The sequence below is a fragment of the Bradyrhizobium sp. LHD-71 genome (assembly GCF_031157255.1).
Classification (GTDB): domain Bacteria; phylum Pseudomonadota; class Alphaproteobacteria; order Rhizobiales; family Xanthobacteraceae; genus P52-10.
In genome coordinates this window covers 113362-164525 of record NZ_JAVIFX010000018.1, presented here as the reverse complement: position 1 = coordinate 164525, position 51164 = coordinate 113362, and the positions used below count along the sequence as shown (strand labels likewise).

Annotated in this window: 37 protein-coding genes, 1 tRNA gene and 1 pseudogene (1 of these 39 running past the window's edge); 25 read left to right on the top strand and 14 right to left on the bottom strand. The window is 63.8% G+C overall.

Translation table 11 applies throughout. The annotated features are described in order from the left end of the window. The 9 genes and pseudogenes from RCO31_RS20635 to RCO31_RS20595 all read left to right on the top strand — a co-directional run. On the top strand, positions 1-373 hold a 373-nt coding region (locus tag RCO31_RS20635; RefSeq protein ID WP_308970343.1), incomplete at its 5' end, for a transposase. A 145-nt stretch (positions 374-518) separates the two neighbouring features. Beyond that, entirely contained in the window at positions 519-2126 is a 1608-nt protein-coding gene (locus tag RCO31_RS20630; RefSeq protein ID WP_308970342.1) for a carboxyl transferase domain-containing protein, read from the top strand. Positions 2127-2144: 18 nt separating this feature from the next. After that, positions 2145-4136: an acetyl-CoA carboxylase biotin carboxylase subunit gene (locus RCO31_RS20625; RefSeq protein ID WP_308970341.1), complete on the top strand. Its 1992-nt coding sequence runs from the start codon at positions 2145-2147 to the stop codon at positions 4134-4136. A gap of 182 nt (positions 4137-4318) precedes the next feature. Beyond that, entirely contained in the window at positions 4319-4804 is a 486-nt protein-coding gene (locus tag RCO31_RS20620; protein ID WP_308970340.1) for a DUF2867 domain-containing protein, read from the top strand. Between the two features lie 527 nt (positions 4805-5331). Continuing rightward, positions 5332-5408: transfer RNA gene (locus tag RCO31_RS20615), tRNA-Arg, on the top strand. A 216-nt stretch (positions 5409-5624) separates the two neighbouring features. Further along, a pseudogene (locus tag RCO31_RS20610) lies at positions 5625-5720 on the top strand (helix-turn-helix domain-containing protein); the annotation flags it as partial. Between the two features lie 498 nt (positions 5721-6218). Further along, positions 6219-6446, top strand: coding sequence for an SH3 domain-containing protein (locus RCO31_RS20605; RefSeq protein ID WP_308970348.1), 228 nt, complete (start codon positions 6219-6221; stop codon positions 6444-6446). Positions 6447-6574: 128 nt separating this feature from the next. Beyond that, positions 6575-8413 carry a transglycosylase domain-containing protein gene (locus tag RCO31_RS20600; RefSeq protein WP_308970339.1) on the top strand — a complete coding sequence of 613 codons (1839 nt, stop codon included), beginning with the start codon at positions 6575-6577 and terminating at the stop codon, positions 8411-8413. A gap of 123 nt (positions 8414-8536) precedes the next feature. Beyond that, positions 8537-8821 (top strand): hypothetical protein, encoded by a 285-nt coding sequence (locus tag RCO31_RS20595; protein ID WP_308970338.1) that lies wholly within the window; start codon positions 8537-8539, stop codon positions 8819-8821. A 370-nt stretch (positions 8822-9191) separates the two neighbouring features. Here the strand turns inward: RCO31_RS20595 and RCO31_RS20590 are convergent, their stop codons facing one another. Continuing rightward, a complete protein-coding gene (locus tag RCO31_RS20590; RefSeq protein ID WP_308970337.1) occupies positions 9192-10178 on the bottom strand; it encodes a tripartite tricarboxylate transporter substrate binding protein in 987 nt (328 codons plus the stop codon). A gap of 209 nt (positions 10179-10387) precedes the next feature. Here RCO31_RS20590 and RCO31_RS20585 point away from each other — a divergent pair, with 209 nt between their 5' ends. The 3 genes from RCO31_RS20585 (at position 10388) to RCO31_RS34780 (ending at position 11322) form a co-directional block, all read left to right on the top strand. Further along, positions 10388-10651: a DUF3551 domain-containing protein gene (locus RCO31_RS20585; RefSeq protein ID WP_308970336.1), complete on the top strand. Its 264-nt coding sequence runs from the start codon at positions 10388-10390 to the stop codon at positions 10649-10651. A 114-nt stretch (positions 10652-10765) separates the two neighbouring features. After that, complete coding sequence (locus RCO31_RS20580; RefSeq protein ID WP_308970335.1) at positions 10766-11014, top strand: DUF3551 domain-containing protein; 249 nt, start codon at positions 10766-10768, stop codon at positions 11012-11014. Between the two features lie 26 nt (positions 11015-11040). Beyond that, positions 11041-11322 carry a DUF3551 domain-containing protein gene (locus RCO31_RS34780; RefSeq protein WP_374991513.1) on the top strand — a complete coding sequence of 94 codons (282 nt, stop codon included), beginning with the start codon at positions 11041-11043 and terminating at the stop codon, positions 11320-11322. A 98-nt stretch (positions 11323-11420) separates the two neighbouring features. Here RCO31_RS34780 and RCO31_RS20575 read toward each other — a convergent pair whose 3' ends face one another. Further along, positions 11421-11798, bottom strand: a complete 378-nt coding sequence (locus RCO31_RS20575) for a VOC family protein (protein WP_308970334.1) — start codon at positions 11796-11798, stop codon at positions 11421-11423. Positions 11799-12053: 255 nt separating this feature from the next. Between RCO31_RS20575 and RCO31_RS20570 the strand changes: the two genes are divergently transcribed. From RCO31_RS20570 to RCO31_RS20555, 4 genes are all read left to right on the top strand, one after another. Then, positions 12054-17276, top strand: a complete 5223-nt coding sequence (locus tag RCO31_RS20570) for an alpha-2-macroglobulin (protein WP_308970333.1) — start codon at positions 12054-12056, stop codon at positions 17274-17276. Continuing rightward, positions 17273-19384 carry a penicillin-binding protein 1C gene (gene pbpC / locus RCO31_RS20565; RefSeq protein ID WP_308970332.1) on the top strand — a complete coding sequence of 704 codons (2112 nt, stop codon included), beginning with the start codon at positions 17273-17275 and terminating at the stop codon, positions 19382-19384. Before RCO31_RS20570 ends, pbpC begins: the two co-directional genes overlap by 4 nt. A gap of 112 nt (positions 19385-19496) precedes the next feature. Beyond that, positions 19497-21245, top strand: coding sequence for a glycosyltransferase family 39 protein (locus tag RCO31_RS20560; RefSeq protein ID WP_308970331.1), 1749 nt, complete (start codon positions 19497-19499; stop codon positions 21243-21245). A 191-nt stretch (positions 21246-21436) separates the two neighbouring features. Next, complete coding sequence (locus RCO31_RS20555; RefSeq protein ID WP_308970330.1) at positions 21437-22204, top strand: glycosyltransferase family 2 protein; 768 nt, start codon at positions 21437-21439, stop codon at positions 22202-22204. A 9-nt stretch (positions 22205-22213) separates the two neighbouring features. Here RCO31_RS20555 and metC read toward each other — a convergent pair whose 3' ends face one another. After that, the gene (metC, locus tag RCO31_RS20550; protein WP_308970329.1) at positions 22214-23410 is read right to left on the bottom strand and encodes a cystathionine beta-lyase; all 1197 of its coding nucleotides are present in this window, start codon (positions 23408-23410) and stop codon (positions 22214-22216) included. Positions 23411-23647: 237 nt separating this feature from the next. Between metC and RCO31_RS20545 the strand changes: the two genes are divergently transcribed. The 4 genes from RCO31_RS20545 (at position 23648) to RCO31_RS20530 (ending at position 28385) form a co-directional block, all read left to right on the top strand. Beyond that, positions 23648-24664 (top strand): amino acid ABC transporter substrate-binding protein, encoded by a 1017-nt coding sequence (locus RCO31_RS20545; protein WP_308970328.1) that lies wholly within the window; start codon positions 23648-23650, stop codon positions 24662-24664. Positions 24665-24866: 202 nt separating this feature from the next. Then, the gene (locus RCO31_RS20540; RefSeq protein ID WP_308970327.1) at positions 24867-26072 is read left to right on the top strand and encodes an amino acid ABC transporter permease; all 1206 of its coding nucleotides are present in this window, start codon (positions 24867-24869) and stop codon (positions 26070-26072) included. After that, positions 26069-27601: an amino acid ABC transporter permease gene (locus RCO31_RS20535; RefSeq protein ID WP_308970326.1), complete on the top strand. Its 1533-nt coding sequence runs from the start codon at positions 26069-26071 to the stop codon at positions 27599-27601. The genes RCO31_RS20540 and RCO31_RS20535 overlap by 4 nt, the downstream gene beginning before the upstream one ends. A 46-nt stretch (positions 27602-27647) precedes the next feature. Beyond that, the gene (locus RCO31_RS20530; RefSeq protein ID WP_308970325.1) at positions 27648-28385 is read left to right on the top strand and encodes an amino acid ABC transporter ATP-binding protein; all 738 of its coding nucleotides are present in this window, start codon (positions 27648-27650) and stop codon (positions 28383-28385) included. Positions 28386-28512: 127 nt separating this feature from the next. On the opposite strand, the gene RCO31_RS20525 is transcribed toward RCO31_RS20530, so the two are convergent. The 3 genes from RCO31_RS20525 to RCO31_RS20515 all read right to left on the bottom strand — a co-directional run bounded on the left by RCO31_RS20525 (position 28513) and on the right by RCO31_RS20515 (position 31876). Further along, positions 28513-29496, bottom strand: a complete 984-nt coding sequence (locus tag RCO31_RS20525; RefSeq protein WP_308970347.1) for a phosphoribosylaminoimidazolesuccinocarboxamide synthase — start codon at positions 29494-29496, stop codon at positions 28513-28515. A 29-nt stretch (positions 29497-29525) separates the two neighbouring features. Continuing rightward, on the bottom strand, positions 29526-30566 hold the full coding sequence (locus tag RCO31_RS20520; RefSeq protein ID WP_308970324.1) for a cysteine synthase A: 1041 nt from the start codon (positions 30564-30566) through the stop codon (positions 29526-29528). 80 nt (positions 30567-30646) lie between these two features. Further along, a complete protein-coding gene (locus tag RCO31_RS20515) occupies positions 30647-31876 on the bottom strand; it encodes a cyclopropane-fatty-acyl-phospholipid synthase family protein (protein WP_308970323.1) in 1230 nt (409 codons plus the stop codon). 473 nt (positions 31877-32349) lie between these two features. Between RCO31_RS20515 and RCO31_RS20510 the strand changes: the two genes are divergently transcribed. The 5 genes from RCO31_RS20510 to RCO31_RS20490 are packed head-to-tail and all read left to right on the top strand — an operon-like array spanning position 32350 to position 43472. Beyond that, positions 32350-33858 carry an efflux transporter outer membrane subunit gene (locus RCO31_RS20510; protein WP_308970322.1) on the top strand — a complete coding sequence of 503 codons (1509 nt, stop codon included), beginning with the start codon at positions 32350-32352 and terminating at the stop codon, positions 33856-33858. Further along, positions 33848-35212: an efflux RND transporter periplasmic adaptor subunit gene (locus RCO31_RS20505; protein ID WP_308970321.1), complete on the top strand. Its 1365-nt coding sequence runs from the start codon at positions 33848-33850 to the stop codon at positions 35210-35212. The genes RCO31_RS20510 and RCO31_RS20505 overlap by 11 nt, the downstream gene beginning before the upstream one ends. A gap of 23 nt (positions 35213-35235) precedes the next feature. Further along, positions 35236-38373, top strand: a complete 3138-nt coding sequence (locus RCO31_RS20500) for an efflux RND transporter permease subunit (protein ID WP_308970320.1) — start codon at positions 35236-35238, stop codon at positions 38371-38373. Continuing rightward, positions 38370-41480 (top strand): efflux RND transporter permease subunit, encoded by a 3111-nt coding sequence (locus RCO31_RS20495; RefSeq protein ID WP_308970319.1) that lies wholly within the window; start codon positions 38370-38372, stop codon positions 41478-41480. Before RCO31_RS20500 ends, RCO31_RS20495 begins: the two co-directional genes overlap by 4 nt. Positions 41481-41531: 51 nt before the next feature. After that, positions 41532-43472, top strand: a complete 1941-nt coding sequence (locus RCO31_RS20490) for an ABC transporter ATP-binding protein/permease (RefSeq protein WP_308970318.1) — start codon at positions 41532-41534, stop codon at positions 43470-43472. Between the two features lie 3 nt (positions 43473-43475). Here RCO31_RS20490 and RCO31_RS20485 read toward each other — a convergent pair whose 3' ends face one another. The 8 genes from RCO31_RS20485 to RCO31_RS20450 form a co-directional block, all read right to left on the bottom strand. Next, entirely contained in the window at positions 43476-44507 is a 1032-nt protein-coding gene (locus RCO31_RS20485) for a TIGR01620 family protein (RefSeq protein ID WP_308970317.1), read from the bottom strand. Continuing rightward, positions 44504-45973: a YcjX family protein gene (locus RCO31_RS20480; RefSeq protein ID WP_308970316.1), complete on the bottom strand. Its 1470-nt coding sequence runs from the start codon at positions 45971-45973 to the stop codon at positions 44504-44506. The genes RCO31_RS20485 and RCO31_RS20480 overlap by 4 nt, the downstream gene beginning before the upstream one ends. Before the next feature lie 19 nt (positions 45974-45992). Continuing rightward, positions 45993-46322 (bottom strand): hypothetical protein, encoded by a 330-nt coding sequence (locus tag RCO31_RS20475; RefSeq protein WP_308970315.1) that lies wholly within the window; start codon positions 46320-46322, stop codon positions 45993-45995. A 207-nt stretch (positions 46323-46529) separates the two neighbouring features. After that, entirely contained in the window at positions 46530-47402 is an 873-nt protein-coding gene (locus RCO31_RS20470) for an alpha/beta hydrolase (RefSeq protein ID WP_308970314.1), read from the bottom strand. Beyond that, the gene (locus RCO31_RS20465) at positions 47399-48406 is read right to left on the bottom strand and encodes an oligopeptide/dipeptide ABC transporter ATP-binding protein (protein WP_308970313.1); all 1008 of its coding nucleotides are present in this window, start codon (positions 48404-48406) and stop codon (positions 47399-47401) included. The genes RCO31_RS20470 and RCO31_RS20465 overlap by 4 nt, the downstream gene beginning before the upstream one ends. After that, positions 48403-49383: an ABC transporter ATP-binding protein gene (locus RCO31_RS20460; RefSeq protein ID WP_308970312.1), complete on the bottom strand. Its 981-nt coding sequence runs from the start codon at positions 49381-49383 to the stop codon at positions 48403-48405. Before RCO31_RS20460 ends, RCO31_RS20465 begins: the two co-directional genes overlap by 4 nt. Next, positions 49380-50294, bottom strand: a complete 915-nt coding sequence (locus tag RCO31_RS20455) for an ABC transporter permease (protein ID WP_308970311.1) — start codon at positions 50292-50294, stop codon at positions 49380-49382. Before RCO31_RS20455 ends, RCO31_RS20460 begins: the two co-directional genes overlap by 4 nt. Further along, on the bottom strand, positions 50291-51164 hold the 3' portion of the coding sequence (locus RCO31_RS20450; RefSeq protein WP_308970310.1) for an ABC transporter permease. Its footprint extends 104 nt past the window's final position; only the last 874 of its 978 coding nucleotides appear in the window; its start codon lies off the right edge, out of view — the gene reads right to left on this strand; the stop codon is at positions 50291-50293. The genes RCO31_RS20455 and RCO31_RS20450 overlap by 4 nt, the downstream gene beginning before the upstream one ends.

Genomic DNA, 51164 nt, shown 5'->3' with positions numbered 1-51164 from the left:
GCTCAGCATCGACGGCATTGGACCGCGTACCGCCATCGCGCTGCTGATCCGCATGCCAGAGCTTGGCCACTTGTCACGCGGCGAGGCCGCGGCTCTTGCCGGGTTAGCCCCATTCAACAACGACAGCGGCAAGCGCGTTCGTCAGCGCTCCATTGCCGGCGGACGAACGCGCTTGCGCACCAGCCTCTACGCTGCTGCGCTGCCAGCGGCATTCCAGTGGAATGCCGCACTCAAGCGCCTCTATGCGCGCCTTAAAGCTGCTGGCAAGCCGCACAAACTCGCTCTCGTCGCCTGCGCCAGAAAGCTTCTCGTCTTCGCCAATACCATCCTCGCCCGAAGCACTCCTTGGATCAAATCCCCGGCCGCCGTTTAATGGTTGCTCGCAATGACGAGTGGCCAGCCCCCGGGTGTCGCGTCGCTCTCCCGGGCTACGGGTCTTCGCCTACTTGACATTTCCGTCGCGAATGTGCCGCTTGGGCGGGGCGAAAACTTAACCCAGGCGGGCTTGTACTGAGACAATGACGATCCTGAGATCCGAGGTCGATCCGCAATCGCCGGCATCTGCCGAGAACGCCGCAGCAATGCGGACGCTGGTAGCCGATCTTCGGCAAAAGCTTCAGGTCGTTTCCGGCGGTGGCGGTGAGAACGCGCGCAGCCGCCACACCGCACGCGGCAAGATGCTGGCGCGCGAGCGTGTCGATCTGCTGGTGGATCCCGGGACGGCGTTCCTGGAGCTTTCGCCCCTCGCGGCCTATGGCCTCTATGGCGGCGACGTGCATTCAGCCAGCATCATCACCGGTATCGGCCGCGTAGCAGGACGCGAATGCGTGATCGTCGCCAACGATGCGACCATCAAGGGCGGCACGTATTATCCGCTGACCGTGAAGAAGCATCTGCGAGCGCAGGATATCGCACGGCAGAACCGCCTGCCGTGCATCTACATGGTCGATTCCGGCGGTGCATTCCTGCCGCAGCAGGATGAGATCTTCCCCGACGAGCGGCATTTCGGCCGCATCTTCTACAATCAGGCGCAGATGTCGTCGCTAAGCATCCCGCAGATCGCCATCGTCATGGGCTCCTGCACGGCGGGCGGCGCCTACGTGCCGGCGATGTCCGACGAGAGCATCATCGTGCGCAATCAAGGCACCATCTTCCTCGGCGGGCCGCCGCTGGTGAAGGCCGCGACCGGCGAGGTGGTCAGCGCTGAGGATCTCGGCGGCGCCGACGTGCACAGCCGCCAGTCCGGCGTCACCGATCACATGGCGCAGAATGACGCGCATGCCATCGGCATCGCCCGCCGCATCGTCGGCAATCTCAACGCCCCCGTCCGCAATCTCGCTGGTTGGCGCGAGCCACGCGCGCCGCTGTTTGCGCCGGATGACATCTACAGCGTCGTTCCGGCCGATACGCGCAAGCCCTATGATATCCGCGAGATCATCGCGCGGCTGGTGGACGGCTCCGAGTTCGATGAATTCAAGAAGCTCTACGGACCGACGCTGGTCTGCGGCTTTGCGCATCTGTGGGGCTATCCAGTCGGCATCATCGCCAACAACGGCATCCTGTTCTCGGAGAGCTCGCTTAAAGGCGCGCACTTCATCGAGCTGTGCTGCCAGCGGCAGATTCCGTTGCTGTTCCTGCAGAACATCACCGGTTTCATGGTCGGCCGGAAGTACGAAGCCGGTGGCATCGCCCGCGACGGCGCCAAGCTCGTGACGGCGGTCGCGACCGCCGGCGTGCCGAAGTTCACGGTCGTCGTCGGTGGTTCCTACGGCGCCGGCAATTACGGCATGTGTGGGCGCGCCTACAACCCGCGGTTTCTCTGGATGTGGCCGAACGCACGCATCTCGGTGATGGGTGGCGAGCAGGCGGCAATGGTGTTGAGCCAACTGCGCCGCGACAACATCGAGGCCGGCGGCGGCAAATGGTCGGTCGAGGACGAGGACAAGTTCCGCGCGCCGATCCGCGCGCAGTATGAGGAGCAGGGACATCCCTATTACGCCACGGCGCGCTTGTGGGACGACGGTATCATCGATCCGGCAGACACACGCGACGTCCTCGGCCTTGCTCTGTCGACTGTCGCTAACGCACCCGCCGAACCGACGCGGTTCGGCATTTTCAGGATGTGACTTTTTCAGGATGTGACGATGGCTTCGCCTCTCTACCGGCGCTTCCGTACGCTGCTGATCGCCAACCGCGGCGAGATAGCCTGCCGTATCATCCGCACCGCACGCGCGATGGGCCTGCGCACCGTTGCCGTCTACTCCGAGGCCGACCGCGACGCACTGCATGTAGCGATGGCGGATAGCGCCATTCTGCTCGGGCCGGCGCGCGCGCGCGACAGCTATCTCAACATCGATCACCTTTTGGCCGCCGCGCACGAGAGTGGTGCGGAGGCGATCCATCCCGGCTACGGTTTTCTTTCCGAGAGCGACGAATTCGCGCGACGCTGCGCAGACGCGAAGCTCGTGTTTGTTGGTCCCACGGCCGAGATGATCGGGGCGATGGGTTCGAAGTCCGGCGCCAAGGCGTTGATGGAGAAGGCCGGCGTTCCGCTGGTCCCCGGCTATCACGGTGAGGCGCAGGACGAGGCGATACTGGCCAAAGCAGCCGAAACAATCGGTTTTCCGGTACTGGTGAAGGCTTCCGCGGGTGGTGGCGGACGCGGCATGCGGGTCGTGCGTGCGGCGGCCGAACTGAACGCCGCGATCGTCAGCGCCAAACGCGAGGCGAAGGCGGCGTTCGGCGACGACCGCATGCTGATCGAGAAGTACGTCGACAACCCGCGTCACATCGAAGTGCAGGTGGTCGGCGACAGCCATGGCAATCTCGTTTCGCTGTTCGAGCGGGAATGCACGCTGCAGCGGCGGCACCAGAAGGTGATCGAGGAGGCGCCGTCGCCGACGCTGAACGACAAGCAGCGCGCCGCCATCGGTCTGGCTGCGCGCAAGGCCGCAGCCGTCGTCAATTATGTCGGCGCCGGCACCATCGAATTCGTGTCCGACGGGCGCGACTTCTTCTTCATCGAAATGAACACGCGTCTGCAGGTCGAGCACCCGGTGACTGAGTTGATCACCGGCGTCGATCTGGTGGAATGGCAGTTGCGGGTCGCGTTCGGCGAGGCTCTGCCGCTGAAGCAGGACGAGATCAGGCTGAAGGGCCATGCCGTCGAGGCGCGCATATATGCGGAAAACCCGGCGAAGAATTTCATGCCTTCGGTTGGCCGAATTCGCGCCTGGCGGCTGCCGGAGGAGTCCGGCGGGTTGCGGATCGACGCCGGTTACAGTGACGGCAGTGTCGTATCTCCGCACTACGATGCCATGCTGGCGAAGATGATCGCCTATGGCGAAAGCCGCGACGCGGCGCTCGACCGTATCGTTGCTGCCCTCGATCGCAGCGACATCCGTGGCGTGGTCACCAATGTGTCGTTTCTGTCGGCCCTGCTGTCACATGCCGACGTGCGCTCAAATCACGTCGATACCGCCTTCATTGAACGCCATCTGAAGGAGCTCAGCGGTCCGTCGCTCAAGATCGGCAGTTCGGAGATCGGTGCGGCGGTCGCGGCCGTACTGGCGCGGGAAACGGCGCTGCACGACAAGGGCTCGCCCTGGAACAAGCCCGGCTGGATGCCCGGGGGTGAGCGCCACCGTAAGTTGACGTTCCGCGATGGCGAGGGGCGCGACCATGGCGCAACGCTTGGCTATGGCGGCAACGGTATGAGGCTCGAGGTCGCTGATGCGACCTTCGCATTCGAAGTCCATTCCAGAGGCGATGGCATCGTCGACAGTTTTCTCAATGGCACCAAGACGCGCGCGATCGCGCTATGGGATGACCGCAGTCTTTACCTGCGAACGCCGAACGGACGTTTCGAGCTGTCGCTTGTCGATCCCTTTGGCGTCGATGAAGACGAGCACGCCGGTGAGGACCGGATCGTGGCGCCGTTGCCGGGAACGGTCGTTGCGCTGCTCGCGGAGGAGGGGGCGCTGCTGGAGAAGGGCGCCCCGGTGCTGACTCTCGAAGTGATGAAGATGGAGCAGACGCTGCGCGCGCCGTTCGCCGGCACGCTGAAGACGCTGAAATGCAAGGTCGGCGACATCGTGCAGGAAGGCGTCGAGCTTGCGGAGATCGAGGCAGCGTGAATAGCGAATACCGAAATCGTGAGTAGTGGTAGAACAGTACTCCGTCATTGCGAGCGCAGCGAAGCAATCCAGTCTGAGCCTGCGACGACCGCCGCGCTGGATTGCTTCGGCGCAAGCGCGCCTCGCAACGACTGCCTATTCACTATTCACCACTCGCCCCCTTTCGCCCCATGCAAGTCGACGTGAACCCCGAGCTTCGCAGTCTGCTTCCCGACGCCGATTTCGCCGATGCGTTCTCGCTCGTCGTGGATGATCCTGCGCTCGATGCGGTCACCGCCGCGCATCGTGCCATGGAGCGGCCACCCGGGTGGATCGTTGCGCTGATGGCACTCAGGGACGTCCTCGTCAGGCCGCTCGGCCTGCGCACGCGCTACGATCCGCAGCTCGTGCGAACGCGGCGCATCGGCGCTTTCCCGGTGCTCAGCCAGAATCCCGCGCGCGTCGTCATGGGTCTCGACGACAGCCATCTGGACTTCCGCCTCGTCATCGACGTCACGGCGCTCGATGATCGCCGCCGCGAGATCGTCGCGACGACGCTCGTGCGTACCCACAACCGCCTCGGTCGGACCTACCTGATGGTGATCCTCCCGTTCCACCGCCGCATCGTGCCTGGAATCATGGCGCAGGTGGCGCACGAGATAAGTCCCAAAGGCTTGCGCGAACCTTAATTCGCGCCTTCCCCTGCTATTCGCGCTGTTGCAGCAGCGTGACACCTCGATATGCAAACGGACGGAACCCTAAGTGGTGCTTGATGGAATCGCACGCGAGTTCGTCACGTTCAGAGTGAGATCGCTGGCCTGGACGTTCGCTCGTCATCGCGAGCGCAGCGAAGCGATCCAGTCTGAGTCCGCGACAACCGCCGCGCTGGATCGCTTCGTCGCTGACGCTCCTCGCGATGACGGTGTTCGCTCTGCGTGGCCACTCGCGTTGGATGTTGATATCGCGTCGTTATAGGCCTCGATGACCGACACTTGGGCTTCCGCCTTGCCATCGACGTCATACCGCTCGACGATCGCGCCGCGAAATCGTCGGAACCACATTGGTCTGCGCCTACAACCGCCTCGGCCGGACCTACCTGGCGGTGATCTGCCGTTCCACCGCCGCCCATCGTGCCCGGGATCTTGGCGCAGGTGGCGCAGCGGGCTTAAGTTCCGACTACCGCTCCTTCACTTTGTTCTGGTATTGCGGTCGCTACGGTCCCGTAGCTCAGTTGGATAGAGCAACAGCCTTCTAAGCTGTGGGTCGCAGGTTCGAATCCTGCCGGGATCGCCAGCGAAAACAATATCTTAGGGGATTGGGCGCGGCGCGCCCTCTGATGCCCCGCCGAATTTCGGCGACGATCGCACTGCGTGCCTAAATTACTTGATGTTGTTTAACCTTACCTCTTCGCCAAAATTAATTCCTGCTGCCTAGGTGTCTCCATTCCGGCGGGGGCTGCTCGAAGGATGGAGACCAATCGTGGGCGTGAATGCCACGACAACTTCGGATATGCGCGCCTATATCCAGGCAAGCGACAAGTCAGTCAGCGAGCTTTCCAGGGAACTCGGCATCAGCCGAACGACCATCCGCCGCTGGCGCGCGCGCGGCGTTGAGGCTGCTGATGGTTGCGCGACGTCCGAGGCACAAAACCCCAGTAACGTTGACAAGCCGGCCCCGCCACCGCCGCCGGTGCAGCAGCTTGGCGCTACCGTCGCCGAGCATGAGGGCAGCAGGCGACAATCCGGCCTAGGTCGCTACGCGCTTGCGCTGTGGCTGGCCGGAGCGGTCGTCTACATCGGAGGCACGCAGACCTTTCTGAGTGCTCTCGATGCATTCGATCCGAAAGGCCAAACAGTTGGCGCCTCGACGAAGCCAGCCGTCGCACCGGGGACGAAGGACGAGACCGGCAAAGCATCGCCCGCCGTCGGAAGTGCAAATCTCGGCAACACGCCACAGGCAACCTCGGCAAGCCTGGCCGAAAAGGCGTTGCGCGCGCCGAATGAAAGTGCATCCGCGTCGGCGAAATCTACTCCCGCGGCTCCGGCTGCTTCGGCTACAGCCGACGGTGGCGAATGGGTCGAGACGTCGGCGTCCGGCATCAACATGCGTTCCGGTGCGTCGTCGTCGGCCAGCGTGGTGACCGTTCAACCACGCGGGATGAGGCTGCGCGTCCTGTCACGCGACGGCGGATGGACCGAGGTGGTCGACCCCAAGACGGATCAGAAGGGTTGGATTTTCCGTCGCTACATAAAGGCGAGCGGGCCGCCCTCAGATGTTCAGCAAACAGAGCCATCGACGACCGGACTCACGCAGCAGCGGGCGCTGTTCTGAGCCACCGGCAGTCGAAGAGCAGGCTCCGAGATCGACGGATGATGTTCACTCCGCTCCTTGTCGCTTTCCGGAAGATCGCGAACCTCTGTGTTGGCGTGGTCTCAGAGGCGGCAAACGGGTTCTTCGCGATGGGTACCCTCGTAGGTCTACCATTCGTGTGGCTCTCGCTGCCACCGGAGCGCTACTACTCTCTTGATCAGATCCAGCCGCAGGTTGAACGCAGGCTTGTGTTGCTGAGCGCTGACGGTGAGCCGTTTGCCCGTCGTGGCGGTTGCGTGGATGAGCCGGTCAGGGTTTCGGATGTTCCGCAGCACTTCATCGACGCCTTGCTGTCGATGGAGGACCGGCGTTTCCATTCCCACTTCGGCGTTGATCCGCTCGGGATCGCGCGGGCGGCGTATCGGAACTGGAAGGCCGGACATGTGATCGAGGGCGGCAGCACGATCACTCAGCAGCTCGTCAAATTCTCATTTCTCTCGAAGCACAGAACCATGGAGCGCAAGCGGGACGAGGCTTTGCTTGCCGTCTGGCTCGAACTCGCACTGACAAAGGATCAGATTCTGGAGCTTTACCTAAGCAACGCCTATTTCGGAGGCGGATGCTTCGGTCTTCGCGCTGCGGCCAAACGCTACTTTGGCAAACAGCCCAGCGCGCTCACGCTGGCGGAGTCGGCCCTGCTCGTTGGCAGGCTGAAGTCGCCCACCAGTCTGACGTCTGATTTCAACGCCGCGCAGGAGCGCGCCAAGCTTGTCTTGCAGGCCATGGTGGACAACGGCCGCCTCCCGGCGACGCGACTCGCCAATATCGCCTGGACTATGCCACTCAACGAGCAGAAAACGCTGTCCGGAGGCTACTACGCCGATTGGCTTGCCGGCACGGTGCAGTTACCCGACAGCGGCAGTCTTGCTCCGGTGCCTGTTCATACCTCCTTTCAGCCGCGCCTGCAGCGCTCGGCGGAAGAGGCTATCGAATCGGTGCTGGCGAAGCAGGAACGGTCGCGACACGCCACGCAGGCCGCGCTGGTTGCAATGCGGCCGGACGGCCGCGTCGTGGCGATGGTCGGCGGCAGAGATCACAACAAGAGTCAATTCAATCGAGCCGTGCAGGCGCGGCGTCAGCCGGGGTCCTCTTTCAAGCTGTTCGTCTATCTTGCGGCGCTGAGGGCAGGCGCGACACCCGACACGATGGTTATCGACGAACCCATCTCCATCGGGGACTATGAGCCGAAGAACTTCGACAACAACTATCAGGGAGACGTGTCGCTTCGTCAGGCTTTTGCTTCTTCGATCAATACGGTTGCGGTCCGATTGTCGGAGACGGTCGGCCGCAACAATGTCATTGACGTCGCGCGCGATCTTGGGATCACAACGCCGCTGGAACCTACGGCAAGTCTCGCGCTCGGCACCTGGGAGGTCCAGCTTCTCGAACTGACCAGCGCCTACGCGGCCGTCGCGGCCGGCGCCTATCCCGTCAAGCCGTGGGGCATCACGTCTCTGGGCTACAGCGCAAAAACCGCCGCACCACCGCGGGATTCCGGCCGCTGGCTCCTTACAGTGAACGATCCGCTGAGAGAGCTCTTGGAAGAGACGGTTCGCTCCGGGTCAGGGCAGGGAGCGCAATTGCCGATCACGACTTTTGGCAAGACCGGCACAAGTCAGGCGTTTCGCGACGCCTGGTTCATGGGCTTTGCCGGGAACCTCGTCGTCGGCGTGTGGGTCGGCAATGACGACTACTCGCCCATGAAAAACGTCACAGGCGGCAGTCTTCCGGCCCAGATTTGGCGTTCCTTCATGACGAAGGCCATGCGCTCCGATCCGAACTTCCAGCGTAAGCCGCAACAGACTGCCGTCTTCCCAGCCGCAATCCGCGAGAACGGCCGCGCCTCACGCCGTGCCACACTCGAATTTCTGGACGCCACGAACAGCTTCAACATGAAATATCGCGGCAGGACCAGCCGAAGCCCTTAGAACCAAAATAAGGCCGTCTGCCAAGACTTCGGCGTCTGATGCACAAACTTCTGCCTCGCTTTTCGAGCAAGATTCGCCTTGCGCATTGAGGGGCAACCAACTCAGACCCGGTGGGTGACATCAATGACCGCAGTTGCTGCTGGCCGCTACGTGCCGGCGCTCGCATTTGCTCTGTTCGTGCTGCCGGCAGGGTCTGCATTCGCCTTCGATATGGAGGCGCAGATGAAGTGCAGCGACGACGCCTTCCGACTCTGCAGTTCCGAGATTCCGGACGTCGAGAGAATCACCGCGTGCATGAAACAGCGGCGTGACCAGGTCAGCGCGGATTGTCGTAGCGTAATGGACCGCAACAAGGCAGCGGCGTCCCGCGCGCAGGACACCTCGCCTGGTGCACGGCAAAGGCGGTGAGGTGAGGTGGCAGCGTTAGCGCAATCCGGAGAGCCGGCTTCGTCCTTCCGGACTACGCTGGAGCAAGACCGTATCCGCAATTGTCCACTGCTGTCCCTGATCTCGCCCTAGCCGACACAAAGCATCGGCGTTTTTAAGAATTCTTAAAGAACCGCGGCCCGCCGCGGCCTAGTGTCGTTTATGGATCAGAAATTCGCACCATCGTTGCCGCGAGTCCGTCGTGCGAATTTCTGATCCATAAACGACACTAGAATCATAAACTTGCTAGTGTCCTGATCGAATCCGAAGTTCGCTCTGAGCTCGCCGCAAAGTATAGCCAACTTCGGATTCGGGGCACTAGTGCCATCCAGGCTACGAGCCAACTACTCACTCACTTGGACACGAAGCCGGCGAGCTTTGCCGCCGCGCGCATGTCTTCGTAGTCCGCGCGGATGAATTCGGCGAAGCCTTTCGATGTCATCTGCTCCGGTGTGGCGATTTCGGCGCCGATGCCGGCAAGACGTTCTGCTGCCGGCCCGGTCGGAGCCAGCCCTTTTTCGATTGCCTGCTGCAGAGCGGCGATGATGTCCTGCGGCGTTTTCGCCGGCGCCAGGATGCCGATATAGCTCTGGGCCTTGAAATCCTTCACGCCGCCTTCGTCGAATGTCGGTATGTCCGGCGCGATCTTCGAACGCTGCAAAGCAGCGACGGCAATGATGCGCGCCTCGCCGCCCGTATGCAGCGACAACGCCGTCGAGAACTCGGTCATTGCACCCTTGACGTTGCCACTGATCACATCAGGAAGCAGGCTGCCTCCCCCGCGGTAGGGCACATGCATCAGGTCGGCGCCGGTGATCGCTTTCAGACGCTCGAGCGACATATGCGTCGCGCTGCCGACGCCCGCGGTCGCAATGGTCACCGGCGCCTTCTTCGATAACGCAATCAACTCGGCGATGTTCTTGGCTTCCACCGCCTTGCTCACGACGATGCCGTGCGGCACGTAGCTCGTCAATGCGATCGGTGCGAAATCCTTGATCGGATCGTATTTCAGGTTGGCATTCACGAAGGGATTGACGGTGAGGGGACCGTTCGACCCGACCAGCAGCGTGTATCCATCCGGCGCGGCCTGGGCGACGGCTTCGGCGCCGACGCCTCCGCCGGCACCGCCGCGATTTTCAACAACAACGGCCTGGCCCAGCGCCTTGGTGATCTGTTCGCCGACCAGACGGCCGACAATGTCCGCATTGCCGCCGGCCGCGAACGGCACAATCAGACGGATCGGTCGATCCGGATAGGCGGCAAGAGCGCCGCGCGGAAGGAGCGCGATGGCCGTTGCAGCACCAGCGCCAACAACGAACGTCCGACGCGAACCTGTCATTTCAATCCTCCCGAGCGATGTTCTCTGGTTTTTTCGAGTGCTGAGTTGATCATATCGGAGAACTGCCGTCAGCGCCGACCGTCCTGAAACGGCAGTCTCAAACGAATTTCCTTGCGCATGCGGTGTTATCGGCTAGAGAGCGGCGCAGCCTGGTCCCTATGGCAACGCGTCATCGAGCCGAACAAGAAAAGCTCACTACGGAGACACTCATGCGCACCTTTATGCTGGCAGCATCGGTATTGCTCGGCGGCTCGATCGTCATCGTGGGACCTGCCCGGGCGGAAACCGAATATCCCTTCTGTTCGGGCGATGGGTTCGGGATGGCGCGGGACTGCTCCTACGCGACGCTCGCGCAATGCCAGGAGGCCGTGCGTGGCGTCGGCACGGCGTGCGAGCCAAATCCACGCTTCGTGGCGCCACCCGCTGAGCCTGTGCCGGCACCGGCACCACCGAGTCCGACGCCGCGTCGCTGACGCACCGATTGCGGCACGAAATGTTGATTTCATGCACCGGATTGGCAGCGCTATCCGTTCTGTAAAATCGAACGCTCAGGCTTCTTCAACACAGAAACAGAAGAGGAGGCTGCGATGAAACGTTTGCAAGCTGTCCTTGTGCTGGTTGCGGGGTTTGCCGGTCTGCTGCTGATTTCACCGGCGAGTGCGGAGATGCCGCCGTTTCGTTACTGCATGATCGGTACGCCAAATATGGGCCGGGACTGCACGTACAATTCCCTGCAGCTGTGCCAGGTCGCGGCATCGGCGGGCGTCGGCTTCTGCGAGGAGAATCCCGCCTATACCGGTAGCCGGCAGGTCGTCCGGCAGCCGCGCCGACGATAGCCCCCATAATAAGGAACCGGACGGACATGTTCATCCATTCAACAAGACTTGCCGCGCTGGCGCTGTTGAGCCTTGCATCTGTTGTGACCAACCCGGCTCCGGCTGCGGCGGGGGTCGAATATCCATTCTGCATGATGCAGGGCCGGCATACCCCGCAAAGCTGCACCTTCACGACGATCGAACAGTGTCGGGCTTCGCTGGTCGCGAATTCCGGCTTCTGCGAGAAAAACCCACGCTACTTCGCCGTGCGGCCCGGGCCTACGTTGCGGCCTCATCCTTCGAGACGCGCTTCGCGCTCCTCAGGATGAGGGGATAGGCCGGCGCAGGAGCGCCGTCCGCTTCCGTTGTCTGCAACTGAGAAATCAATCTCAACTGAGTTCCACAGCTCGTGGCCGGTCCCGACACGTCAGCGGCGCGGAAAGTTCACCGCCTCAATCTTGTTGCCGTCGAAATCGAAGATGAAGGCGCCAAAGTAGGTCGTCATCGCCGCCTGGCGCGGTCCGGGATCGCCCGCGCTCGTGCACCCAAGCGCCAGCGCATCATCGAAGAAACTGCGGACGGCCGTCTCGGTGGGCGCACGCAGGCAGATGTGCGTGCCGGTATCCGCCGGAGCACGGAGAAGGTTCGTGCGAAGGTTGAGCCAGAATTCCGGGTAGCGTTTGCCAAAGCCCACGGTCGCCGGGCGATCGACCAGGCGCGTCAGATCGAGATGGGCCAGAAGCCGTTCGTAGAGTGCGGCGCTGCGGGCGAGGTCACTGACCGGAATTGAGACATGATCGATCATGACGAAGGTTCTCCTGCAGCCTTGACCTATGATCGAGCCACGGGCGCCAGGAGTCAAAGCGGAGAGGTGCCACCTTCCCTTGAAAATGGCAGAGCAAGTTGACGGTTCTTCGAATTCTTTCGCTTTGAACCCAATAGCTTGCCGGAGAGACCTAATCCAGGAGCGTCGGCAACGGGACGGCCATCAGTCCGTCACGTTTCACCCATCACCTGACACGTGGGGCGACGACATTTTCGCCGTCGAAGGAGCTTCCTCATGGTTGGACCGGTTCGCGCCCTAGTGCTGGCAGCATCGCTGGCGCTCGGCCTCACGTCCGCGCAGGCGGCCGACAAGGCCTTCAAACGCGACGATCTGGCCGACGCGGCCATCAGGCTGGAAGCCCAGATCAAGACAGAGGCTGGGGCGGTCAGCAAGCCCGCGCAGCAACTCAGGTCCGACGCCGATTCCGCGTTCAAGCGCAACGACTTCCGGGCGGGATTGCAACTGCTGGGACAGGTGGCGGCGCTTGCTCCGAACGACGGCGGCAACTGGCTGCGGCTGGCACGGACGACGTTTCAGGTCCGCCCGGCCGACAATCGCGAACAGACGTTCCTGCTCGAGCGTGCGTCGACAGCCGCATACATCGCCTATCAGCGCGCGAACAATCAAGGCGAGGAGGCGGACGCGCTGGCCGTGCTCGGCCGCGCGATGGCCGACCGCAAGCTGTGGCGGCCTGCGCTCGATGCGCTGCGGGTCTCGCTCGAACTGCGTGAGGTCGCCGACATCCGCAGCCAGTACGAGAAGCTGCGCGACGAGCGCGGCTTCCGGCTGCTCGACTATTCGGTGGATTCCGATTCCGCTGTCCCCCGCGTGTGCTTTCAATTCTCCGAGGAGCTCGCCAAGCGTACGGACTTCTCGCCATTCGTCAGCATGGCCGGTAACGACACGCCGGCCCTGTCGTCGGACGACCGGCAACTCTGCGTCGAGGGGCTGAAGCACGGCGATCGCTACAGCCTCAACCTGCGCGCCGGTCTGCCGTCGACTGTGAAGGAGACGCTGCCGAAGTCGGCGGAGTTCAACATCTATGTGCGCGACCGCAAACCGTTCGTGCGCTTCACAAGCCGCGCCTATGTGTTGCCGCGCTCCGGCCAGCGCGGCATTCCGGTGGTCAGCGTCAATACGCTGGCGGTGAACGTGAAGGTCTTCCGCATCGGCGACCGCAACCTGATCGACACGGTGCTGGGCAGCGATTTCCAGCGGTCACTCTCCACATACGAACTCAGCGAGCTCGGCAACCAGAAGGGCGTCCAGGTCTGGTCCGGTCAGCTTGCAACCGGCAGCACGCTCAACGCCGACGTGACGACGGCCTTTCCCGTGGACCAGGCGATCGGCGAGATGCAGCCGGGCGTCTATGTGATGACCGCTGCGCCGAAAGGCGCGATCGCCTCCAGCGACGACGACTATGAACAGCTCGCGACCCAATGGTTCATCGTTTCTGATCTTGGCCTCACGGCCTTTTCAGGCAATGACGGCATCCACGTCTTCGTCAACTCGCTGAGCTCGACCGAGCCGGTTGCAGGGACCGAAGTGCGCCTCATCGCGCGCAATAACGAAATCCTCTCGAGCAAGCGTACGGATGCGGCCGGCCACGCGCTGTTCGAGGCAGGGCTTGCGCGGGGCGAGGGCGGCCTTTCGCCGGCGCTGCTTACACTGTCGGGCGAGAAGAACGACTACGCATTCCTCAGCCTGAAGAGCACGGCTTTTGACCTGACCGATCGCGGCGTCGCCGGCCGGCGCGTGCCGGCTGGGGCCGACGCCTTCGTCTACGCCGAGCGCGGCGTCTATCGATCCAATGAAACCGTCTTCCTGACCGCGCTGCTGCGCGACGGACAGGGCAAGGCGATTCCCGGAGCGCCGATGACGCTCGTGGTCGAACGGCCGGACGGTGTGGAATTCCGTCGCGCGGTGGTACCGGATCAGGGCGCGGGCGGACGCAGCCTGTCACTGGCGCTGAACTCGGCCGTGCCCACCGGCACCTGGCGCGTGCGTGCATTCACCGATCCGAAGGCGCCTGCGATCGGCGAGACGACTTTCATGGTCGAGGACTACGTGCCGGAGCGGCTCGAGTTCTCGCTGACGACCAAGGCGGCGCAGATCCAGGCCGATAAGTCGATCGATCTCGAGATCGACGGCCGCTTCCTCTACGGCGCGCCGGCGTCCGCACTGCAACTGGAGGGCGACCTGCTGGTGGCGCCGGCAGCGGCGCGGCCGGGTTTCGCCGGCTACAAATTCGGCGTCGCCGACGAGGAGGAGACCAGCAACGAGCGCACGCCGCTGGAGAACCTTCCCGCCTCGGACGCCAACGGCAAGGCCACCTTTGCGGTCAGCCTGCCGAAGCCGCCGAGCTCGACGCAGCCACAGGAGGCGCAGATCTTCATCCGGATGGCGGAAAGCGGTGGCAGGGCGGTCGAGCGCAAGCTGACCGTGCCGGTCGCGCCGAATGCGGCGATGATCGGTGTGAAGCCGCTGTTCAAGGACAAGAACGTCGCGGAAGGCGACGTGGCGAACTTCGACGTCGCCTTCGTCTCGCCGGATGGCCAGGCACTGACGCGCGGCGGCCTGCGCTACGAGCTGCTCAAGCTTGAGCATCGTTATCAATGGTACCGGCAGGGCTCGTCCTGGGAGTACGAGCCGGTGAAGTCGACGAAGCGCGTCGCCGACGGCGAGGTCAGCGTCGCAACCGACAAGCCCGGCCGTGTTCAGTTGTCACCGCAGCCAGGTCGCTACCGCCTCGATGTGAAGGAAAGCGGCAGCGGCGGGGCGCTGACCTCCGTGACCTTCGACGTCGGCTGGTATTCGGAAGGGTCGGCCGACACACCGGATCTGCTCGAGACCTCGATCGACAATGCCGAATATCAATCCGGCGACACCATGGTGGTCACCGTCAATGCGCGCACGGCGGGCAAGCTGACGGTCAACGTGATCGGCGACCGCCTGCTGACGACCCAGACCGCGAACGTCAAGGAAGGCACCGCTCAGCTCCGCATTCCGATCGGCCGTGACTGGGGAACGGGCGCCTACGTCGTGACCACGCTGCGGCGGCCGCTCGATGTTGCCGCCCAACGCATGCCCGGCCGGGCGATCGGCCTGAAGTGGTTCGGCATCGACAAGAAAGCACATACCCTCGACGTCGCGTTGTCTCCGCCTGATCTCGTCCGGCCCAGCACGGTGCTCAACCTGCCTGTCAGGATCAGCGGGCTAAATGCAGGTGAGGACGCAAAAATCGTCGTTGCTGCGGTCGATGTCGGCATCCTCAACCTGACGAACTACAAGCCGCCCGCACCGGACGAGCATTATCTCGGCCAGCGCCGTCTGACGGCCGAGATCCGCGATCTTTACGGCCAGCTGATCGACGGCATGCAGGGAAGCCGCGGACAAATCCGCACCGGCGGTGACACCGCCGGCGGCGAGTTGCAAGGCAATCCGCCGACGCAGAAGCCGCTCGCGCTCTATTCGGGTATCGTCACTGTCGGTGCCGACGGAACGGCGTCGATTCCGTTTGCCATTCCGGAGTTCGCCGGCACCGCACGCGTCATGGCCGTGGCCTGGAGTGGCACCAAGGTCGGCCGAGCGGCGACCGATGTGGTGATCCGCGATCCTGTAGTGCTGACGACAACCTTGCCGCGCTTCCTCCTGAATGGCGACCGCGGCACCATGACCATGGATCTCGACAATGTCGAAGGCGCCGCAGGCGACTTCGCGATCACGGTCCGCCCGAGCGGTCCGGTGCGCATGACCGGCAATCCGTCGACGACGATCCGGCTTGCCGCGAAGCAACGCAACGCGGTCGCCGTCAATCTTGAAGCTGTGGGCGCAGGCTCCGCGCAGGTCGAGGTCAACATCCAGGGACCGGGCGGACTTAGGCTCCAGCGCAATTACGCGCTGGATGTGAAGCCGGCGACGCAGATCCTGGCGCGCCGTACCGTGCGGACTCTGGCAAAGGGTGAAAGCCTGACGCTGTCGCCGGACATGTTCGCTGATCTGGTTGCAGGCACCGGCGCCGTCTCGCTTTCGGTCAGCCTGTCGACCGCGCTCGACGCGGCATCGATCCTGAAGGCGCTGGACCGCTATCCGTTCGGTTGCTCCGAACAGATCACGAGCCGCGCGATGCCGCTGCTGTACGTCAACGACCTCGCCGCGAACGCGCATCTGGCCATGGACACGGCCGTGGACCAGCGCATCAAGGATGCGATCGACCGGCTGCTGGCGCGGCAGGGCTCGAACGGCTCGTTCGGCTTGTGGTCGGCCGGCGGCGAGGACGGCTGGCTCGACGCCTATGTCACCGACTTCCTGACCCGCGCCCGCGAGAAGGGATTTGCGGTCCCGGACACGGCCTTCCGCCAGGCGATCGACCATTTGCGCAACACCGTCGCCAATGCAGACGAGCCCGACAAGGACGGAGGGCGAGAGCTCGCCTATGCACTCTACGTGCTGGCGAAAAACGGCACGGCGCCAATCGGCGATCTGCGTTACCTCGCCGACACCAAGCTCGCCAACCTGGCGACGCCGATCGCCAAGTCACAGCTTGCGGCAGCGCTGGCGCTGGTCGGCGACCGGGGCAGGGCGGAGAAGGTGTACGCGGCGGCGCTGCAGGACCTCGCGCCTCGGCCGGCGCTGGTGTTCGGCCGCACCGACTACGGCTCGTCGCTGCGTGATGCCGCAGCGCTTGTGTCGCTGGCAAGCGAAGGCAACGCACCACGCGCCACGCTCGTGTCGGCGGTGCAGCGGGTCGAGGCTGCCCGCGGCCTGACGCCGTTCACCTCGACGCAGGAGAATGCGTGGCTGGTGCTTGCCGCCCGCGCCATTGCCACGGAGGCCAACACGATCTCGCTCGATGTCGATGGCAGCCCGGTGAAGGCCGCGCTCTTCCGAAGCTACAACCAGAGCGAGGTGACATCCGCAAAACCGATCAGGATCACCAACACTGGCGATGCGCCACTGCAGGCTGTGGTCGCGGTGAGCGGCGCGCCGGTAACGCCGGAGCCCGCAGCCGAGAACGGCTTCAAGATCGAGCGCAGCTACCACACACTGGACGGCAAGCCGGCTGACATCAGCCGCGCGAAACAGAGCGACCGCATCGCCGTGGTGCTGAAGGTCACCGAAGCCAGGCCGGAGTACGGCCGCATCATGATCGCCGACTATCTGCCTGCGGGTTTCGAGATCGACAATCCGCGCCTCGTCTCGTCGGGCGACACCGGCACCCTCGACTGGATCGAGGACGGCGTGGAGGCCGAGCACTCGGAGTTTCGCGACGACCGCTTCAACGCAGCGATCGATCGCGCCAGCGACGACAGTCCGGTGTTCACCGTGGCCTACGTCGTGCGCGCCGTTTCGCCCGGCAAGTACGTGCTGCCGCAGGCATTTGTCGAGGACATGTACAACCCGTCGCGCTACGGCCGCACGGCGACCGGAACGCTAGACGTCGGCGCGCTGCGATGAGCGAGGCTGAACAGGCGAGGGCTGTTTCTGATGGCCGGCAGCGATTGAAGATCGCCGCCGTGCTCGCCGGCAGCGCATTTGCGCTGCTGGTCGTGTCGGTTATCTTCTGGGTGGTTTCGCTCGGCCCGGTGCCGCTTGATGTGACGAAGGAGGTGTCGATCACGATCGTCGATCGAAACGGCAAGCTGGTGCGTGCATTTGCGATGAAGAACGGGCGCTGGCGCCTGCCGGTGAAGGCGAGCGAAGTTGACCCTGCCTATATCGACGTGCTGCTCGCCTTCGAGGACCGGCGGTTTCGACAGCATGCCGGCGTCGATCCGCTGGCGTTCGGACGCGCTGTGTGGCAATTCGTCAGCCACGGTCGGATTGTCTCCGGCGGCTCCACCATCACCATGCAGGTCGCGCGGCTGATCGAACCGCGCCGCGACAGGACCATTGGCGCCAAGCTGCGGCAGGTCGTGCGCGCCATCCAGATCGAACGGATGATGAGCAAGGATGAGATCCTTGATCTTTACCTGAGACTTGCGCCGTTCGGAGGCAATCTCGAAGGGGTGCGCGCCGCGACCATCGCCTATTTCGGCAAAGAGCCGAAGCGGCTGTCACTGGCCGAAGCCGCATTGCTCGTGGCGCTGCCGCAGTCACCGGAGACGCGGCGCCTCGATCGGCATCCAGATGCAGCCGAGCGCGCGCGCGATCGCGTGCTGGACCGGATGGTGGAGCTCGGCCGCGTTTCGACGGCTGATGCGACCCACGCCAAGGCGGAAGCCGTGCCGCGCATGCGCAGGCCGATGCCGCTCCTCGCGCCGCACGTCACGGATCACGTGGTAGCGCGCGAGCCCGCCGCAAGCCGTGTCGCTCTGACGCTCGATGCCAACCTGCAGCGGTCGCTCGAAGCGCTGGCGCGTGATCGCGCCATTGCGCTGGGGCCCGAGGTCTCGATCGGCATCGTCGCAGTGGACAATTCCAGCGGCGACATTCTCGCGCGCGTCGGCTCGCCGGATTATTTCGACGCGCGGCGGGCCGGACAGGCGGACATGACCCGCGCGGTCCGCTCGCCGGGCTCGACGCTGAAGCCCTTCATCTACGGTCTCGCGATCGAGGACGGTTTCGTGCATCCCGAAAGCCTGATTGACGATCGCCCGATCCGCTACGGCAGCTACGCGCCGGAGAATTTCGACATGACATTCCAGGGCACGGTGACGGTGCGCAAGGCACTGCAGCTGTCGCTCAACGTGCCGGCGATCGCGCTGCTCGACCGGGTCGGTCCGCATCGGCTGACATCGCGGATCCGGCAGGCGGGCGGCGATCTCGTACTGCCGAAGGACGAGACGCCGGGTCTTGCCATGGGTCTAGGCGGTGTCGGCGTGACGCTGACTGATCTCGTGCAGCTCTATGCGGGCTTTCCGCGGCTCGGAAGCACGGTGCCGTTGCGCGAACGTCTCGATGACCCGCGTGACGAGAGCGCGCAGCGGCGGCTGCTGGATCCTGTTGCCGCCTGGCACATCGCCCATGTCCTGATGGGAACGCCGCCGCCGGAAAATGGCGTGCACAACCGCATCGCCTTCAAGACCGGCACGAGCTACGGCTATCGCGACGCGTGGTCCGTCGGTTTCGACGGACGCATGACGATCGGCGTCTGGGTCGGGCGTCCGGACGGCGCACCCGTTCCGGGACTACTCGGGAGGACCGCGGCTGCTCCGATCCTGTTCGACGCCTTCGCACGCTCCGGCAAGATCCCGCTTGGGCTGCCGGCGGCGCCGCGCGGAACGCTGATGGCGACGACGGCGAAACTTCCACTGCCGCTGCGACGCTTCCATCCGGCGGGCGAACTGGCGCAGATCGGCGACAGGCGTGGTCTGCGCATTCAATTTCCCTTGAACGGCTCGCGCCTCGATGTGATGGCTGAGGACGGCGCAAAGATGTCGCCGGTTGCTGTCAAGGTTGCGGGCGGTGTGCCGCCGATGACCGTGCTGGTCAATGGTCTGTCAGCAGGTGAACTCGACAGCCGCCGTCAGAAATTCGTCGAGCCGCCGGGACCCGGCTTTGTGCGCCTCACGGTGATGGATGCGACCGGCGCCGCAGACACCGTGGTCGTTCGTCTTCAGTAAGAATGTGTCGTATTGGCACTAGTCGTCCGCAAAAGTTCGCAACGCTGCCCGACGGGCCGGGATTGTTCCCTAACCGGTTGTCGCACTGGTGGTTTCGTCGTATGCGAGGCGCATGGTGGAGGCATCGGGGCAACGGCGTTTCGGCGCAGGCCGGCAGCCTGCGACGCGGGTTGACCCGGGTCGCGGGCTCGTAGTTGCGCTTGATTTTGCCTCGGCGAGCCATCTGCGGGCAATCGCTCTGCTGATTGTCTGCGGGGCGCTGTTCTTCCTGCCCGGGTTCTTCAACATTCCACCTGTCGACCGCGACGAGGCTCGGTTTGCCCAGGCGACCAAGCAAATGGTCGAGACGAGCGACTATGTCGACATCCGCTACCAGGACGAGGTCCGCTACAAGAAGCCGGTCGGCATCTACTGGCTGCAGGCGGCCGCGGTCGAAACGGCATCAGCACTCGGGTTGCCGAACGCGCAGGTGCGGATCTGGCTCTATCGCATCCCCTCGCTGATCGGCGCAATCGGCGCGGTGCTGATGACCTACTGGGCGGCGCTCGCCTTCGTGTCGCGCCGCGGCGCGGTGCTCGCCGCGCTGATGATGTGCAGTTCTATTCTGCTCGGGGTCGAAGCGCGCCTTGCCAAGACCGATGCGATGCTGCTGCTGACGACTACGGCGGCCATGGGCGCGCTGGCGCGCATCTATCTCGGCTGGCAGCGCGGCGACGATCCGCCGAGGCCGGGCTGGACGGAGCCGGCCATCTTCTGGACCGCGATCGCCGGCGGCATCCTGCTGAAGGGGCCGCTGATCCTGATGCTGGTCCTGCTCTGCATCTCAGCGCTGGTGATCCTCGATCGATCGGGCGGCTGGCTCTGGCGGCTGCGTCCGCTCTGGGGCGCCATGTGGACGCTGGCGCTGGTGCTGCCGTGGTTCATCGCGATCCTGTTGCGCTCGGGCGAGAACTTCTTCGCCGAGTCTCTCGGCGGCGACCTGCTCAGCAAAGTCGCGTCGCCGCAGGAATCGCACGGCGCGCCGCCCGGTTATTACTTTTTGCTGTTCTGGCTCACCTTCTGGCCGGGCGCCGTCATCGCGGGACTCGTGATCGCGCCGGTGTGGCGGGCGCGGCGCGAACCTGCCGCGCAGTTCCTGCTGGCATTCGTCGTGCCAGCCTGGATCGTGTTCGAGCTCGTCATCACCAAGCTGCCGCATTACGTGCTGCCGCTCTATCCGGCGATCGCGATCCTGATCGTCGGCGTGGTCGAACAGCAGGTGCTGACGCGCAAGGCGTGGATGATGCCGGGCCTGTCGTGGTGGTTCTTCGCCCCCGTGGTGTTCGCGGTGCTAGGGATCGTCGGCTCGATCATCCTGATCCGCCAGCTCGAGCTCGTGGCCTGGCCGTTTGCCGCGGCTGCCGCGATCTTCGGTCTGATCGCCTGGTGGATGTACGACGACCGCAGAGCCGAACGGTCGTTGCTGAACGCGTTCGCAGCCTCGTTCTTCATCAGCCTGACGATCTACGGCATCGTGCTGCCGGGTTTGCGGCCGCTGTTTCCGAGTGTGGAGCTCGCGCGCGCCCTGCGCAGCGTCGAATGCGAAAAGCCGCGCGCGGCGGCGGCCGGCTATCACGAGCCCAGTCTGGTTTTCATGGCCGGCACGTCGACACTTCTGACCGATGCGTCCGGAGCTGCGGACTTTCTGGCGCAGGGATCGTGTCGCTTTGCGCTGATCGAAAGCCGCCACGAACGTCAGTTTGCGCAGCGCGCCGAACGGACCGGTTTGCGCTATGCGGTGGTGACGCGATTCGAAGGCTATAACTTTTCACAGGGTCGCTCGATCGCGATGACGATCTTCCGTTCCGAAGGAACGCAATGATCTTTCGGTAACCGCCTGTGAATTCGGGAAAATTCTGGCAAGGCCAAACGTCAACAGCGCGGAATATTGGGGTTGCCGGCACCGTTTCCGGTGCCTAAAAGGCTCCGGCACGCGGCCGCAGCGATCGCACCGGCCTCCGATTGAAGATGCCGACTGACCCGCCGAACTGACACGATGTGAACCCATCCTGCATGAGCAGCGATCTGCCGCAATCCGACAGCACTTCTCCGGCCGTATCCATCGTCGTGCCGGTCCGCAACGAGGCCGACAACGTCGCGCCTCTCATCACCGAGATCGCAGCCGCGCTCGACGGACGGTGGGCTTACGAAATCATCTATGTCAATGACGGCTCGACCGACGCGACCGATGCGGTGCTGCGCGCAGAGATGAAGAGCCGCCGCAACCTTCGCGAGCTTCGCCACGCCCAATCCTGCGGCCAATCGGCAGCCATACGCTCCGGCGTTCGCGCGGCGCGCGGACCGATCGTGGCGACGCTCGACGGGGACGGGCAGAACGACCCGTCGTTCCTGCCGTCGTTGATCAAAGCCATCGAAGACGGAAAGGGACGCGTCGGGCTTGTGGCCGGTCAGCGCGTCGGCCGCCAGGACACGGCGTTCAAGAAGCTCCAGTCGCGCCTTGCCAACGGCATACGAAGCTCGATCCTGCGCGACGGCACGCGCGACACCGGTTGCGGGCTGAAGTCCTTCCAGCGCGACGCGTTCCTGTCGCTGCCTTACTTCGACGGCCTGCACCGTTTCCTGCCGGCGCTGTTCCGACGCGAAGGCCTCGACGTTGCCTATGTCGAGGTGCGCGACCGGCCGCGCCGGTCGGGCGTGTCGAATTACGGCTTCTTCGACCGGCTGTGGGTCGGCATCATGGATCTTGCCGGCGTGTGGTGGCTGATCCGCCGCAAGAAGCGACAGGCGGTCGTGACCGAGGTGACGCCCGACGCCGGTTGATCGTCGACCTCATCGCACGCGTTTGAGCGCATCGAAGCCGCGCACGAGATCGGCTTTCAGATCTTCGACATCTTCCAGGCCGATGTGAAAACGCAACGCCGGCCCACCCGGCGACCATGTGGTCGCGGTGCGGTAGTTCGCGCAATCGAACGGGATCACCAGGCTTTCATAGCCGCCCCAGGAATACCCCATCCCGAACAGCGTCAGCGCATCGAGAAAGGCATCGACCGCCTGCTCAGGCGCGGGCTTCAGGATGACGCTGAACAGCCCGCTCGCGCCGGTGAAATCCCGTTTCCAGATGGCGTGCCCGGGGTCGGTCGGCAGCGCCGGATGCAGCACCCGCAAGACTTCCGGCCGCCGCTCGAGCCATCGCGCGATCTGCAGCGCCGACTGCTGGTGCCGATCGAGGCGGACGGAGAGGGTGCGCAGGCCGCGTAGCGCCAGGAATACGTCGTCGGGCCCTGCGCACTGGCCGAGCACGAGCGTTGCCTCCGCGAGTGCGGGCCAGCAGCCCGCGTTGGCCGAGACCGCGCCGAACATGATGTCGGAATGGCCGCCGATGTATTTGGTTGCGGCGTGAATGGAGATGTCGACGCCCTTGTCCAACGAGCGAAAGAAGAGCGGCGTCGCCCAGGTGTTGTCGTTCAATACGACCGCGCCGCGCTCGTGCGCGGCATGCGCGATGGCCGGCGTGTCCGGCATTTCGAACGACTGCGACCCGGGCGCCTCGACCAGAACGGCGCGGGTGTTCGGCTTGAACAGCTTCGCGATATCTGCGCCGATCAAGGGATCGTAATAGGTCGTCGTCACGCCGTAACGCGCCAGCATGCCGTCGCAGAAGCGCCGCGTCGGCCGATAGGCGCTGTCGCTGACGAGCAAATGGTCGCCGCTCTTCAACACCGCCAGCAGCGCCGTCGATATCGCCGCAAGGCCCGAAGGGAGCAGTGCGACGCCCGCGCAGGCCGGCCCTTCCAGCGCAGCGATGGCGTCGGACAACGCCTTCGTCGTCGGCGTGCCTTCCCGCCCATACTGAAACTCGCCGCGGTCGTTGCGGATGTCGTCGGCCGTCGGATAGAGCACGGTCGAGCCGTGCACGACAGGTGTGTTAACGAATCCGTTGAGAAAACGCGGGTCGCGGCCGGCGGTGACCAGACGGGTGTCCGGGTGCTGCTCCCACAGATCAGTCGGGTTCTTGGGTTGGGTCACGGTTCAGGCCTTTGCGGCAGGCGATTTGCCGCACCATGCCTCACAATGCCAAAACAACGGGCAAAAATCGGCGGCGGCTCCAGGTCGACGACTTGCGTAGATCATAAGTCGACAGCAAGGCAATGCGTCAACCCCTTGACCCGCTTCTTCAAATAGTTCTGTGATGGGCGAAAATCCACTTCAGGCCCCACGGTGCCCGCTCCGAAATTGGTCATCACCTTAGCGAAAGGTTCCGCCATGAAACGCGCTTCTCTCGTGCTGACGCTTGCGGTCGCAGCGACGCTCCCCGCCGGCACAGTCTTCGCCCAGACGCTGAAGACGGTGAAGGATCGCGGGACATTGTCATGCGGCGTAACCCATGGGCTGCCCGGCTTCTCGGCACCGGACGACAAGGGCAACTGGACCGGGCTCGACGTCGATCTTTGCCGCGCTATTGCGGCTGTTGTTCTGAACGACCCCACCAAGATCAAGTTCGTGCCGCTTTCGGCCAAAGACCGTTTCACCGCACTCCAGTCCGGCGAGATCGACGTGCTGTCGCGCAATACCACCTGGACGCTGTCGCGCGACACCCAGCTCGGCCTGAACTTCGGCGCCGTCAATTATTATGACGGCCAGGGCTTCATGGTGCGCAAGTCGCTCAACATCGATTCCGCGCTCAAGCTCGACAGCGCATCCGCCTGCGTGCAGACCGGCACCACCAACGAGCAGAACCTCGCCGACTACTTCAAGGCCAACAAGATGAAGTACGAGGTGATCGCGTTCGCAACCGCCGACGAAACGCTGAAAGCCTACGAGGCCGGCCGCTGCGACACCTTCACTTCGGACGTGTCGCAGGTCTATGCCGAGCGGCTGAAGCTCGCCAAGCCCGAAGACCACATCGTGTTGCCGGAGGTCATCTCGAAGGAGCCGCTCGCGACTGTCGTGCGCCACGGCGACGACCAGTGGCTCGACATCATCAAGTGGACGCACTACGCGATGGTCAACGCCGAGGAGCTCGGCGTCACCCAGAAGAATGTCGACGAGATGATGAAATCCGACAAGCCGGAGGTCAAACGCCTGCTCGGCACCGACGGCAATCTCGGCGAACAGCTCGGCCTCACCAAGGACTGGGCCGTGCGCATCGTCAAGACGGTCGGCAACTACGGCGAGTCCTTCGATCGCAACGTTGGAGCCGGATCGAAGCTGAACATCGCGCGAGGCCTGAACCGGTTGTGGAATCAGGGCGGCATCCAGTACGCGCCGCCCATTCGCTAAGTCCTTAAGAGATCGGCAGGGCGGGGCACTAGTGCGGTGAGTCTTGAAATTCCTGCCAGCTTCGCGGCGAGTCCGGCCCAGGAATTTCAAATTCGAAAACCGCACTAGAAACATAAAGTTGCTAGTGCTCCTGATGTTTCCGAAGTTCGCATGAGAGTGTGCCGCAAAGTGATGCGAACTTCGGAAACGGAGCACTAGCCCGATGACGGTCGAGCAGAGAAAACCACCGCGGAATCTTAATCTGCGCCTCCGGCGTGCGCTTGGCGGGCGCGCCGGCTGGGGCGGCTTCGTCGCGCAACTCGCGTTCGTCGCCTTCCTGGCCTGGCTGGGCTACGAGATCTACTCGAACGCCCAGGCCAACCTGCAGTCGCAACGCATCGCGACCGGCTTCGGCTTCATGCAGAACACTGCCGGTTTCGCGGTCAGCCAGGCCCTGATCCCGTACCAGGAATCCGACAGCTACACGCGCGTGTTCGTCGTCGGCCTGCTCAATACGTTGCTGGTCTCGGTCATCGGCATCATCTTCGCAACCGTGCTCGGCTTTATCGTCGGTCTCGGACGGCTGTCGCCGAACTGGCTGATGTCGCGGCTCGCCGGCGGCTATGTCGAGCTTATTCGCAACCTGCCGCTGCTGTTTCAGATCCTGTTCTGGTACCTGGCAGTGCTGGCGACGCTGCCTGCACCTCGCCAGAGCGTGTCGCTGTTCGGCATGTTCTTCCTGAACAATCGCGGCGTGATCGTGCCAAAGCCGATCGGCGAAGCGGGATTCGAGCCATTCCTGTTTGCGCTCCTCACAGCCATTCTGGGGTCGATCGCGCTCGGCGTCGTCGCGCGCCGAAGGCTGTTTGCAACCGGGCAACGCCTCAAGGTCTGGCCGTTCGTGCTCGGCATGCTGTTCGGATTGCCGCTGGTGTCGGTGCTGATCTTCGGCAAGCCGGTGTCGTTCGAGATGCCGGTGCTGCGCGGCTTCAACTTTGCCAGCGGCTCGCGCCTCATTCCGGAGTTCGTCGCGCTCCTAATCGCGCTTTCGACCTACACGGCCGCGTTCATCGCCGAGATCGTGCGCGCGGGCGTGTTGTCCGTGCACAAGGGACAGATGGAGGCCGGTGCCTCGCTCGGTCTGTCGCGCGGCGCCGCGCTGCGCCTGATCGTGGTTCCGCAGGCGCTGCGCGTGATCCTGCCTCCGCTGACCAACCAGTATCTCAACCTGACGAAAAACTCATCGCTCGCTGTCGCCATCGGCTATCCGGATCTCGTCTCGGTGTTTGCCGGCACGACGCTCAGCCAGACCGGGCAGGCGATCGAGATCATCGCCATCACCATGGGCGTCTACCTTCTGATCTCGCTGGTGACGAGCGCGATCATGAACTTCTATAATTGGCGGATCAGCCGGAGCCTCGCACGATGACGATCGCGGGCGGCTCGCTGGATCAGACACCGGCTTTCGTTCGCCGGGAGCTCGTCGCCGAACGGCCGGCTCCGGTGCCCACGACCGGGGCGTTGGCCTGGATCAGATGGCGGCTGCTCTCGTCCCCGACCAGCATTCTGCTGACGATCGTCAGTGCCCTGCTGCTCTGGTACACGCTGGCACCGGCGGTGAAGTTCCTGCTGATCGATGCGGTCTGGCAGGGCAACGATCGCGACGCCTGTCTGGCGGACAATGTCGGGCGCACTGTCGGCGCCTGCTGGCCGTTCGTCAGGGCCAAGCTGCAGCAGTTCATGTACGGCTTCTACCCGCAGAACCAGCTCTGGCGCGTCAACCTCGTGTTCCTGCTGGCGATCATGCTGCTGATCCCGCTTCTGATCCCGCGCATCCCCGGCAAGACGCTCAATGCCTGCCTGTTCTTTCTCGCTCTGCCTGTGGTCGCGTTCTTCCTGCTGTATGGCGGCGGCATCAAGGGCTTCGGCATCAGCTGGCTGGTGGACCTGCTCGAGGCTCTCTGTGCGAGCGTCGCCGAGGCGGGGCGACGGCTGCGGGTGACCGGCGGCGGCATCGGCTGGCCGGGCATCTCGCAACTTCTGGCGCTGCTCGGCCTCGCCATCGCCGGCATAGGCGAGGGGCTGCTGTTGCTGCTGACGCCGCTGACCTGGCTGCGCGAGACGCTGGCGCTGTCGACGCATCCGGTCTGGTACGACCTCGCGCTGACCGCGGGCGTCATATGCGCGCTGGTGTTCGGCCTGAGCCGCTCCCTCCGCGCGACGGCCGCATGCCTTGCGGTCTTCGCCGGCATCGCCGGGGTGATCGCTGCCCTCGGCCTGCAGCGCGGCGGTCTGCCGATCGTCGGCACGCGCGAATGGGGCGGCATGCTGGTGACGCTGGTGGTCTCGGTCACCGGCATCGTCGCTTCAATGCCGATCGGCATGGCACTGGCGCTCGGCCGGCGCTCGCAGTTTCCGTTGATCCGCGCCTTCTCGATCATCTTCATCGAATTCTGGCGCGGCGTGCCGCTGATCACCGTGCTGTTCTTTGCGACCTACATGCTGCCGCTGTTCATGCCGCAAGGGTTCGGCATCGACGGCATGATGCGCGTGCTGGTCGGCGTGGCGCTGTTCTCAGGCGCCTACAACGCGGAGGTCATTCGCGGCGGGCTGGCCGCCGTTCCGCGCGGGCAGGGAGAGGCCGCGAACGCGCTCGGCCTGTCGTACTGGAAGACCACCGGTCTGATCGTGATGCCGCAGGCGCTGCGGCATGTCATTCCGGGGCTGGTGAACAGCTTCATCGCGCTGTTCAAGGACACGACCTTGGTGCAGATCGTGGCGATCTTCGACCTGCTCGGCCAATTGCGCGCGTCGTTCGCCGATCCGAACTGGGCGACGCCGTCGACGTTGTTCACCGGCTTTGCGTTCGCCGGCATCATCTATTTCGCGTTCTGCTTTGCGATGTCGCGCTATTCACTGTTCGTCGAAGGCCGGCTCAATGCGCATCGCCGCAGCTAGCCAGTGATCGCCTGAACGATCATGCTCAAGCAAGGGTGAGGGCCACATGACAGAGATGGTCAAGATTGCCGGTCTGAACAAATGGTTCGGCGAATTTCACGTTCTTCGCGACATCGATCTGACGGTCGGCAAGGGCGAACGCATCGTCATCTGCGGGCCGTCCGGCTCGGGGAAGTCCACCGCGATCCGCTGCATCAATGCGCTCGAGGAATTTCAGGAAGGCCAGGTCGTGGTGGACGGGATCGAACTCGGACCGAACCTCAAGCGGGTCGAGGAGGTCCGACGCGAAGTCGGCATGGTGTTCCAGAGCTTCAACCTGTTTCCGCACCTCACGGTTCTCGACAATTGCACGCTCGCGCCGATCTGGGTCCGGGGCATGTCGAAAAAGGACGCCGAAGCTGCGGCGATGAAGTATCTGGAGCGGGTCCGCATTCCCGAACAGGCAAGCAAGTTTCCGGGGCAGTTGTCCGGCGGCCAGCAGCAGCGTGTGGCGATCGCCCGCGCCCTCACCATGAATCCGAAAGTGATGCTGTTCGACGAGCCGACCTCCGCGCTCGATCCGGAGATGGTCAAGGAGGTGCTGGAGACCATGGTCGATCTCGCCGATGACGGCATGACCATGCTGGTCGTGACACACGAGATGGGATTTGCGCGGCAGGTCGCCGATCGCGTCGTGTTCATGGATGCCGGACAGATCATTGAGGCCAACCGGCCGCAGGAATTCTTCGCAAACCCGCAGCACGCGCGGACAAAGCTGTTCCTGAGCCAGATCCTGCGGCACTGATCGTTATTGCGAGGCGTAGCCGTTCGAAGAACGGCGTCGCTTCGCTCGCCTATCGCGACGAAGCAATCCAGCGCAGCGGTTGACGCGGACTCAGCGCTGGATTGCTTCGCTTCGCTCGCAATGACGACTACGCGGCCCTGCCGACGTATTTCTTGAGGTTCTCCCGGACCCGGGCGAGCGGTGCGGTGGACGGGTCGGGCAGGGGGAAGCGTGCCCCGGTGATCATTTCATACGCGTTCAGGTAGATCGCCGCCGCCTGCAGGATCACCTCCTGGGGAATCGGCGGGATCGGATCCTTGTAGGGATCGCATTGGCTGACCACCCAGCGGCGGACGAAATCCTTATCGAACGTATCGGGCGCTTCGCCCGCTTCGAATTTGGCAGCGTATGTGTCCTGCAGCCAGTAGCGGCTTGAATCGGGCGTGTGCACCTCATCAGCAAGAACGATGGCACCGCTTTCGTCGAAACCGAATTCGTATTTCGTATCGACAAGGATCAGTCCGCGCGTGGCCGCGATCGTGCGCCCCCGATCGAACAGCCGCAGCGCGACCTGTGACACCTGATCCCATTGCTGCCTGGTCAGCAGCTTGTTCGCGACCACCTCGTCGCCGCTCAGGGGCGCGTCGTGGCCGCCCTGATCGGCCTTGGTCGTCGGGGTCAGAATGGTACGGGGCAGCTTCTGGTTATCGCGCAGACCGTCCGGGAACGCATGGCCATACAGGTTGCGGTCACCTCGCTTGTACATCTGCAAAATCGATGTCGAAGTCGTGCCGGCGAGGTAGTCGCGCACGACGATCTCGACCGGCATCATCCGCAGGCGACGACTGACGAGGACGTTCGGATCCGGATAATCGATCACGTGGTTCGGGCAGATGTCGCGCGTCTCATTGAACCAGTAGCGGGCGACGCCGGTCAGTACCTGTCCTTTCAGCGGGATCACGGCAAGATTGACGTCGAACGCACTGATCCGGTCTGAGGCGATCAGGATGCGCGTACCATCCGGCAGATCATAATTCTCGCGCACCTTGCCGCGGTAGTAATTCGGAAGCTCAACCAGATGGGCTTCGGGCAGCGTGTAACGGGCGAAAGGCTTGAGGTCCGCAGCTTCGATCATCTCACATTGCGATCCGGCGCGACCGCTCACTTCTTCTCGAATGGGATTTGGATGTTCGGGCGCTTCTCCAGCCATTCCGGCACCGGAAGGTTCTTCGAACGCATGAAATCCGGATTGTACAGCTTCGACTGGTAGCGGTTGCCGTTGTCGGCGAGCACCGTAACGATGGTCTTGCCGGGGCCGAGCTCCTTTGCAAGGCGGATGGCGCCGGCGATATTGATCGCCGTCGAGCCGCCCATGCACAGGCCTTCGTGCTCCAGGAGATCATAGATCAACGGGATCGCCTCCTCATCGGGAATGAGATAGGCGTGATCGACCTTCATGTCCTTGATGACCGCCGTGACGCGGCCGAGCCCGATCCCCTCAGAGATGGAGCTTCCGGAGGACGCCTTGGCTTCACCGGTGGTGAAGAGGCTGTACATCGCCGCGCCCCGCGGATCTGCAACGCCGACGACGATGTCCTTCTTCTTCTCGCGCAGGAAGGCGCTGGTGCCGGCGATGGTGCCACCGGTGCCGATCGAGCAGATGAAGCCATCGATCTTGCCGCCAGTCTGCTCCCAGATCTCCGGCCCCGTCGAGACGTAATGCGCCTTCGGGTTGTCGAGATTGTTCCACTGGTCGGCGAACAGCACGCCATTCGGCTCGGTCTTGCGCATCTGGTCGGCAAGCCGCCGCGCCACATGCTGATAGTTGTTCGGATCGCTATAGGGCAGCGCCGGCACCTCGACGAGCTCTGCGCCACACAGGCGCAGCATGTCCTTCTTCTCCTGGCTCTGCGTCTCCGGGATCACGATCACGGTGCGGTAGCCGCGTGCACTCGCCACCACCGCAAGGCCGATACCGGTGTTGCCGGCGGTCCCCTCGACCACAAGCCCGCCAGGCTTCAGGTCGCCGCGCTGTTCAGCCTCGAGGATCATCTGCTTGCCCGGACGATCCTTCACCGACTGACCGGGATTCATGAATTCGGCCTTGCCGTAGATCTCGCACCCGGTCATTTCGGAGGCGCGCTTGAGCTTGATCAATGGCGTGTTGCCGATGGCTGCGACGACGTCTTTGAGGATGGTCATGGGAGGCACTTGCGGCTGTCTTTCGCTTTGAACCGGCGAACCTAGTGGACGCCCGCTCCAGGCACAAGTGCGCCCGGAACTTAAGGCGCCTTGGCGAAAATCACCTGGCGGACGTCGATGTTGCCGGACAGGAATCCCGCCTCGCAATAGGCGAGGTAGTACTCCCACAACCGACGGAAACGCTCGTCGAAGCCGAGCGGTTTCAGGTTTGGCCAAGCTTGACGAAAATTGTTGCGCCAAGTGGCCAGCGTCCTGGCATAATCTTGTCCGAAGATCCTTTCCTTGATCACCGGAATACCGAACCGCTCACCCAGCGACTGCAGGATCGCGGGCGAGGGCAGCATGCCGCCGGGGAACACGTAGCGCTGGATGAAATCGACCTCGCGGCGATACTTCTGGAACATGCTGTCGCGAATCGTGATCGCTTGAATGCCGGCGAGCCCGCCCGGCAACAGCCGGTCGCGCAGCTGTGAAAAGTAGTTCGGCCAGAATTGCTCGCCGACGGCCTCGATCATTTCGATCGATGCGATGCGATCGTACTGATCGCGCTCATCGCGATAATCCTGGAATCTGATTTCAACGCGATCACTCAAACCTGCGTCGAAGATGCGCTTGAGCGCGAAGTTGCGCTGCTCCTGCGAGATCGTCAGTCCGACGACCTTGACGCCATAGGTCTTGGCGGCGAACTCGGCGAAGCCACCCCAACCGCAGCCAATCTCCAGCACCTTCTGGTCCGGCTGCAAATTGATGGCTTCGGCAAGTCGGCGATACTTGTTTTCCTGCGCGGCTGTCAGATCGTTCGCCCCCTCCTCGAACAGGGCGGAGGAGTACGTCATCGTGGAATCGAGCCACGACTTGTAAAATGCGTTGCCGATGTCGTAGTGCGCCAGGATGTTCCGCTTCGCCTGTGCCCGCGTGTTGCGCTTGAGCCAGTGCTGGATCGATTGCACGAAGCGCGCCGCGGTCTTTTGCTCGAACAGCGGCGAAATCAGGTCGTGATTGACGCAGAAGATGTAGAGAAATTGCGTGAGATCGGGCGTGTCCCATTCGCCACGCAGATAGGCCTCGGCAATGCCGATGTCGCCGCTCTTTATGAGGCGCCAGGCGAAACCGTAGTCATTGATCGTCATGGCCGCGGCGGGCCCGGGTTCGGCTCCGCCACACCTGACCTGACGTCCATCCGGCAGTGTGACGTCGAGGGTGCCCCGGCGTATTCGCGCGGCATAGTAGAAGGCGATCCGCACAAGGCGGGGCAAGCCGTCGAGCGCTGTGGCGACATTGCCGGGCTCGAGCCGAATCAATCCTTTCATCGTTCCCAACCCATCACTTCGGACCGGCGCTCGATCCCGAACCTTGCGCCGTCCGGACCAGCGCCATCTTGCGACGTTCATTCAAGTTTTGCGCCTTTGTTCCACCGGCGCAAGACTTGCCAATGGATGACATCCATAATTTTGAATGCGGCAAGCGTCCGCGGGCGGGGCTGCGTGGCGCCCGGTCCTGACAAGCGGGATGAACCGCGACGTGAGCGGCACGACAGGCTTGCCACCGGCAGCTTCATGACGTCGAAGGCGCGTCCGCGTTCTGCCGCAATCGAAGCCGAATCACCGGCCCGGTTCGAACATGAAATCTTCTTAAGTATCGCCTACCGCTCCGAGCATCTATGAATTGCAGCGACGGCGGGAACGCCGCTGCACCTGATTTCGGGCTGTTTTTTACGGGTTGGCGGCATTGGGCAGACGGATTCGACGGCCATGACTATTGGGGAGCGAGCCCGCCCGCTAGGATGGATGCATATCTGCCGCATTCAACGTCCGTGAGCCTGTCCTTGTCGTCGCCCCGCCACCGTTTCCATCGCCTTCGGGCGGCCAGGGCGCCAGCGCCCGCCGTCTGCGCGCTCGCGATTCCTCTTCTGCTGGGCGGCTGCATTCTGACGACTGACCTGCCCGACCCGGCGCTGACGATCCCTGGCCGTTATCAGTCGGCTGGCGCCAAAGCGCAGGCCGCTCCGCCAGCGCTGGACTGGTGGCGCGGGTTTCGTTCTGCAGAATTGACGAGGCTGATGGAGGAGGCGCAAGTCATCAACCTCGATATCGCGGCCGCAACTGCCCGGTTTCGTCAAGCGGATGCGCTCGCACGCCAGGCGGGCGCGCCGTTGTTTCCATCGATCTTTGCCGACGCGTCGGCCGCGCAGTCGCGATCCTCAGGCGCGAGTTCGTCGGCCTCGACGTCGGGCGGGCGCACGTTCAACCAATTCTCGGTCTCGCTCAGCGCCAGCTACGAGATCGATTTCTGGGGCAAGAACCGCGCCGCGGCATTGGCCGCGGACGAGGCGGCGATCGCCAGTCGTTTCGATCGTGACGTTGTCGCGCTGGTAACGCTTGCCGGCGTCGCCAATGCCTATTTTCAGGTGCTCGCCAGCCAGGACCGCATCCGCATCGCCAACAACAATATCGCCAGCGCGCAGCGCATCTACGATGCGTTCAAAGAGCGGCTCAAAGTCGGCACCGCGACCGATCTCGATGTGGCCCAGCAGGAAAGCACACTTGAAAACCAGCGCGCCGCGCTGCCGCTGTTGCGGCTGACGCTCGCAGAGAGCACCAACGCGCTGGCCGTGCTTCTGGCCCGCCCGCCGGAGGCGCTCCGTGTCAAAGGCGGAAGCTTGCGACAGATGGCCTTGCCGCGCGTGACTCCGGGTATTCCGTCGGAGCTTTTGACCCAGCGGCCGGACATTCGTCGCGCCGAAGCGCAGCTCGCGTCCGCCACCGCGAATGTCGGTAATGCCCGCGCCCAGTTCTTTCCCAGCATTCAGTTAACGGGGCAGGGGGGCTATCAGAGTGCGGCGCTGTCCGCTCTGTTCAGCCCGCAGGCGGCGTTCTACAACGTGGCCGCGGGACTGACGCAGCCAATTTTCGACGGATTCCGAATCCAGAGCAATTTCGAGCTGCAGAAAGCGCGCCAGGACGAACTGCTCCAGACTTATCGCCAGACCGTCGTTTCTTCGTTTGCCGACGTGAACGATGCCTTGGTGGCGATCCGGCAGTCGAACGAGCGGCTGCGGGCACTGAACCAGGTTGTGGCAAGTTCCCGGAGGGCATTTGAGCTGGCGGAACAAAGGCTTGCGGCCGGCACTGCGGATACGACAACTGTGCTAAATGTCCAACTGACACTGTTTCAGGCCGAGGATTCGCTGGCGCTGGCCCGTCTGGCCCGCTTGCAGGCGATCGTGGCCCTTTATCAGGCGCTGGGGGGCGGCTGGGCTTTGACGGCGAAAGGACCGTTGGATGCTATTTAAGCCGCAGGCAGATCATTCCCCAGAACAGGCGGAAGACGCGGCCCCGCAAGTGGCCGGCCGCCGTAAGCGCGGCGGCATCGTCTCGACAACGCTCGTGCTGATCATTCTTGCGGGGCTCGGCTATGTTGTCTGGACGTCGTTCAATCGGCCGCCGAGCCAGAACGCCATGCCGCGCAACCTGCCCGTGCCGGTGCTTGCGGCGACGCCTCAGACCAAGGACGTCCCGGTTTACCTCGAGGGCGTCGGCACAATTCGTGCGCTGAACACGGTGACGGTCCGTGCGCAGGTCGAGGGCAAGCTGATCTCCGTCAAGTTCAAGGAAGGGCAGGACGTCGAGCGCGGCGACGTGCTCGCCGAAATCGATCCGGCGATCTATCGCGCGCAGCTTGACCAGGCACTGGCGAAGAAGGCGCAGGACGAGGCGACGCTCGCGAATGCGAAGCTCGACCTCGTTCGGTACCAGCAACTTGCGCTAACCAACGCCGGCTCCAGGCAGCAGGCTGACACGCAACGGGCCATGGTCGCACAGCTCGAGGCGCTTGTCCGCTCGGACCAGGCCGCAATCGACAATGCCCAAACGATGCTCGACTATACGAAGATCGTGGCGCCGATCTCCGGCCGAACCGGCCTGCGGCTGGTCGACCAAGGCAACATCATCAAGCCGGGCGACACCAACGGGCTTGTCATCATTACCCAGGTGAAGCCGATCGCTGCGCAGTTCAGCCTGCCCCAGCAGCAGCTTCCCCTCGTAAACGCCGCGTTCGAGAAGGCGCCCCTGCAGGTCGACGTCTTCGGCAATGACGGCCGTACCGTGGTCGAGACTGGAACCCTGGAAGGGATCGACAATCAGGTCGATCAGACGACCGGCACCGTGCGTTTGAAGGCGCAGTTTCCGAACGCCAGGCTCAGCCTGTGGCCCGGCCAGTTCGTCAACGTCCGCGTCAAGGTCGATACGCTGTCGCAAGCGATCGTCGTGCCGACATCGAGCGTGCAGCGCGGTCCGGCTGGCACCTATGCATTCGTGATCGGCCCAGGCGATGCGGTTACGGCAAAACCGATCACGGTCGTACAGCAGACTGACACCGAAGCCGTGATCGGCAGCGGACTTTCGACCAGCGATCGGGTGGTCACGACCGGTTTCGCCAACCTCGCTGAAGGCTCGCAGGTGGTCGTCGGGACCGATGATGCTGCTCCCACCCCGGACCTCGCGCCCCGGCTGCGGAAAGGTCAGGGCCCGAAGGGACCCAGCGGTGGCCAGAAAGGTCCGAGCGGCGCTCAGAAAGGGCCTGGCGCGAACCAAGGGGCACAATCACCACCGGCTCCGCCGGTCGCCGGCGGCGCTCCGTCGAAATAGGTCCGCAAAAGACGAAAGATGCGATGAGCGTCTCAGAACCATTCATCCGGCGGCCGATTGCAACATCGCTGCTCGGCTTGGCATTGATGATCGGCGGTGCCCTGGGCTACTGGGCGCTGCCGATCTCGGCGCTGCCGCAGGTCGATTTCCCGACGGTGCAGGTGACAACGCGGCTGCCGGGCGCGAGCCCTGACGTCACGGCCTCGCTGATCACGGCGCCGCTGGAGCGGCAGCTTGGCCAGATCCCTGCGCTGTCGCTGATGACGTCGACCAGTTCCTATGGCCTGAGCCAGATCTCGCTCCAGTTCGATCTCAACCGTGACATCGACGGCGCGACGCAGGACGTGCAGGCGGCGATCAACGCGGCTGCGGGCATCCTGCCGCGCACGCTGCCTTATCCGCCCACCTACGCCAAGGTGAATCCCGCCGATGCGCCGGTCATGACACTGGCGCTCACGTCGGAAACGACATCGATCCGCGCCATGAGCGACATCGCCGATACGCTCATGGCGCAACGGCTGAGCCAGATCACCGGCGTCGGCCGCGTCACCATTCAGGGGAGCCTGAAGCCTGCAGTTCGCGTCCAGGCCGACCTTGCGCGGCTGGCGGCTTATGGCATTTCCATGGAGGATCTGCGAACGGCGATCGCTGGCGCCAACGTCTCGGGCCCGAAAGGGTCGCTCGACGGTGCCCAACAGGCCTACAGCATCACCGCCAATGACCAGATCACGTCGGCCGAGGCGTACAAGCCGATCATCGTCGCCTATCGCAACGGCGCGCCGATCAAGATCGGCGACATTGCGCAGATCGTCGACGGGCTGGAGAACGACAAGACGGCGGCCACCTACCAGGGCACGCCTGCGGTCGTGCTCGATATCCAGCGTCAGCCGGGCGCCAACGTCATTGACGTCGTGCAGCAGATCAAGGAGGAGATCCCGAAGCTGCAACGCGCGTTGCCGGCGGCTGTAAAGATCACAATCGTCTCCGATCGCACCGATACGATCCGCGCCTCCGTGCGCGACGTGCAGTTCACGCTCGTCCTGAGCGTCGTGCTGGTCGTTCTTGTGGTCCTGTTGTTCCTACGCTCCGTGCGCGCGACGATCATTGCCGGCGTTGCCCTGCCGCTGTCGCTGGTCACCAGCTTCGGGGTGATGTGGTTTGCCGGCTTCAGCCTCGACAATCTCTCGTTGATGGCGCTGACCATCGGCACCGGATTCGTCGTCGACGACGCCATCGTCATGATCGAGAACATCGTCCGTCACATGGAAAGGGGCGAGAGCGCGATGGAGGCGGCGTTGAAGGGCGCGCGCGAGATCGGCTTCACGGTCATTTCGCTGACGCTGTCGCTGATCGCGGTGTTCATTCCGCTCCTGTTCATGACCGGCCTCGTTGGCCGGATGTTCCGCGAATTCGCACTCACGCTGACGATCGCCGTCATTACCTCCGCCGTCGTCTCATTGACGCTGACGCCGATGATGTGCTCGCGCATTCTGCGCCACGGCGATCACGACCGGCCGCTGCGACTGCCTGGCGTGGCCAGCGTCATGCGCGGGATCGACTGGACGGTGGACGCCTATCACAGTTCGCTTCTGTGGGTGCTGGAGCGTCAGCGCGCCACGCTATGGGTGACCTTCGCGACCATTGTCGCGACAGTGGCCCTCTATGTCGTCGCTCCCAAGGGCTTTCTGCCGCTGCAGGATTCCGGATCGATCATCGCGGTTACCGAGGCCGGACCAGACGTCTCCTTCGTCGAGATGCAGGCGCGACAGCAGACGATCGCTGACGCGCTCAAGCAGGACGGCGATGTCGAAGGTGTGGTGTCTGTCGTCGGCACGGGTCCTATCAATCCGACGCCGAATACGGGGCGCATCGTCATAACCCTGAAGCCGCGCGACCAGCGCAGCGATCCGATCGACGACGTGGTTGCACGCTTGAAGGAACGCGTTGCACCCGTGCCCGGCATGCGGATCTACTTCCAGCCGGTTCAGGACATCCAGATTTCGACGCGTTTCAGCCGCTCGCAATACCAATACACGCTGACCAGCGCCAGCCGGACCGAACTTGTCGAATGGTCCGACAAGCTGATCGGCGAGTTGCAGCGAGACCCTCTCTTCCGCGATGTCTCATCGGAGAACCAGGAGGGCGGACTGCGCGCAGCGATCAGCGTCAACCGCGAGCGGGCAGGGCAGCTCGGCGTGTCGGTGCAGGCTGTAAACGACACGCTGAACGACGCGTTCGGCCAGCGTCAGATCTCCACGATCTACGGCCAGGCGAACCAATACCGGGTCGTGCTGGAGGCGCTGCCGGAATACCAGCGCGACCCATCGGTGCTGTCAAAGCTCTATGTGCCGGGTGCGGACGGGGCCCAGGTGCCGATAGCGACGGTCGCGACGCTGGACCGCACCACGGCGCCGCTGGCGATCTCCAATCAGTCGCAGTTTCCGGCCGTGACGCTGAGCTTCAATCTGGCACCGGACGCCTCGCTTGGGCAGGCGGTTGACGCGGTGGAGCGCGCGGAGAAGCGCATCGGCATGCCCGGTTCGATCGTCGGGCTCTATTCGGGCGACGCGGCCGAATTCGCCCGCTCACTGAGCGGTCAGCCGTGGCTCATCCTGGCGGCGATCATCACGATCTACATCGTGCTCGGCGTGCTTTACGAAAGCTATATCCATCCGATCACCATTCTCTCGACACTGCCGTCGGCGGGCGTCGGCGCCATCCTCGCGCTGATGCTGTTCGGGCAGGACCTGTCGGTGATCGGTCTGATCGGCATCATCCTCTTGATGGGTATTGTCAAGAAGAACGCGATCATGATGATCGACTTCGCGCTTGAGGCGGAGCGCCACGAGGGCATGACCGCGGACGAAGCGATCGTTCAGGCCGCGGTGTTGCGCTTCCGCCCGATCATGATGACGACGATGGCCGCACTGTTCGGCGCGCTGCCCCTCGCGATCGAGAGCGGTACCGGTTCGGAATTGCGTTTCCCGCTCGGCATTTCGATCATCGGCGGTCTGCTGCTGAGCCAGTTGCTGACACTGTACACCACGCCCGTCATCTATCTCGCACTGGACCGCTTCAACCGCCGGCTCGAGCCGAAGGTATCGCCGCTAATCTCTTCGAAGCCCACACCGCAGCCTGGTGGCAGTGAGAGCGCGCCATGAGGTCGTTCTCCGAACCGTTCATTCTCAGACCGGTTGGAACGATCCTGCTTGCGATCGGCCTGTTCCTGACCGGGATTGTCGCCTATCTGTCGCTCCCCGTTGCGAGTGTGCCCAACATCGATTTTCCGGTGATCCGCGTGTTCGCCTCGCGCCCGGGGGCCGATCCAAAGGTGATGGCGGCCACCGTCGCGGCGCCGCTGGAGCGCAGGCTCGGCGAAATTTCCGGCGTCGAGCAGATGACCTCGACGAGCACGCTCGGCAATACGTCGATCATGCTGCAATTCTCGCTCGGCCGGGACATTGATCGTGCGGCACGTGACGTGCAGGCCGCAATCAACGCGTCGATCGCCGACCTGCCGAGCGACCTGCCGTCGCTGCCCCGGTTCCGCAAGGCCAATCCCGCCGCATCGCCCATCCTGGTCGTCGCGTTGACGTCGAAAACATTGCCGCCAAGCGCACTCTACGACGTGGCGGACACGGTGCTGATCCAGCGCATTTCACAAATTCCGGGCGTCGGCGAGGTGACCGTCAGCGGCGCGGAACAACCGGCGGTGCGCGTGCGGCTCAACCCGGGCGCGTTGGCGAGCGCGGGCATTTCAACCGAAACGGTCCGCTCCGCAATCGTCAACGCAAACTCGCTTTCACCTGTCGGGGCGTTCGAGGGGGGCAGGCAAAGCGAGACGCTGTCGACCAACCGGCAAATGCGGACCGCTCAGGAGTTCCGCGATATCGTCATCAAGAATTCGAATGGGAACGTCGTCCGATTATCCGATATCGCCGAAGTCGACGACGGCGTGCGTAACAGCCGCTCGGCCGCCTGGTTCAACAAGGAGCCATCGGTTCTGCTGACCATCACCAAGCAGAATGACGCCAACGTGATCGACACAGTCGATCGCGTGAACGCGCTGCTGCCAGAGATGAAGCAATGGATCCCTGCCGGCGTCGATTTCACGATCTTCTCCGACCGCACCGGCACCATCCGCGCCAATGTGCTCGACATGCAGTTCACGCTGTTCGCGGCGGCTATGCTTGTCATGATGGTGGTGTTCATCTTCGTGCGGCGGCTGACGCCTACAATTGCCGCCGGCATTTCCGTGCCGCTGGCGCTTGCAGGCACGTTTGCAGGCATGTGGCTCGCCGGATTTTCGATCAACAACCTGTCGCTGATGGCACTCGTGATCTCGGTCGGATTCGTGGTCGACGACGCCATCGTCATGATCGAGAACATGTACCGCAATCTCGAGGAGGGGATGCCGCCCTTTGAGGCGGCGCGGGAGGGGGCGAGGCAGATCGGCTTCACCGTGCTTGCCATCAGCCTGTCGTTGATCGCAGCCTTCGCGCCGCTGATGTTGATGGAGGGCGTCGTTGGACGTCTGCTCCGCGAATTCTCGGTCACGCTCGCTTTCGCCATCATCGTTTCCACTGTCGTGTCGCTCACGGTCACTCCGATGATCTGCGCCCATCACATCAGGCAGGGCCTGTCGGACCATGCAACCTGGTTCGACCGTGTTGTCGAGGGAGCGCTGGGGCCGACTGTGGATGCCTACGGACGCTCGCTCCGCGCGGTGCTGCGATTTCCCATGCTCACCATGCTCGTGTTCGCGGCGACGATCGCCGCGACCGTGACGCTCTATGTGAAAGTCCAGAAGGGTTACTTTCCCTCCGATGACTCGGGTCTGATCATCGGCGGCACGCGCGCCTCACCGGACGTCTCCTTCAGCAGCATGCTGGCGCTGCAGCAACGAGTGGCGGACATCGTCCTCAGTGATCCGGCGGTTGCCGCACTCGGCTCGTCAATCGGCAGCAGCGGTGCCTGGGGCGTGGGCCAAAATCGCGGGCAAATGTTCATCTCGCTCAAGCCGCTTGCCGAGCGTGACGGCCACGTCTCGACCCAGCAGGTGATCGATCGGCTGCGCCGAAAACTGTTTCCGGTGCCCGGCATGCGCCTGTTCATGTTCGCGGCGCAGGACGTGCGCACTGGCGGCCGGCAAAGCGATTCCGACTACCAGTTTTCGCTGATCAGCCCCGATCTCGAGCTGCTCGAGAAATGGGGGCCGATTGTGCAGAAGCGGTTGGAATCAGTCGAAGGCATCACCGACGTATCAAGCACGCGCGAAACCGGAGGCCTGCAGCTATCGCTGAAGATCGACCGTCAGGCCGCGTCGAGCCTCGGTGTCCGCATGCAGGATATCGACAATGCCCTCTATAACGCGTTCGCGCAGCGGCAGATCTCAACCATCTACACGCAGCGCAACCAGTACCGCGTGGTGATCGAGGTCGATCCCGAGTTGCAACGCGACCCATCGAACCTCGCGCGCATCTACGTTAACGGTGCGGACGGCGCGCAAGTGCCGCTTTCGGCGGTGGTACGCTACGAGCGCGATCTGTCGCCGCTCGCCGTCTACCATCAGGGACAATTTCCGACGGTGACGATCTCGTTCGCGACGGAGGAGGGCGTTGCACTGCAGACGGCGACGCAGAGCATCCAGCAGGCGGTTGCCGAGTTGCACATGCCGGAAGGCATCCGGGCCGGATTCGAAGGCAGCGCCAGAGACTTCGGTTCGGCTTCAGCCCGGCAGCCGCTCTTGATCCTCGGCGCGCTGGTCGCCGTCTACATCGTGCTGGGCATCCTGTATGAAAGCCTGCTGCACCCGCTGACCATCATCTCGACACTTCCATCGGCCGGCCTCGGCGCACTGCTGGCCCTGCAGCTGACGAACACGCCGCTAACGGTGATCGCCTTTATCGGCATCATTCTCCTGATCGGCATCGTCAAGAAGAACGGCATCATGATTGTCGATTTCGCGCTCGAGAGAGAGCGCAAGCATGGGCTCGATCCGGCGAGCGCGATCTTCGAGGCAAGCATCGTGCGCTTCCGACCGATCCTCATGACGACGCTCGCGGCGCTGCTTGCCGCCGTGCCGCTTGTGGTTGCAATCGGGCCGGGCACCGAGCTGCGGCGGCCGCTTGGGATCACGATCATCGGCGGACTGATCGTGTCGCAGATCCTGACCCTTTACACCACGCCAGTCATCTATCTGTTGATGGACCGCTTGAAGCGCCGCCGCGAGGGAATAGCGATCGGGCGCCCGGTACCTGCCGAGTAGTGTCAGCGCAACAGCGTGGAACCTTCGGGTTCTGTTGGCGTTTCTGCTGTCATGAACGACCGGTCGAAGCAGCAGCCCGTCACCGAGAGCGGCGAAAGACTTCCCGATCCTCCTCCACAAACGACCGAGCCGGCTGACGAGGACGAACAGGAAGGCCTGGAGCAGGCGCGACGCCGTTACCTGCTCGGACGATTTTGGCTGAGCGCCAAAGGCTTCTGGGGCAAGAACGGAAGCCGTCTCGCGTGGCCACTCACCATCGGTCTGTTCGCGCTGATACTCATCAACCTCGGCATCCAGTACGGCATCAATGTCTGGAATCGACGCATCTTCGACGCGCTCGAGATAAAGGACCAGGCAACGGTCTTCCATCTGATAGCGCTCTTCATTCCACTTGCGGCGGGCGGCGTTATCCTTGGCGTGGTTCAGGTCTATGCGCGGATGAACATCCAGCGCCGCTGGCGCGCCTGGCTCAACGCAGCGGTGATCGATCGCTGGCTGGCAAGCGGGCGCTACTACCAACTCAATCTCGTCAGTGGCGATCACACGAATCCGGAATTCCGGATTGCCGACGACCTGCGGGTCGCAACGGAAGCACCGGTGGATTTTGCTGCCGGCGTCACCTCCGCGTCCCTGTCAGCCGTAACATTTATCGTCGTGCTGTGGACGATCGGCGGCGCGCTGACACTGGACATCGGCGGCAGCGTGATCACGATACCCGGCTTTCTGGTGATCGCTGCCGTCGTCTACGCGGCCGTAGCCAGCACATCGATGCTTTGGATTGGCAGGAATTTCGTTGTCGTGTCCGAAGGCAAGAATCAGGCGGAGGCCGAGTATCGTTACGCGCTCACCCGTATTCGGGAGAACGGTGAAAGTATCGCACTGCTCGGCGGCGAGGAGGAAGAGCGCGCCGGCGTCGATCGTTCGTTCGGCAACGTATTGCGCGAGTGGGTGCGCATCTGCGGACAGCATATGCGCACGACCATCGTCTCCCAGGGATCGAACATGATCGCACCTGTGGTTCCGATCCTGCTTGCCGCGCCGAAATATCTCGACGGATCAATGACGCTTGGACAGGTGATGCAGGCGGCGTCCGCTTTCACTATCGTGCAGAGCGCGTTCGGGTGGCTGGTCGACAACTATCCGCGCCTCGCCGAGTGGACCGCTGGTGCGCGCCGCATCGCCTCACTCATGGTCTCCCTCGATGCGCTGGAACGGGCGGAGGCCGGCGAAGGCACCGGCCGCATCGATCGCGGCGAAACCCGTTATGCGCTCAGGCTCAACGACCTCTCGGTGACGCTCGATGACGGCACGGCCGTGGTCAACGAGGCCGAGGTCGCGATCGAGCCCGGCGAGCGTGTGCTGGTCGCCGGCGAGTCCGGTACAGGCAAGAGCACGCTGGTACGTGCGATAGCCGGCCTCTGGCCGTGGGGCGAGGGCAGCATCGAATTTCAAAAGAATGGCGGTGTGTTCATGCTGCCGCAGAAACCTTACATTCCTGCCGGCACGTTGCGCCGTGCGATCACTTATCCGGCGCCGGCCGAAGACTGGAGCGCAGAACAGATCGGCAGCGCGCTCGACAAGGTCGGGTTGGCCCACTTGAAGGAAAAGATCGAGGAGGAGGGGCCGTGGGATCAGACCCTGTCCGGCGGTGAGAAGCAGCGGCTAGCTTTCGCCCGCATCCTGCTGCACAAGCCTGATATCGTCGTGCTCGACGAAGCAACCTCGGCACTTGATCCGCCCGGTCAGGACGCGATCATGCAGCTTCTTAACGACGAACTGCATGAGGCGACCGTTATCAGCGTCGCCCATCGGCCGGAGCTTGAAGCGTTCCACAGCCGCAAGATCATTCTCGAACGACGCAAGGGCGGCGCGCGACTGGTCAGCGACGTCGATCTGATCAAGCGTCCCGGCAGGAAACGGCTGATCAGTCGCTGGTTGCGACGCGCCAACAGGCGGCCGCGACAGGGGTCACTTGACCGAAAGTCAGCTTGACCTCTACGCCGCCTCGTCGCGCCCGCGCGTAAGATCCTTGATCAGATCGGACAGTGCCGGCCGCGGCAGTGCGGCAAACGGCAGCGGACGGATGACGTCCATGGCGGCGAGCCCAAGGCGGGCAGTGAGAAACCCGTTGAGCACGCCTTCGCCGAGTTTCGCCGACAGTCGCGAAGCGAGGCCGTGGCCGAGAGCCTGCTGGATCAGGCCATCGCTGATGGCGACGCTGCCCGTGACGGCCAGATGCGCCACAGCCTGGCGAAACAGCCGCGCAAGACCGAGCCAGCCGGGCCGGCCGCCATACAGCTTGGCAAGTTGCCGGATCAGTCGAAGCGCCGAAATCAGCACAAAGATCATGTCGATCGCCGCACGCGGGCTGACGGCGGTGACCACCGATACCCGCTGAGCCGCCTGCGAGATCAGCCGTCGCGCCTCATCATCCAGGGGAGCCATCAGTTCGCGCTCGGCAAGCCGCACGAGGTCGGCGCCGTCAATAATATCGTCGACGTGCTGGGTGAGGACCGTCCGGCCACGCGCCAGGTGCGGATTTTCCTTTGCCAGCCGGATCAGTTCGGCGGCAACAGCACGGGCCTCATCGCGATCGTCACTGATCAACACGGCGGCCGCGCGCGCATGCAGCTTCTCGATGGCTGCAAGCCGCAGCAAGGCGAACAGCTCGCGCCCGACGATCACCAGCAATGCGACGCCCGCCAGAGCGGCGAGTGCCGCGCCGATCCATCCAAGCCCTTCCGCGCGCGCGAACAGATCTTCGATCAGGCGGGTCACTGCAAGACCGGCGCCGAGCGCGACGAGCCCACCGAGGGCTGACCAGAACAGGGCACCCCAGCGCATGCCCTTTCGCGTCGGCGGCGACACCGGCTCGATCGCGGCCGGCGCCGCGAATGCATCGGCCTCAGTCAGCACGCGGACGCCGCCCGCCGACGAAGGCCGTGCATCCTCCGGCGACGCCGTGACGGTAACGCCGGGATCGTCGAGCCGGAACGCAGCCGGCCTGCGGCGCTCTTGGTCGGTCATTCGAGCTTGTCTCCGATCAGGAATTGCAGCGCGCGATCCAAACGGATATGCGGCAACGTCAAATCTCCGTTCTGGTTGCGCTCGAGCAGCGGCGGGCGGAAACGCAGGAAGCGGTAGTCGGCATTGTCGAGTCCTGTCGAGGACAGTCCCTTGAACGTGCTGTCCGGCATGAACAGGCTTGCGGGGTCGTCCGGCAGGTCCCCGGGAAAAGTCACCGCTTCCGTATTGCCGTCGAAGGTCGTGCCGCCGGCGCTTTCGCCGGCAACCGGCGTTCCGATAATTGACGGCAGTTCTTCGCGGCCGCGCCGGACGCGCGCCTCTCGCGTTGCTCGCACTGCCGCAAGCGCGACAACATCGATGGCTGCGCCTGATGATTCCGAGCGCTCCGTCGCCTGTTTCACCATGTACGCGACGATCGCTTCCAGCCGGTCGTGATTGAGGTGATGCAGATGATCGGCTTTTGTGGCCGCAAACAGGATGCGATCGATACGCGGACGGAACAATGAGCTGAAGAACGACCGGCGACCGACACGAAAGCAATCGTGGATCGACGTCAGTGCGGCCTGCAGGTCGTGCAACGCGTCGGGCCCGGCGTTCAGCGCCGCGAGCGCATCGACAAGCACGATCTGTCGATCGAGCCGAGCAAAATGATCGCGGAAGAACGGGCGCACGAGCGCTGCGACATAGGAGTCGTAGCGCCGTTGCATCATCGCCCAAAGCGAACCGGAAGGCGCCGCGCCATCCACCGGCACGTCCAGCGGCGCGAAGGTCAAGGCGGGAGAGCCCGCGACGCTTCCGGGCAACAGGAAGCGCCCCGGCGGCAACAGGCTCATGGCATAGCGCTCGTCGCGGCAAGCCTTCAGATAGGCCGTAAACAGCTTCGCCGCCGTCAGTGCGGCCTGCTCGTCCGACTTTCCGGTCGGCGACAAGGTTGCAAGATGCGCGTGCCAGTCGCCAGCGAGCCGAAGCCGCGGTCCCTCCCGCGAGAGCGCAAGGCTTTCAGCGGACCATTGCTCGTAGCTTTTGTCGAGCAGCGGCAGGTCGAGCAGCCACTCGCCGGGATAATCGGCGATGTCGAGCGTAAGGGATCGGGCCGAGCCGTTGCGGCGCTGATAGTCGATCACCAGCCGCAACTCGCTGATGTCGACGGTCGAGGCCGGCCAGCGGCGCTCGTCGGTCAACGCGCGCAGATGATTTTCGTAGTCGAAGCGCGCAACCGTATCGTCGGGCTGCGGCTCCAGCCGGCCGCTGGCGATCCGGCCACTCGACAGCGCTTCGAACACTGGAAAACGGCCGCCACGCAAGAGCGCATGCACTAGCGCGGTGATGAACACCGTCTTTCCCGCGCGAGAGAGCCCCGTCACGCCGAGGCGCACGGTCGGATTGATCAGGCCGTCGCCGTAATCGATGAGCGAGCGGGCGGCGAGCTGAGCTTCCTCGAGGAAATCCGAAAGGCCAGGGGACATCGGCGTTCAGGCCATCACTTCAGCGCCGGATGCAGTCGGCAGAGCCGTGTGTCTGCTTCAGGAGCTGCACGCCGCCCGACGTCTTGGTGCACATTTCGATGTCCTTCGCGCCCGCTGGAACCATATGGGCGCACATGATCTGCGATTCGCCGCCCCAGAGGGGCGTGGCAAACCGACAGCTCACCAGGCAGGAGCGGGCCAGGCGCGCGGGATTGCTGACACTGATGCGGACCGACATGCCGTCCTCAAGGATCATGCAACTGAAGGGAACCGCCTCAGCTCGCGCACGGTCCGCCGTAAAACAGACGGCTACGAGCATCAGAAGCGACGTGCACAGGCGCGAGACCATGCGAACTCCAGAACGCACCCGGCGCGTTCAAGGCCAATCCGCGATTCTCGCGGCCATTAACAGCTAAGAACAGGCAGTTTCATTGGCAAGAAGAGGGAAAGACGCCCGATCTGGGATCTGGCGCCTTGCGATCCCTGCCTGTCTGTTCGATCACCGGGCCCGCTGGCGATAACCCGGCGTTGGCCCGGTCTCTTGAACGCTGACGCGTCAGGCGACGGCCGTCTCGTGGGGCTTCAGCTCCTCGCTCGACGGGATGCGGCCTTCGAACCAGTACGCCGCGGCTGCACGCGACATTGCAGCCCCGTCGTGGCCGACACCGGGCACCGTGATCAGCGACCAGTTGCAGGGCAGGCCGCGGCGGGCGGCCTCCGCCTTGGCGGCGTCGAGCATGTAATGTGCGCGCGCATAGCGCATCGGCCCCTGGGCCAGCGCCTCAGTTTGCGAGGGCAGATTGGGGTCGTCGGTGACGATGTCCTGGTCGCCGGCCAAGATCACCATCGGCCAGGCCAGCCAGCGCGCGAGTTCGGCCTCGCCGAAACCAAGTCCATCGAGCCCCTCCGGAAAGCGGCGCTCCAGCGTCGGCAGCGTGTACCAGCCGGAGTTGGCGGCGAAGGCAGCCTCGAACGGCACGTCATCTCGCGTCGCCAGCAGCCGGTGCACGAACTGCCCGCCGGCTGAATGACCAAAGATGCGCGCCTTCGCGAGGCGCGTGACGCCGCCCTGCCGCAGCGCCTCGAAGACCCGAGCCGGCACGCCGTAGAGCCAGCGTTCGCGTGCGGCAATTGTGCCGTCCGAACCGATGACAAGGCCATTGTTATAGCTTTCGGCCTGCGGGAAATGCTCGTTGCCGAAGGTCGGTGCGGCGATCAGGATGCGATGTTTCTCGGCCGCAGGAATCCAGAAGTCGCGGTACTCGTCGCCATTGCGCAGCATGCCGTGCTGGACGATCACCACCGGATCGTCCGGACCATGCGCGGCCGGGCGATAGAGATTCACCTGCAGGGGCCGCTCGGGATGAAAGCCATCAATGAAGGGCAGCGTGCTGCGGCCGATTTCGGGAATAAGCGTGCTGGTGGTCATGTCGTCTCCAGTGTCGTGTGCAAGTGGCAGGCGGCGCTGCGACCGGGCGCTATCTCGGCGAGTTGCGGCCTCGTCTCGCGGCAGACCAGCATGGCCTGCTCGCAGCGCGGATGGAACGGGCAGCCCGCTGGTGGCGTGAGCGGTGAGGGCAGTTCGCCTTTGAGCGGTTGGAAGTCGCGTTTGCGGCGCTCGGCCGAAGGGATCGCCTTGATCAGGGCGGCGCTGTAGGGGTGGGCAGGCTTCGCGAAAACATCGGCGGCTGGCCCGATCTCGACAATGCGGCCAAGATACATGATCGCAACCCGGTCGCTGATGTGGCGCACCAGGCCGAGATCGTGGCTGACGAAGAGATAGGTCAGGCCGTAGCGCGCGCGGATATCCATGAACAGGTTGATGACCTGCGCCTGGATCGAGACGTCGAGCGCTGAGACAGGCTCGTCGCAGACGAGGAAATCGGGCTTCACTGCAAGCGCGCGGGCGATGCCGATGCGTTGGCGCTGGCCGCCGGAGAACTGGTGCGGATAACGGTCGCGATACGCGACGTCGAGCCCAACCTCCCTGAGCGCCTTGTCAACGGCTGTCTCGATCTCGGCTTTGGGCAGGAGTTTATGGACCGCGAGCGCCTCACCGACGATGCGGCTGACCTTCATACGCGGGTCGAGCGAGGCGTAAGGGTCCTGGAAGATCATCTGCACCTTGAGCAGGAATTTCAGCCGCTGCTTGCCGCTCAGCGCGGCGACCGGCTGGCGGTCATACATGACGTCGCCCTCGGTCGGCTGGAGGATGCCGGTCGCAATGCGGGCGAGCGTAGACTTGCCACATCCGGATTCGCCGACGAGCCCTAGCACTTCACCGCGCGCAATTGACAGGTCAACACCGTCAACAGCATGCAGCACTGGTGCCGGCTTGCGTTGGCCTGCCGCAGTCAGGATATGCTCGGCGAGCGTGAGCTTGCCGCGAAACTGCTTCTTGATGCCGCGCAGTTCAAAGAAGGGCGCTGTCATGCCACGGCCTCGTGCGCGACCGGGTTGTGGCAACGGAAGGCGCGCTCGCCTTCGCTCAGCGGCTCCGGATCCTGATCGCTGCAGACCGGCAGCGCGCGCGGACAGCGCGGCCGGAACGGGCAGCCGCTCGGGCGTGAATCGATGCGCGGAGCAGCGCCGTCGATCTGGTTCAGGCGCTGACCGACCTCGACCATCGAAGTGGAGGAATTGAGCAGCCCGAGCGTATAGGGGTGGCGCGGCCGGTCGAGCACGGCATCGACGGGACCGATCTCGACGATGCGGCCGGCATACATCACTGCAACCCGGTCGGCGAGCTCGGCGACCACTGCGAGATCATGCGTGATCCAGAGCACGGCTGTCGACGATTCCCGGCTGAGCTTCTGGACCTCGAACAGGATCTGGCTCTGGATGGTGACGTCGAGGGCGGTGGTCGGCTCGTCGGCTATGATCAAATCCGGCGCGTTGAGCAAGGCGGTCGCGATCGCGACGCGCTGGCGCATGCCGCCAGAAAACTCGTGCGGATATTGTTTCAGCCGGGACTCGGGTGAGGAGATACCGACGCGAGCCAGAGCCTTGGCGGCCTCGGCCAGCGCTTCCTGCCTCGAACAGTTTCGATGCTCGAGGATCGCTTCGCTCATCTGCTCGCCAATGCTGAGCACCGGGTTCAGCGTCATCAGGGGATCCTGGAAGATCATCGCGATCCGATCGCCGCGCAGACTGCGCAGACGCTCCTCCGACGCTGCGCGCAGGTCTTCTCCGGCGAACAGGATCTCGCCGGCGACGATCTCACCGGGCGGATCGATGAGCTGGACCAGCGAGAAACCGGTGACCGATTTGCCCGAACCGGATTCGCCGACGAGGCCGAGCACCTCGCCGCGCCTGACGGTAAGGTCGACGCCGTCGACGGCCGGCCAGGCGCCGTCCAGCGCATGAAACACGGTCCGAAGGCCTCGCACTTCGAGCAGCTCGTCGCTCATGAGCCCCGCACATTGAAGCTGCGGCGCAGACGCGTGCCGACAAGGTTGAGTGACATGATCAGCAGGACAAGGGCAATGCCCGGAAAGACGGCAATCCAGTATTCGCCGGAGAGCAGAAACTCGAAGCCGTTGGCGATGAGCAGACCAAGGGATGGCTGCGTCACGGGGACGCCAACGCCCAGGAACGAAAGCGTGGCCTCCAGCGTGATCGCCGAAGCGATACTGATCGTCGCCACGACGAGCACCGAGCCGATCGAATTCGGCAGCAGATGCGCCAACATGATGTGGCGGGTCGGCAGGCCGAAGTTGACCGCAGCCTCGATGTATTCCTTGCGGCGCTCGACCAGTGCTGCCGCCCGCATCAGCCGGGCATATTGCGCCCATTGCACCAGCACGATCGCGAGGATGACCTTGTCGACGCCACGGCCGATCGAGGCCAGCAGCACGAGTGCCACAAGGATCGAGGGAAAGCCGAGCATGAAGTCGACGATGCGCATGATCACGGCATCGACTGCGCCACCAAATTGCGCCGCGACGAGGCCAGCCATGATGCCGATGAGAAGTGCGCCGGCGGTGGCGGAGAGGCCGACGAGCAGGCTGGTGCGCAGGCCGTAGAGGATCGCGCTCAGCATGTCGCGGCCCTGCGAGTCTGTGCCGAGCCAGTAGGTCATGCCGTTCATGCCGGCCTCGCCAGGCGCCAGCCGGTTGTCCATGACGCTAAGCGAGGCGAGATCATGCGGGTCCTGCGGCGCGATCACCGGCGCGAGCAATGCAAGGAGGACAAGAATGCCGAGCAGGATCGCGGCGCCTTGCATCGTCGGCCGATTGCGGATGCGTCGGAGCACCTTCTGCCGCAAAGGCGTCTCGGCATGAACGGGCACGCTCGCTGCGATGGTTTCGGGCGTGCTCATGCCATCTCTCCGGCGAGTTTCACGCGAGGGTCGAGCGCGGCGTAAAGAATATCGACGAGAAAGTTGACGGCGACGAAGAGCAGCGTCGCCAGCAGGATGTAGGCAACGACCACCGGGCGGTCGAGCTGGTAGATCGATTCGATCAGAAGCTTCCCCATGCCGGGCCAAGCGAAGACCGTTTCGGTGATCGTCGAGAAGGCAACGAGGCTGCCGAACTCGACGCCAACCACAGTGACGACCGGAATAAGGATGTTGCGAAGCACATGCCGCCCGACGATGCGGCTGCGGCGCACGCCCTTGGCGCGGGCGTATTTGACGTAGTCCTGCGTCATCGTCTCGGCCGTGCCGGCAGCGACGAGACTGACCATCAACGCCATGTTGGGAATGGCGAGGTTGAGCGCCGGCAAGATCAGGTGGTGCAGCCCGTCGAGCGTGAACAAACTGGTCTGGACGCCGAAAAACGAGACCGTCTCGCCGCGGCCTGCCGTCGGCACCCAGCCGAGCACGACGGCGAAGAGCAGGATCAGCATCATGCCTTTCCAGAAATTCGGCAGCGAGTAGCCGAGCACGGTGCCGGCCATGATGATGCGGGCAGGACGGCTCTCCGGATCAAGCCCGGCCATCATTCCGAGCGGCACGCCGAGCGCGACCGCGATCGTCATTGCCAGCAGCACGAGCTCGAAGGTGGCGGGCAGGCGGGCGAGGATAAGCTCGATCGCCGGGACGCCGTGCACAAAAGAACGACCGAGGTCGCCCTTCAAGGCGTTGCCCATGAAAACGAAGTACTGCTGCCAGACCGGCAGGTCGAGCCCGAGACGCTGAATCAGCGCTGTGCGTTCGGCGGCGCTAACCTGCGGCGAGACCAGGAGC

What these genes read in the sequence shown, in the direction of transcription:
- RCO31_RS34780 (WP_374991513.1), top strand. Translation starts at nt 11,041, where the DNA reads ATGTTCATCCATTCAACAAGACTTGCCGCGCTGGCGCTGTTGAGCCTT.
- RCO31_RS20590 (WP_308970337.1), bottom strand. Translation starts at nt 10,178, where the DNA reads ATGACAGGTTCGCGTCGGACGTTCGTTGTTGGCGCTGGTGCTGCAACG.
- pbpC (WP_308970332.1), top strand. Translation starts at nt 17,273, where the DNA reads ATGAGCGAGGCTGAACAGGCGAGGGCTGTTTCTGATGGCCGGCAGCGA.
- RCO31_RS20500 (WP_308970320.1), top strand. Translation starts at nt 35,236, where the DNA reads ATGAGCGTCTCAGAACCATTCATCCGGCGGCCGATTGCAACATCGCTG.
- RCO31_RS20555 (WP_308970330.1), top strand. Translation starts at nt 21,437, where the DNA reads ATGAGCAGCGATCTGCCGCAATCCGACAGCACTTCTCCGGCCGTATCC.
- RCO31_RS20560 (WP_308970331.1), top strand. Translation starts at nt 19,497, where the DNA reads ATGGTGGAGGCATCGGGGCAACGGCGTTTCGGCGCAGGCCGGCAGCCT.
- RCO31_RS20605 (WP_308970348.1), top strand. Translation starts at nt 6,219, where the DNA reads ATGCGTTCCGGTGCGTCGTCGTCGGCCAGCGTGGTGACCGTTCAACCA.
- RCO31_RS20625 (WP_308970341.1), top strand. Translation starts at nt 2,145, where the DNA reads ATGGCTTCGCCTCTCTACCGGCGCTTCCGTACGCTGCTGATCGCCAAC.
- RCO31_RS20475 (WP_308970315.1), bottom strand. Translation starts at nt 46,322, where the DNA reads ATGGTCTCGCGCCTGTGCACGTCGCTTCTGATGCTCGTAGCCGTCTGT.
- RCO31_RS20630 (WP_308970342.1), top strand. Translation starts at nt 519, where the DNA reads ATGACGATCCTGAGATCCGAGGTCGATCCGCAATCGCCGGCATCTGCC.
- RCO31_RS20535 (WP_308970326.1), top strand. Translation starts at nt 26,069, where the DNA reads ATGACGATCGCGGGCGGCTCGCTGGATCAGACACCGGCTTTCGTTCGC.
- RCO31_RS20460 (WP_308970312.1), bottom strand. Translation starts at nt 49,383, where the DNA reads ATGAGCGACGAGCTGCTCGAAGTGCGAGGCCTTCGGACCGTGTTTCAT.
- RCO31_RS20455 (WP_308970311.1), bottom strand. Translation starts at nt 50,294, where the DNA reads ATGAGCACGCCCGAAACCATCGCAGCGAGCGTGCCCGTTCATGCCGAG.
- RCO31_RS20515 (WP_308970323.1), bottom strand. Translation starts at nt 31,876, where the DNA reads ATGAAAGGATTGATTCGGCTCGAGCCCGGCAATGTCGCCACAGCGCTC.
- RCO31_RS20585 (WP_308970336.1), top strand. Translation starts at nt 10,388, where the DNA reads ATGCGCACCTTTATGCTGGCAGCATCGGTATTGCTCGGCGGCTCGATC.
- RCO31_RS20600 (WP_308970339.1), top strand. Translation starts at nt 6,575, where the DNA reads ATGGGTACCCTCGTAGGTCTACCATTCGTGTGGCTCTCGCTGCCACCG.
- RCO31_RS20505 (WP_308970321.1), top strand. Translation starts at nt 33,848, where the DNA reads ATGCTATTTAAGCCGCAGGCAGATCATTCCCCAGAACAGGCGGAAGAC.
- RCO31_RS20595 (WP_308970338.1), top strand. Translation starts at nt 8,537, where the DNA reads ATGACCGCAGTTGCTGCTGGCCGCTACGTGCCGGCGCTCGCATTTGCT.
- RCO31_RS20545 (WP_308970328.1), top strand. Translation starts at nt 23,648, where the DNA reads ATGAAACGCGCTTCTCTCGTGCTGACGCTTGCGGTCGCAGCGACGCTC.
- RCO31_RS20470 (WP_308970314.1), bottom strand. Translation starts at nt 47,402, where the DNA reads ATGACCACCAGCACGCTTATTCCCGAAATCGGCCGCAGCACGCTGCCC.
- RCO31_RS20495 (WP_308970319.1), top strand. Translation starts at nt 38,370, where the DNA reads ATGAGGTCGTTCTCCGAACCGTTCATTCTCAGACCGGTTGGAACGATC.
- RCO31_RS20540 (WP_308970327.1), top strand. Translation starts at nt 24,867, where the DNA reads ATGACGGTCGAGCAGAGAAAACCACCGCGGAATCTTAATCTGCGCCTC.
- RCO31_RS20570 (WP_308970333.1), top strand. Translation starts at nt 12,054, where the DNA reads ATGGTTGGACCGGTTCGCGCCCTAGTGCTGGCAGCATCGCTGGCGCTC.
- RCO31_RS20510 (WP_308970322.1), top strand. Translation starts at nt 32,350, where the DNA reads ATGGATGCATATCTGCCGCATTCAACGTCCGTGAGCCTGTCCTTGTCG.
- RCO31_RS20520 (WP_308970324.1), bottom strand. Translation starts at nt 30,566, where the DNA reads ATGACCATCCTCAAAGACGTCGTCGCAGCCATCGGCAACACGCCATTG.
- RCO31_RS20480 (WP_308970316.1), bottom strand. Translation starts at nt 45,973, where the DNA reads ATGTCCCCTGGCCTTTCGGATTTCCTCGAGGAAGCTCAGCTCGCCGCC.
- RCO31_RS20485 (WP_308970317.1), bottom strand. Translation starts at nt 44,507, where the DNA reads ATGACCGACCAAGAGCGCCGCAGGCCGGCTGCGTTCCGGCTCGACGAT.
- RCO31_RS20575 (WP_308970334.1), bottom strand. Translation starts at nt 11,798, where the DNA reads ATGATCGATCATGTCTCAATTCCGGTCAGTGACCTCGCCCGCAGCGCC.
- RCO31_RS20580 (WP_308970335.1), top strand. Translation starts at nt 10,766, where the DNA reads ATGAAACGTTTGCAAGCTGTCCTTGTGCTGGTTGCGGGGTTTGCCGGT.
- RCO31_RS20490 (WP_308970318.1), top strand. Translation starts at nt 41,532, where the DNA reads ATGAACGACCGGTCGAAGCAGCAGCCCGTCACCGAGAGCGGCGAAAGA.
- RCO31_RS20465 (WP_308970313.1), bottom strand. Translation starts at nt 48,406, where the DNA reads ATGACAGCGCCCTTCTTTGAACTGCGCGGCATCAAGAAGCAGTTTCGC.
- RCO31_RS20530 (WP_308970325.1), top strand. Translation starts at nt 27,648, where the DNA reads ATGACAGAGATGGTCAAGATTGCCGGTCTGAACAAATGGTTCGGCGAA.